Annotated in this window: 38 protein-coding genes, 3 tRNA genes and 3 rRNA genes (1 of these 44 only partly in view); 5 read left to right on the top strand and 39 right to left on the bottom strand. The window is 70.6% G+C overall.

All coding sequences use genetic code 11. The features are described from left to right. Positions 1-278: 278 nt before the first annotated feature. Together M4486_RS01300 and M4486_RS01295 are read right to left on the bottom strand one after the other, a co-directional pair. Positions 279-1505 carry an amidohydrolase gene (locus tag M4486_RS01300; RefSeq protein ID WP_249479187.1) on the bottom strand — a complete coding sequence of 409 codons (1227 nt, stop codon included), beginning with the start codon at positions 1503-1505 and terminating at the stop codon, positions 279-281. A gap of 56 nt (positions 1506-1561) precedes the next feature. Continuing rightward, complete coding sequence (locus tag M4486_RS01295) at positions 1562-2830, bottom strand: mannose-1-phosphate guanylyltransferase (RefSeq protein WP_249479186.1); 1269 nt, start codon at positions 2828-2830, stop codon at positions 1562-1564. Between the two features lie 192 nt (positions 2831-3022). On the opposite strand from M4486_RS01295, the gene sdhC reads away from it, so the two are divergent. From sdhC to M4486_RS01275, 4 genes are read left to right on the top strand one after another with little or no spacing between them, the layout of a single operon-like run. After that, positions 3023-3403 carry a succinate dehydrogenase, cytochrome b556 subunit gene (sdhC, locus tag M4486_RS01290; RefSeq protein ID WP_152354434.1) on the top strand — a complete coding sequence of 127 codons (381 nt, stop codon included), beginning with the start codon at positions 3023-3025 and terminating at the stop codon, positions 3401-3403. A gap of 4 nt (positions 3404-3407) precedes the next feature. After that, positions 3408-3857 carry a succinate dehydrogenase hydrophobic membrane anchor subunit gene (locus M4486_RS01285; RefSeq protein WP_152354435.1) on the top strand — a complete coding sequence of 150 codons (450 nt, stop codon included), beginning with the start codon at positions 3408-3410 and terminating at the stop codon, positions 3855-3857. A gap of 18 nt (positions 3858-3875) precedes the next feature. Next, the gene (gene sdhA / locus M4486_RS01280) at positions 3876-5648 is read left to right on the top strand and encodes a succinate dehydrogenase flavoprotein subunit (protein ID WP_249479185.1); all 1773 of its coding nucleotides are present in this window, start codon (positions 3876-3878) and stop codon (positions 5646-5648) included. Next, the gene (locus M4486_RS01275; RefSeq protein WP_152354437.1) at positions 5648-6415 is read left to right on the top strand and encodes a succinate dehydrogenase iron-sulfur subunit; all 768 of its coding nucleotides are present in this window, start codon (positions 5648-5650) and stop codon (positions 6413-6415) included. The genes sdhA and M4486_RS01275 overlap by 1 nt, the downstream gene beginning before the upstream one ends. A gap of 166 nt (positions 6416-6581) precedes the next feature. Here M4486_RS01275 and M4486_RS01270 read toward each other — a convergent pair whose 3' ends face one another. The 12 genes from M4486_RS01270 to M4486_RS01215 all read right to left on the bottom strand — a co-directional run bounded on the left by M4486_RS01270 (position 6582) and on the right by M4486_RS01215 (position 15446). Next, on the bottom strand, positions 6582-7448 hold the full coding sequence (locus tag M4486_RS01270) for an exodeoxyribonuclease III (protein WP_249479184.1): 867 nt from the start codon (positions 7446-7448) through the stop codon (positions 6582-6584). A 125-nt stretch (positions 7449-7573) separates the two neighbouring features. Further along, on the bottom strand, positions 7574-9115 hold the full coding sequence (locus M4486_RS01265; protein ID WP_249479183.1) for a WXG100 family type VII secretion target: 1542 nt from the start codon (positions 9113-9115) through the stop codon (positions 7574-7576). Then, positions 9112-9912, bottom strand: coding sequence for a hypothetical protein (locus M4486_RS01260; RefSeq protein WP_249479182.1), 801 nt, complete (start codon positions 9910-9912; stop codon positions 9112-9114). The genes M4486_RS01265 and M4486_RS01260 overlap by 4 nt, the downstream gene beginning before the upstream one ends. A 139-nt stretch (positions 9913-10051) precedes the next feature. Continuing rightward, the gene (locus M4486_RS01255) at positions 10052-10951 is read right to left on the bottom strand and encodes a bifunctional methylenetetrahydrofolate dehydrogenase/methenyltetrahydrofolate cyclohydrolase (RefSeq protein WP_249479181.1); all 900 of its coding nucleotides are present in this window, start codon (positions 10949-10951) and stop codon (positions 10052-10054) included. Between the two features lie 127 nt (positions 10952-11078). Then, positions 11079-12347 carry a serine hydroxymethyltransferase gene (glyA, locus tag M4486_RS01250; RefSeq protein WP_249479180.1) on the bottom strand — a complete coding sequence of 423 codons (1269 nt, stop codon included), beginning with the start codon at positions 12345-12347 and terminating at the stop codon, positions 11079-11081. Positions 12348-12515: 168 nt separating this feature from the next. Beyond that, positions 12516-13643, bottom strand: coding sequence for a UDP-N-acetylmuramate dehydrogenase (locus M4486_RS01245; RefSeq protein WP_249479179.1), 1128 nt, complete (start codon positions 13641-13643; stop codon positions 12516-12518). Beyond that, positions 13640-14173, bottom strand: a complete 534-nt coding sequence (locus tag M4486_RS01240) for a MaoC/PaaZ C-terminal domain-containing protein (RefSeq protein ID WP_249479178.1) — start codon at positions 14171-14173, stop codon at positions 13640-13642. Before M4486_RS01240 ends, M4486_RS01245 begins: the two co-directional genes overlap by 4 nt. Before the next feature lie 17 nt (positions 14174-14190). Continuing rightward, positions 14191-14640: an FAS1-like dehydratase domain-containing protein gene (locus M4486_RS01235; protein ID WP_249479177.1), complete on the bottom strand. Its 450-nt coding sequence runs from the start codon at positions 14638-14640 to the stop codon at positions 14191-14193. A gap of 173 nt (positions 14641-14813) precedes the next feature. Further along, positions 14814-14984, bottom strand: coding sequence for a 50S ribosomal protein L33 (gene rpmG / locus M4486_RS01230; protein ID WP_017823818.1), 171 nt, complete (start codon positions 14982-14984; stop codon positions 14814-14816). Between the two features lie 87 nt (positions 14985-15071). Next, positions 15072-15148, bottom strand: a tRNA-Met gene (locus tag M4486_RS01225). Positions 15149-15201: 53 nt separating this feature from the next. Further along, positions 15202-15274 (bottom strand) — tRNA-Thr (locus tag M4486_RS01220). 90 nt (positions 15275-15364) lie between these two features. Next, positions 15365-15446: transfer RNA gene (locus tag M4486_RS01215), tRNA-Tyr, on the bottom strand. 174 nt (positions 15447-15620) lie between these two features. On the opposite strand from M4486_RS01215, the gene M4486_RS01210 reads away from it, so the two are divergent. Next, positions 15621-16109 (top strand): YajQ family cyclic di-GMP-binding protein, encoded by a 489-nt coding sequence (locus M4486_RS01210; protein ID WP_249479176.1) that lies wholly within the window; start codon positions 15621-15623, stop codon positions 16107-16109. A 152-nt stretch (positions 16110-16261) separates the two neighbouring features. Here M4486_RS01210 and M4486_RS01205 read toward each other — a convergent pair whose 3' ends face one another. The 25 genes from M4486_RS01205 to argB all read right to left on the bottom strand — a co-directional run. Next, the gene (locus M4486_RS01205) at positions 16262-16534 is read right to left on the bottom strand and encodes a WXG100 family type VII secretion target (protein ID WP_249479175.1); all 273 of its coding nucleotides are present in this window, start codon (positions 16532-16534) and stop codon (positions 16262-16264) included. A 105-nt stretch (positions 16535-16639) separates the two neighbouring features. Further along, a complete protein-coding gene (locus tag M4486_RS01200; protein ID WP_249479174.1) occupies positions 16640-16906 on the bottom strand; it encodes a WXG100 family type VII secretion target in 267 nt (88 codons plus the stop codon). A gap of 360 nt (positions 16907-17266) precedes the next feature. Beyond that, on the bottom strand, positions 17267-17746 hold the full coding sequence (locus M4486_RS01195) for a DcrB/PsbP domain-containing protein (protein ID WP_249479173.1): 480 nt from the start codon (positions 17744-17746) through the stop codon (positions 17267-17269). Between the two features lie 243 nt (positions 17747-17989). Beyond that, a complete protein-coding gene (locus M4486_RS01190; protein WP_249479172.1) occupies positions 17990-18256 on the bottom strand; it encodes a WXG100 family type VII secretion target in 267 nt (88 codons plus the stop codon). Between the two features lie 182 nt (positions 18257-18438). Beyond that, positions 18439-22905, bottom strand: coding sequence for a type VII secretion EssC family protein (locus M4486_RS01185; RefSeq protein WP_249479171.1), 4467 nt, complete (start codon positions 22903-22905; stop codon positions 18439-18441). Positions 22906-22920: 15 nt separating this feature from the next. Beyond that, positions 22921-23634, bottom strand: coding sequence for an FHA domain-containing protein (locus M4486_RS01180; RefSeq protein ID WP_249479170.1), 714 nt, complete (start codon positions 23632-23634; stop codon positions 22921-22923). A 48-nt stretch (positions 23635-23682) separates the two neighbouring features. After that, positions 23683-25383, bottom strand: a complete 1701-nt coding sequence (locus tag M4486_RS01175) for a serine/threonine-protein kinase (RefSeq protein WP_249479169.1) — start codon at positions 25381-25383, stop codon at positions 23683-23685. Further along, positions 25380-27812 carry an FHA domain-containing protein gene (locus tag M4486_RS01170; RefSeq protein WP_249479168.1) on the bottom strand — a complete coding sequence of 811 codons (2433 nt, stop codon included), beginning with the start codon at positions 27810-27812 and terminating at the stop codon, positions 25380-25382. The genes M4486_RS01175 and M4486_RS01170 overlap by 4 nt, the downstream gene beginning before the upstream one ends. Beyond that, positions 27809-28753, bottom strand: coding sequence for a PP2C family protein-serine/threonine phosphatase (locus tag M4486_RS01165; protein WP_249479167.1), 945 nt, complete (start codon positions 28751-28753; stop codon positions 27809-27811). The genes M4486_RS01170 and M4486_RS01165 overlap by 4 nt, the downstream gene beginning before the upstream one ends. Beyond that, on the bottom strand, positions 28750-31005 hold the full coding sequence (locus M4486_RS01160; protein ID WP_249479166.1) for an RDD family protein: 2256 nt from the start codon (positions 31003-31005) through the stop codon (positions 28750-28752). The genes M4486_RS01165 and M4486_RS01160 overlap by 4 nt, the downstream gene beginning before the upstream one ends. Continuing rightward, positions 30951-33809, bottom strand: coding sequence for a transglutaminase TgpA family protein (locus tag M4486_RS01155; protein WP_249479165.1), 2859 nt, complete (start codon positions 33807-33809; stop codon positions 30951-30953). Before M4486_RS01155 ends, M4486_RS01160 begins: the two co-directional genes overlap by 55 nt. Beyond that, complete coding sequence (locus M4486_RS01150; RefSeq protein ID WP_249479164.1) at positions 33806-35161, bottom strand: DUF58 domain-containing protein; 1356 nt, start codon at positions 35159-35161, stop codon at positions 33806-33808. The genes M4486_RS01155 and M4486_RS01150 overlap by 4 nt, the downstream gene beginning before the upstream one ends. 13 nt (positions 35162-35174) lie before the next feature. Then, positions 35175-36149: an AAA family ATPase gene (locus M4486_RS01145; protein WP_249479163.1), complete on the bottom strand. Its 975-nt coding sequence runs from the start codon at positions 36147-36149 to the stop codon at positions 35175-35177. 55 nt (positions 36150-36204) lie between these two features. Continuing rightward, the gene (locus tag M4486_RS01140) at positions 36205-42450 is read right to left on the bottom strand and encodes an Ig-like domain-containing protein (RefSeq protein ID WP_249479162.1); all 6246 of its coding nucleotides are present in this window, start codon (positions 42448-42450) and stop codon (positions 36205-36207) included. 291 nt (positions 42451-42741) lie between these two features. Next, complete coding sequence (locus M4486_RS01135; protein WP_249479161.1) at positions 42742-43749, bottom strand: polyprenyl synthetase family protein; 1008 nt, start codon at positions 43747-43749, stop codon at positions 42742-42744. A 369-nt stretch (positions 43750-44118) separates the two neighbouring features. Beyond that, positions 44119-44235 (bottom strand): 5S ribosomal RNA (gene rrf, locus M4486_RS01130). 109 nt (positions 44236-44344) lie between these two features. Further along, a 23S ribosomal RNA gene (locus M4486_RS01125) occupies positions 44345-47412 on the bottom strand. A 365-nt stretch (positions 47413-47777) separates the two neighbouring features. Beyond that, positions 47778-49298: ribosomal RNA gene (locus tag M4486_RS01120) — 16S ribosomal RNA — on the bottom strand. Together the 16S, 23S and 5S rRNA genes form the textbook arrangement of a ribosomal RNA operon. A 791-nt stretch (positions 49299-50089) precedes the next feature. Then, positions 50090-51361: a tyrosine--tRNA ligase gene (gene tyrS, locus M4486_RS01115; protein WP_249479160.1), complete on the bottom strand. Its 1272-nt coding sequence runs from the start codon at positions 51359-51361 to the stop codon at positions 50090-50092. A 118-nt stretch (positions 51362-51479) separates the two neighbouring features. Then, positions 51480-52910, bottom strand: a complete 1431-nt coding sequence (gene argH, locus M4486_RS01110; protein ID WP_249481189.1) for an argininosuccinate lyase — start codon at positions 52908-52910, stop codon at positions 51480-51482. 83 nt (positions 52911-52993) lie between these two features. After that, on the bottom strand, positions 52994-54232 hold the full coding sequence (locus M4486_RS01105) for an argininosuccinate synthase (RefSeq protein WP_249479159.1): 1239 nt from the start codon (positions 54230-54232) through the stop codon (positions 52994-52996). A gap of 147 nt (positions 54233-54379) precedes the next feature. Next, positions 54380-54958, bottom strand: coding sequence for an arginine repressor (locus M4486_RS01100; protein ID WP_249479158.1), 579 nt, complete (start codon positions 54956-54958; stop codon positions 54380-54382). Further along, positions 54955-55935 (bottom strand): ornithine carbamoyltransferase, encoded by a 981-nt coding sequence (gene argF, locus M4486_RS01095; protein WP_249479157.1) that lies wholly within the window; start codon positions 55933-55935, stop codon positions 54955-54957. Before argF ends, M4486_RS01100 begins: the two co-directional genes overlap by 4 nt. Before the next feature lies 1 nt (position 55936). Next, positions 55937-57202: an acetylornithine transaminase gene (locus M4486_RS01090; RefSeq protein ID WP_249479156.1), complete on the bottom strand. Its 1266-nt coding sequence runs from the start codon at positions 57200-57202 to the stop codon at positions 55937-55939. After that, positions 57195-57671 carry the 3' end of an acetylglutamate kinase gene (argB, locus tag M4486_RS01085; protein ID WP_249479155.1) on the bottom strand. 519 nt of this gene lie beyond the right edge of the window, so only the last 477 of its 996 coding nucleotides appear in the window; the start codon falls outside the window, past its right edge; the stop codon is at positions 57195-57197. Before argB ends, M4486_RS01090 begins: the two co-directional genes overlap by 8 nt.

Raw genomic sequence — 57671 nt, 5'->3', positions numbered from 1 at the left:
GCGGTGCGCTGCGACGAGGGATGAGAAGCGGGGTGGCCCGAGCGCGGGCGATCGCTCGCGGGCCGCCGGGAGAGGGATGGGGGAAGCTCCCGTGCCCCGATCGTCCACGTCCGGGACGCACGGCGTTCACAGTAGCCGTCGCCTGCATCACACGATGCCCGATCCGTCCCCTGTGCCCGAACCGTTATCAGACCGTGCCCGTGCGCGCATCCCGCGTCCGCGGGGTGAGGCGCGCAGGGGTCTCCGCGGGACTCCCACAGGGGGCCGCCGGAGGGGTCTCAGGCGAGCGGCGCGTCCCGCAGCAGGCAGACGTGGGCGAGCACGTCCGCGCCGATCGCGATCGCCCGCTCGTCGACCGTGAAGTCACCCATGTGCAGGTCGTAGGTGCGACCGCCCGGGGTGCGCGTGCCCAGGCGCGCGAGGGCGCCCGGCACCTTCTCGAGGTACCAGGCGAAGTCCTCCCCGCCGAGGGACTGGCGTGCGGTGTCGAGCTGGTCGCGGCCGCGCACGCGCACCACGGCCTCCTCGAGGAAGCGCACGCTGAGCGGGTCGTTGGAGACCGGCGGCACGCCGCGATCGTGCTGGACGGTCACGGTCACGCCCCACATGCGGGCGATCTCGCCCAGGAGCTCCTCGAGCAGCTCCTCGGCGCGGTCCCAGGCGTCGTGGTCGAGGCAGCGCAGGGTGCCCTCGAGGACGCCCGACGAGGGGATCGCGTTGAACGCGGAGCCCGCGTGGATCGATCCCCACGTGAGGTTCACGCCGCTGCGCGGGTCCATCCGCCGGCTGAAGGCCGCGGGCACCTGGGTGACGATCTGTCCGAGCGCGTAGATGAGGTCCTGGGTGAGATGGGGCCGGGAGGTGTGGCCGCCGGCGCCGCGCACCTCGATGCGCACGGGATCGGTGGCCGAGGTGATCGGGCCGGGCTTGAGCCCGACGTGCCCGACGTCGACGCCGGGGTCGCAGTGCAGCGCGAAGATCGAGTCGATCCCGTCGACGACCCCTTCGCCGATGAGCTCGAGCGCGCCGCAGGGATGGCGCTCCTCGGAGGGCTGGTAGACCAGCCGCACGGTGCGGCGCAGGGCGCCGGCGTCGGCGACCCGCACGAGGGCCATGGCGGCACCGAGCACGGCGCTCATGTGGACATCGTGGCCGCAGGCGTGGGAGACGCCCTCGACTTCGGAGCGGTAGTGCACGCTCGTGAGCTCCGGGATGCCGAGGGCGTCCATGTCCGCGCGCAGCGCGATCGGGGCGAGGTCGGGGTCGGAGCCCGGGATGTCGCAGATCAGCCCGGTGCGGGGCATGCGCACCGGGGAGAGTCCGAGATCGCTGAGATGGGCGGCGATGACGTCGGTCGTCGCGTGCTCCTCGTGGCTCAGCTCGGGATGGCGGTGCAGATGCCGCCGCACCTCCCGCAGCTCGTCACCGCGCTCGGCGAGGGTCCGACGGATCAGTCCGTCCTCCCCCAGCATCGTGCGCACCTGCTCCTCGACACCGCTGTCCACGACCTCGTCCGCCCTTCCCCTCGTCCACTGCGCGTCCGCCGCGCCGTCCGTCCGCCTCAGCGCAGATCCGCGAGGCCCTCGTCCTCGAGCCCGGCGACGAGCTCGGCGAGGTCGCGGGCACCGGAGTCGGCGGCGATCAGGAGCACGTCATCGGTCTCGACGACGCTCAGACCGTCCACGCCGACCAGTGCGATCGGACGCTGCGACGAACCGTACACCGTGGCCCGCGCACGCCGATCGACCGTCCGGGCGCCGCCGACGACGACCACGTCGCGCGCCTCCGCGTCCCCCTCCCGGCGCAGCTGCCGGGCGAGCGCCGCGAAGTCGCCGACGTCGTCCCAGTCGAGGTCCGCGGGGACGACGGCGACCCTCCCCTGCGCGGCCAGCGGCTCGGCCAGGGCATGGTCGATCGCGATGCTCGTGAGCGTCGGCCACACCTCCTCGAGCACCCGGTCGGCGACCCTGTCGTCCGATGACTCGCCCGCCGCCTCCCGGATCCGAGCGGCGGCGATCCGGCGCGCCCCTGCGGCGAGCGGAGGGATCTGCGCGGCGAGGGCGTCGAGCAGCTCCCGGGCGCCCGCGACGAAGATGCCGGCGTTCCAGAGGTGATGGCCGCCGGTGAGGTAGCGGGCGGCGCGCTCGGCGTCGGGCTTCTCGACGAAGCTCGCGACGCGCTGCGCGCCCGTGCCCGCGAGGGACGGGAGGGCCCCGGCACCCCCAGCGCCCTCGACCGGGGTCCCGTCGGCCCTCTCGATGTAGCCGAACCCCGTGGCGGGGCGGGTGGGCTCGATGCCGATGGTCACGAGGTACCCGCGGGCGGCGGCGGCACGCGCCGCGGCGATCGCGCGGGTCAGCGCGGCCTCGTCCCCCACCAGGTGGTCCGCCGGGAAGGAGCCGATCACGGCGCCGGGGTCCTCGGCCTCGACGAGGGCGGCGGCGAGAGCGATCGCGGGCATCGAGTTGCGCGGAGAGGGCTCGCGCAGGATGCGAGGGCCGGCGCCGGGCGCGCGCGATCCGAGCTGCGCGGCGACGGCCTGGGCGTGGCGTGCGCCGGTGACCACGATCGCGGGACGGTCGGCCGACGGCTCGACGCGGGCGAGCGTGGCCTGCAGCAGGGAGCGCCCCTGTCCCAGCGGGTCCAGGAGGAACTTCGGCCGGTCGGCGCGTGAGAGTGGCCACAGGCGGGTGCCCGCGCCTCCGGCGGGGATCACGGGGACGAAGGGGCGCACGGGTGCCGCCGTCCGGCCCGGGTCGTGTCCTGACACCTGGTCAGGAACCTCCCGGGGTGCTGTCAGCGGGTCGTCATGGGATGCGGCGCTCGGCATGGCGCCCAGGGTATCCGGGGTGTCGGCCGTCCCCGTCGCGACCTGCGGCGGTGCTACTGTGGCAGAGCCCCACGCCGGGCACGATGAGGACGTCGTCGTGGTCACGGGCGCTGGCCCGTGGGCACCGAGGCCCCACCTGGACTGCGCAGGTCGGAGCCGCCCGGCACACACCAGTACAAGTCGGAGGAATCCGTGGCATCAGCAGAGGCCGGGACGCTCTATCGCGGCGGCGAGGGCATGTGGTCCTGGGTCGCGCATCGCATCTCGGGAATGCTCATCTTCCTGTTCCTGATCGTGCACGTCATGGACACCGCCCTCGTGCGCGTGTCCCCCGAGGCCTACAACGAGGTGATCGGGCACTACAAGACGATCGTGTTCGGGCTCGGAGAGATCGGCCTGGTGGCCGCGATCTGCTTCCACGCCCTCAACGGCATCCGGGTGATCCTCGTGGACTTCTGGTCCCAGGGCGCCCGCCGCCAGCGCGCCCTGTTCTGGGGCGTCGTCGTGGTGTGGGTGCTGCTCATGATCGGCTTCGTGCCCCGCCAGCTGGGCCACATGTTCGGATGGTGGTGACCTGATGACCGCGACCAAGATCCCCGAGCCCCGCACGCGCTACGCGCGCACCGGCCGGCGCGGCGTGAACGCGGAGATGCTCTCGTGGCTGTTCATGCGCTTCTCCGGCGCCATCCTCGTGATCCTCGTGTTCGGCCACCTGTTCGTGAACCTGTGGCTGGGCGAGGGCGTGCAGCGCATCGACTTCGCCTTCGTCTCCGGCAAGTGGGCCAATCCGTTCTGGCAGACCTGGGACCTGCTCATGCTGTGGCTGGGCATGTTCCACGGCGGCAACGGCGTGCGCACGATCATCAACGACTACGCGCGCTCCTCGACGCTGCGCCTGGTCCTGAAGGTCCTGCTGTACGTCGCCGTGGTCGTGACCGTCGTGCTCGGCACACTGGTGATCTTCACCTTCTCGCCGTGCCCCGCGGGCGCCGACCCCTCGCTCCTGCCCTCCATCTGCTCCGAGTGATCCTGGAGACCCCCTGACATGCAGATCCACACCTACGACGTGGTCATCGTCGGCGCCGGCGGCGCGGGAATGCGCGCGGCCCTCGAGTCGGGCCCCCGCGCCCGCACCGCCGTGATCACGAAGCTCTACCCCACCCGCTCCCACACCGGCGCCGCCCAGGGCGGCATGTGCGCCGCCCTCGCGAACGTCGAGGAGGACAACTGGGAGTGGCACACCTACGACACCGTCAAGGGCGGCGACTACCTGGTGGACCAGGACGCCGCCGAGGTCATGGCCAAGGAGGCCATCGACGCGGTGCTCGACCTCGAGAAGATGGGCCTGCCCTTCAACCGCACGCCCGAGGGCCGCATCGACCAGCGCCGCTTCGGCGGTCACACCCGCGAGCACGGTGAGGCGCCCGTGCGCCGCTCCTGCTACGCGGCGGACCGCACCGGCCACATGATCCTGCAGACCCTCTACCAGAACTGCGTCAAGCAGCACGTGGAGTTCTTCAACGAGTACTACGCGCTGGACGTGCTGCTCACGGGCGATCCCCGTGAGGACGAGGGCGTGCGCGCCGCCGGCATCGTGGCCTACGAGCTCGCGACCGGCGAGATCCACATCTTCCGCGCCAAGTCGGTCGTGTTCGCCACCGGCGGCTTCGGCAAGATGTTCAAGACCACCTCGAACGCCCACACCCTCACGGGCGACGGCCCGGCGATGGCGCTGAACCGCGGCATCCCGCTCGAGGACATGGAGTTCTTCCAGTTCCATCCGACGGGTCTCGCGGGCCTGGGCATCCTGCTCTCCGAGGCGGCCCGCGGCGAGGGCGGCATCCTGCGCAACTCCAACATGGAGCGGTTCATGGAGACCTACGCGCCGACGCTGAAGGACCTCGCCCCCCGCGACGTCGTCGCCCGCGCGATGGCCAACGAGGTCCGCGAGGGCCGAGGCTGCGGTCCGAACAAGGACTACGTGCTGCTGGACCTCACGCACCTCGAGCCCGCGCACATCGACGCGAAGCTCCCGGACATCACCGAGTTCGCGCGCACCTACCTGGGCGTCGAGCCCTACACCGAGCCGGTGCCCGTCTTCCCGACGGCCCACTACGGCATGGGCGGCATCCCGACGAACATCATGGGCGAGGTGCTGCGCAACGAGCACGACGTGATCCCCGGGATGTACGCGGCCGGCGAGGTCGCCTGCGTCTCCGTGCACGGCGGCAACCGCCTGGGCACGAACTCGCTGCTCGACATCAACGTCTTCGGCAAGCGCGCGGGCGTCGCCGCCGCCGAGCACGCCCAGCAGGTCGAGCTCGCCGAGCTGCCCGAGGGCGTCGAGACCCCTGTCGTCGAGCTGCTGCAGCGCCTGCGCGACCGTCCCGCCACCGAGGACCGCGTGGCCGACATCCGCAAGGAGCTGCAGGAGACCATGGACGCCAACGTCCAGGTGTTCCGCACCGACGAGACCTGCCGCAAGGCCCTGTCGGACATCACCGAGCTCAAGAAGCGCTACGAGACCGTGGCCGTGCAGGACAAGGGCCTGCGCTACAACCTCGATCTCCTCGAGGCCGTCGAGCTGGGCTTCCTGCTCGAGCTCGCGGAGGTCGTCGCGCTCGGCGCCCTCGAGCGCAAGGAGTCCCGCGGAGGCCACTTCCGCGAGGACTTCCCGAAGCGCGACGACGTCAACTTCCTCACGCACACCATGGCCTACAAGACGCTCGACGGCGAGGGCCTGGAGGGCACGGACATCGTGCTCGGCACCAAGGAAGTCATCATCACCCGCTACGAGCCGAAGGAGCGCACGTTCTGATGACTGCTGTCGCAGAGAGGACCGACGCCGAGCCGCAGGCCCAGGAGATCCCCTCCTTCGAGGTCACGCTCAAGATCAACCGCTTCAACCCCGACGCCGAGGGCAAGCCCAAGCCCTACTGGCAGGAGTTCACCGTCACCATGCACGGCACCGACCGTGTCCTCGACGCGCTCCACGAGGTGAAGTGGCACCTGGACGGGTCGCTGACCTTCCGCCGCTCGTGCGCGCACGGCGTGTGCGGCTCCGATGCCATGCGCATCAACGGCCGCAACCGCCTGGCCTGCAAGACTCTGCTGAAGGACCTGGACATCTCCAAGCCCATCACGGTCGAGCCGATCAAGGGCCTCCCGGTCGAGAAGGACCTCATCGTCGACATGGAGCCCTTCTTCGACGCCTACCGCGAGGTCATGCCGTTCCTCGTGGCCGAGGGCCAGGAGCCCAGCCGCGAGCGCCTCCAGAGCGCCGAGCAGCGCGAGGTCTTCGACGACACCACCAAGTGCATCCTCTGCGCCGCGTGCACCTCGTCGTGCCCGATCTTCTGGACCGACGGCCAGTATTTCGGTCCGGCCGCGATCGTCAACGCGCACCGCTTCATCTTCGACTCGCGCGACGACGCGGGCGAGCAGCGCCTGGAGATCCTGAACTCCAAGGAGGGCGTGTGGCGCTGCCGCACCACCTTCAACTGCACCGAGGCGTGCCCCCGCGGCATCCAGATCACCAAGGCGATCGCCGAGGTCAAGCAGGCGGTCATCCGCGGCCGCGTCTGACCGCGCGTCCGCGTCGGAACCGTAGGCCCTCGGGCCGCCGCACACTACGGAGAAGGGAGCGTTCCGTGCCATGGACCAACGTCCATGGCACGGGACGCTCCCTTCTCCGCGTCCTGCCCGCTCCGGAGCCGTCCCGCCTCGGTGAGGAGGCGGCGGGGCCGACCCGTCAGCTGAAGCTGATCACCAGCGGGGCGTGGTCGGACCACCGGGTGTCGTAGCTCGGGGCCCGATCGACCTGCGCGCTCGTCGCCCGGGCGGCGAGGTCCGGATCGGCCAGCTGGTAGTCGATCCTCCAGCCGGAGTCGTTGTCGAAGGCCTTCCCGCGCTGCGACCACCAGGTGTAGGGGCCGGGGCCCTCGCCGACGACGCGCCGCTGCACGTCGACCCAGTCGGCGCCGTCGCCGGTGCCGCCGCCCTCGGCCCGGACCGCCGGGCCGTCCGTGCCGACCAGGCGGTCGAGGTACGCGCGCTCCTCCGGCAGGAAGCCCGCGGACTTCAGGTTGCCCTTCCAGTTCTTGATGTCCCACTCGGTGTGGGCGATGTTCAGGTCGCCCGTGAGGACGACGTGCCGGCCGTCGGAGCGCAGGTCCGCGAGCCTCTGCATCATCACGTCGAGGAAGGCGTACTTGTCGGCCATGGTCTGCGGCTTCTCGGTGTTGCCCGAGTGCATGTAGCAGGAGATCACCGTGAGGGTGCGGCCGTCGCCGAGCGGGTCGGAGAGGTCGGCCTCGAGCCAGCGGCCCGTGTGGGTGGGCTCGGTGAGTCCCGGCAGCCCGGCGCGCACCCCGTCGAGGTCGATGCTGTCGAGCTCGGTGCGCGCGGCGATCGCGACGCCGGCGCGGCCCTTCAGCTCGGAGGGCAGGCCGACGATCCGCCAGCCCTCCCCCACGAGGTCCGCGAGCAGCTCCTCGGGAGCGCGCACCTCCTGCAGGGTGACGACGTCCGCGGGGGTCTCGGCGAGCCAGTCGCCCATGCCCTTGCGGGCCGCGGCGCGCAGTCCGTTCACGTTGACGGTGGCGAGTGTGAATGTCATGTCCGCCAGTATTCCAGCCGGGTCCGACGGACCGGGACGGCCGCGCCGCATCATCCATCCGCCGCCACGGTCTCAGAGCGCCTTTCGGCTGCACCGACGCAGTGGGTGCGGCACGTCGGGCACTCTCAGCGGCCCACGTCCACGACCGTGGTGCGACGCACGTCGTTGCGGGGATCGAGGTAGCGCTGCACGTCTGGGCTGTTCTCGAACCGGGCCAGCGCGCCGTCGGAATGGTTCTTGGTCTCCGCGTACGCGTCGGCCGTGTACTGGTTCTGGTTGTGGTCGCTGAAGACGGCGTCGAAGCCGCTGGGCCCCCCGCCGGCCGCTCCGCTCGAGGGCGGGACGATCCAGTCGCGGGATCCGGGGAGGACGACCTCCTGGTGGTTGCTCCCGGGCCCGCTGCCGTCGGCGCGCAGTCCGCCCATGTCGAGCGTCGGCACGGGGTCTCCGCTCACGCCGATACCGTCCGGCACGGGCACCCCGCCCGGCCCCGAGCTCACACCGGTGCTCAGCCCGCCGCCGTGGGCGATGTTCAGGCTCTGCGTTCCGGGCGGCAGATCGAAGGACTCGACCGGCGACCCCTCCGAGACCAGAGTGGTGACATTGTATCCGCCCGGCCCGTTGAAGCTCGGATCGGAGGCGAGCGCCGCATTGATGATGCCGCCCTGGGAGTGGCCGACCATCATCACGTCGGCGCCTGGTTCCACGCCGGCGGCGATCATGGCGTCGCGGACGTTCTGCATCGCCGCCGTGTCCTGCCCGGCCATCGCACGGACATTGGCCGACCAGTCGCGGGAGTTGCCCTGGCCTCCCCATCCCAGCGACGGATCTCCGATATCGGCCTCGGTGCCGGGGACCGTCACGATGTAGCGCTCGTGGCCATCGGGATCCACGACCGTCTTGACCTGGACCTTCCCGATCTCCTCGCCCTCCGAGCTGTAGTTGCCGGAGACATCGTCCAGCAGTGCGGCCACGGAGTGGGGCGCCCCACCGCCGTCCTGGACGTGCACGTCGTCGCCGCTGACCCGAGCCGCACCGCGGTCGGAGAAGAACTGGTGGTCCTCACCCGTGGCGGCGTTCCACCCCACCCCTACGGCGGATGCGACCGGGAGCGCGAGCGACGAGGCGAGCTCCGACAGCGGTGGCATCCGCCCGCCGTCCACGACGTCCTCCAGCTCCTCGGCCAGGTGCGCGCCGTCGCCGATCAGCTGACTCACCGCGGGCGCCGTCGCGGAGATCCGGTCGAGGACCGGCGAGACCATGTCGCCGACCCCGTCTGCGAGCCCGTGCCCGATCCCCGACCCGATGTCCATCGCGCTCCCGGCGAGCCCCTCCAGCCCGTCCAGCAGGCCGCCGCTCTCGGCATCGTCTGATCCTCCGTCGCTCCCCTCGTCACCGCCCGCCTGCGAAGCGCGCTCCTGTTCCTCGACCTGGTCGCGCAGGTCCCGACCACAGGCATGCAGACGCTGCACGGCACGAGTGCCGGGAGTGGCGACGAGAGTGCGGAAGTCCTCTCGGAAGGCCTCCGCGTCGGATCCGACCCAGTCGACGCTGTCGACGGATGCGGCGAGCGCGCTCAGCAGCTGCTCGAGTCGTTCGGCAGCCTGCGCATCCCGCCCCGCGAGCGCCTCGACAGCGCCCGTGTCCATGCCCTGGAACCCGCTCATCGCCGACTCCCGTCCCCCGCCGCCGTGCCCGCTCCGAGTTCGGCCCGCTCGCGCTCGAGAGCACCGAGCGTGTGGAACGCGGCCGCGGTGCGCGTGGTCAGCTCGTAGGCGATGTCGCCGGGGACGACGCGCCGAAGTGCCATCTCATGGGACCCAGTGCTCACGCGCAGCGCGTGGAGGGCGCGCTCTCCGAGCACCCAGAGCCCGTTCCAGCCGGTCACGAGCTCAGTGCGGGAGGCATCGCGGACGTGGAGGGCGGCCGTCACCCGGACGCGCTCGTGGCAGAGCGCGTCGACGAGATCGTCGTCGCCGCCGACTCCGCGCACGTCCGGTTCGTCCGGGTGGAGCGGCGCCGCCCGGGCGAGAATCTCCAGCTGCTCGGGTGTGAGCACGTGCCAGGGCCGGGTCGGGTCGGCGATCCGCGGGGCGGCTCGCAGCTCGGGGGCATCGGGCATGCCCGCGAGCATCCCCGCGAGCATGTGGTCCCCGGTGCGCACGCGCAGGTGCAGCATCGGTCCCGGTCGATCGTCGTGGTCCTCGTGGAGGCAGCTGATCGCCACGCCCGGGGCCAGGGCGATCCGGGAGTGGAGGGTGCGGGCCCCGTCGACCGCGGTCGTCCGCAGCATCACGCGCGCGGTGCGGACGAGCTCGAGCAGCTCCTCGGCGGAAGCATCCAGCAGCGCCTGCACCTCGGTGCCGGCATCGATGCTCGGATCGCCGCGCAGCGTCCGCGGCCATGCAGGGGGCTCTGGCCCGACACTGCGAGCGGGAGTCTCCAGGACAGCTCCCTCGGCCATGGTGCCTCCCTCCCGCCCGTCGCGGCGACGGGCTTCGCTCCCACACTAGGAACGAGGAGCGGGCGGGTCGATGGGGACTTCTCCCCATCGACCCGCCCGCGCTCGCACGTGCTTCGCGTCGCCGCCGCGATGTGGCCTGTCAGGCGCCCGGCGCGATCCCCTCAGCACGCTCGGCCGCCTCGACCACGTTGGTCATCAGCAGGGCGACGGTCATCGGGCCGACCCCGCCGGGGTTCGGCGAGAGATGCCCCGCGACCTCGACGACGTCCGGTGCGACGTCGCCGTGCACCTTGTACTTCCCGGTCTCGGGAATCTTCTCCCCGCGGGTGACGCCCACGTCGAGGACGGCCGCGCCCGGCTTGACGTCCTCGGCGCGCACGAGGTGCTTGACGCCCGCGGCGGCGACGATGACGTCGGCCCGACGCAGGTGCGAGGAGAGGTCCGTGGTCCCGGTGTGGGTGAGGGTGACGGTCGCGTTGATCGCGCGGCGGGTGAGGATCAGCCCGATCGAGCGTCCGATGGTCACGCCGCGGCCCACGACCACCACGTCCTTGCCCTTGAGGTCGACGTCGTGGCGCAGCAGGAGCTCGATCGCTGCGCGCGGCGTGCAGGGCAGCGGCGAGGTGATGGGCGCGTTGACGTTGAGCACCAGACGCCCCAGGTTCGTGGGGTGCAGGCCGTCGGCGTCCTTGTCGGGGTCGATGCGCTCCAGGATCGCGTCGGTGTCGAGGTGGTCGGGAAGCGGCAGCTGCACGATGAAGCCGTGGCACGCGGGGTCCGCGTTCAGGCGGTCGACGACCTCCTCGACCTCCTCCTGGGTGGCGCTCGCGGGAAGTTCGATCTGGATCGAGTTCATGCCGATCGCCTCGGAGCGGCGGTGCTTCATGCCGACGTAGAGCTTGGACCCCGGGTCATCGCCCACCAGCACGGTCGCGATCCCGGGGGTGATGCCGCGTTCCTTGAGCGCGGCCACCCGCTCGGCGAGCTCCTGGGTGATCTCCTTGGCCGTGGCGCGGCCGTCGAGCGTCTGTGCGGTCATGCGGACTCCTCGCTGCATGCACGGCGGCATGCGGGCGGCACGCGGAGGTGCGTGCGGTGGCTGCTGGTGTGCGGGGCGGGCACCACGGGGCCGCCCGCGGCATCTGCTCGCGAGCGGCCCGGCGGTCTCAGTACTGCTGAAGCCCCGCGTACAGGGGCTTCTTCTCGGTGAGCGCGCGGGTGCGGGCGCGCAGCGCCTCGACGTCGGGCGCGTCCTGGAGCGCCAGGGCGATGACGTCGGCGATCTCGGTGAACTCGTCCTTGCCGAAGCCGCGGGTGGCGAGCGCCGGGGTGCCGATGCGCAGGCCGGAGGTCACGCGCGGCGGGCGCGGGTCGTTCGGGACCGCGTTGCGGTTCACGGTGATGCCGACCTCGTGGAGGCGGTCCTCGGCCTGCTGACCGTCGAGCTGGGAGTCGACGAGGTCCACGAGCACGAGGTGCACGTCGGTGCCGCCGGAGAGCACCTTGACGCCGGCCGCGGCGGCGTCGGCCGCCTGCAGTCGATCCGCGAGGATCTGCGCGCCCTCGAGGGTGCGCCGCTGGCGGTCCACGAAGTCCTCGCCCGCGGCGATCTTGAGCGCGACGGCCTTCGCGGCGATCACGTGCATGAGCGGGCCGCCCTGCTGGCCGGGGAACACGGCGGAGTCGATCTTCTTCGCCCAGTCCTGGGTCGAGAGGATCATGCCGGAGCGGGGGCCGCCGATCGTCTTGTGGATCGTGGTCGAGGTGACGTCGGCGAAGGGCACGGGGCTCGGGTGCAGGTCGGCGGCGACCAGGCCCGCGAAGTGCGCCATGTCCACCCAGAGCGACGCCCCGACCTCGTCCGCGATCGAGCGGAAGGCCTCGAAGTCCAGGTGGCGGGGGTAGGCCGACCAGCCGGCGCAGATCACCTTGGGGTGGGTCTCCAGGGCGAGCTCGCGCACTTTGTCCATGTCGATCCGGCCCGTCGCGGGGTCCAGCTCGTAGGCGGCGATGTCGTAGAGGCGGCCGGAGAAGTTGATCTTCATGCCGTGCGTGAGGTGGCCGCCGTGGGCGAGGGAGAGCCCCATCAGCGTGTCTCCCGCACGCGCGAGGGCGTGCATGACCGCGGCGTTCGCGGTGGCGCCGGAGTGGGGCTGGACGTTCGCGTGGTCGGCGCCGAACAGGCTCTTGGCGCGCTCGATCGCGATCTCCTCGGCGACGTCCACCTCCTCGCAGCCGCCGTAGTAGCGGCGACCCGGGTAGCCCTCGGCGTACTTGTTGGTGAGCACCGAGCCCTGCGCCTGCAGCACGGCGCGGGGGACGAAGTTCTCCGAGGCGATCATCTCGAGCGTGCCGCGCTGGCGGTCGAGCTCCCGGTCCAGGACCCGCGCGATGTCGGGGTCGAGGTCGGCGATGGACTGGTCGAGGACGTTCACTGGGCCTCCTGGGCGGTGTCGCACGCGGGGATCGGCGACGGGTCGTGGACGGGTGCCGGGGTGCGGGGCCGGCCGTCGGGCGACGCGGGACCGCGCGTCCATCCTAGGCGCGCGGGGCCCCGCGACGCGGCGCGTGTCCACTGCGGCCGCGGAGGCCCGGGAACCTCCTCAGATGTCCACTCCCCAGCGGACGGGCTCGGGCTCGAGCCGCACCCCGAACGCGTCCTCGACGCCGTCGCGCACGGCGCGGGCGAGCTCCGCGATGTCCACCGCATGGGCGTCGCCCCGGTTGGTCAGGGCCAGCGAATGCTTCGTGGACAGGCTCGCCCGGGGGCCGACGGAGAAGCCGCGGTCGAATCCGGCATGGCTGATGAGCCATGCCGCGCTCGACTTCACGCGATCTCCCTCCGCGGGGAAGCGCGGCGCGTCCTCGGGGAGGGTCGCTGCCTGCTCCGGCGCGAGGAGGGGGTTGGTGAAGAAGCTGCCGGCGCTCCAGGTGTCGTGATCGGCGGCGTCCAGGACCATGCCCTTGGAGGCGCGGATCGCGAGGACCGCCTCGCGCACGCGCGCCATCGGCACCCGGCCCCCGACCTCGACGCCCAGGTGCTGGGCGAGCTGGCCGTAGCGGATCGGCTCGGACATCTCCCCCACCCGGTGCTGGAAGCTCACCGAGAGCACCACGTACCGGCCGGTCGGGGAGGCGACGGGGCCGGCGTAGGGAGTGCGCTTGAAGACGGAGGTGCGGTAGCCGAAGCCGCAGTCGGCCGCATAGAAGGTGCGCACCCTGCGATCCTCGCGGTCCCAGGTCCGCACGCGGGTGATCGTGTCGGCCACCTCCTGGCCGTAGGCGCCGACGTTCTGGATGGGCGTGGCGCCCACGCAGCCCGGGATCCCCGAGAGCGCCTCGATGCCGATCATGCCGCGGGCGACGGCGTAGGCGACCGCCCGGTCCCAGGACACTCCGGCGAAGTGCTCGGCGAGGGCTCCCCCGCAGCTGGGCTCGAGAGGGGTGAGCTCCGCGGGGTCGGCGGGCGTCGCGTCCGGTTCGCCCGACGGGACGATGTCGCAGGTCGCGTCGAGGACGGGTGGCTGCTCGGGGTCGCGCAGCAGCACCACGGTGCCGTCGAAGGGCTCGTCCGACGGCAGGAAGTTCGAGCCGCCGCCGAGCACGAGCAGGGTCTCCCCCGCGTCGTCGGCCGCGCGGACCGCGTCGATGACCTCCTGGTCGGTGCGCGCCTCGACGAGCGTGCGGATGCGCCCGCCCACTCGCAGCGTGGTGAGCTCGGAGAGGTTCACGCCGTCGGCTCCGAACCGGCGGCCGCGGTCCCGCCGTCCGCGGAGCGCGGCGCCAGGGCGACGGTCGCCCGGGCGCGGCCGAGCACCTTCGCGCCGCCGGCCTCGGCGGTGACGTCGAGCTCCGCCGTGCCCGCCTCCGCGTCGACCCCGCGCACGGTGACGACCACGCTCAGGGTCGTCGGCTCGAGCGCGGGCACCTCGACGGGCTTGGTGAATCGGGTCGCGCACGCGCGCACCGCGGTGGGGTCGCCGACGACGTCCAGCACGGCGCTCATCGCCGTGCCCATCGTCAGCATGCCGTGGGCGATGACCCCGGGAAGGCCCACCTGCGTCGCGAAGGCGTCGTTGTAGTGGATGGGGTTGAAGTCGCCCGAGGCGCCCGCGTAGCGCACCAGGGTGTCGCGCGAGATCGGGTACTCGCGCCGCGCGAGCTCCTGACCCTTGGCCAGGTCATCGAGCCGCAGCGCGGGGCCCGCGGCGCCACCGCGCGGTGCACTCGGGGAGCTGGAGGTGCTGGAGGTGCTGGTCATGGCGTTCCTTCCTGCGCTCACTCGCCGCGCACGACGATGACGGAGCGGACGGCGGCGACGGCGCTGCCGCCCTCGTCGGCCACGTCCACGCGGGTGGTGATCATGGAGTGCCCGCCCGCGGCGCGGACCGACTCGACGGTGAGGGTGGGGATCAGGCGGTCGCCCGCGACCACGGGACGGTGGAGCTCGAAGCCCTCCTCACCGTGGACGACGCGCGAGAAGTCGATGCCCGCCTCGGGGTCCTCGATGTAGGCGGTCTCGGCGGACTGCGCCAGGGAGACCAGGAACGTCGGCGTCGCCACGACGCCGGCGAATCCCGCGGCACGGGCGGCGGCATCATCGGTGTGCACCGGGTCGGTGGCGCCCGTGGCCCGCGCGAGCTCGGCGATCTTCGCGCCGGAGACGACGTGGACGGGGCCGCTGGGATAGGTGCGGCCGGCGAAGGCCGGGTCCGGCGTGGATGTCATCGGTGCACTCCTGGAAGGGCGGACGGGACGGACGGGATCGTCAGGGCTGAGGGGCCCGACGGGAACTGCGGAACCATCCTGCCACTGTCCCGCGTCCGCCCCCGGACATGACGAGAGCCACCCGGCAGCGCCGGGTGGCTCTCGTCGTGAAGCGTGCGTCGCACGCGGACCGTTCAGCGGGTCTCGCGGTGCGCGGTCTGCTTGCCGCAGGTGGGGCAGAACTTCGACAGCTCGAGACGGTCGGGGGTGTTCCGACGGTTCTTCTTGGTGATGTAGTTCCGCGCCTTGCACTCGGTGCAGGCCATGGTGATCTTGGGACGCACGTCCGAGCTCTTGCTCGCCATGGTTCGCCTCTTTCTCCAAGGCGCGTCTGCCGCGCCACGTGGTCCCCGCGATGGGGGCTGCGTTCGTGCACTCCGGCGGGGCCGGCGTGGTACCGAGGGCGGGGATCGAACCCGCGACCTCACGATTATGAGTCGTGCGCTCTGACCGTCTGAGCTACCCCGGCGCGATCGATGGAACGGCCCGATCTCTTCCGAGACCGGGCCGACCATCCATCAGAGCCCTGAAAGGGAATCGAACCCTTGACCTTCTCCTTACCATGGAGATGCTCTGCCGACTGAGCTATCAGGGCAAGCCCCGAGAACTTTACCGGCGGCCCGCTCGGCGAGCAAACCGCTGGTGGAACTCGGTGCCTGGAATCACACGGTGGTGATCCTCGGCGTGGCAGGTGAGGGATTCGAACCCCCGAAGGCAATGCCAGCTGATTTACAGTCAGATCCCTTTGGCCGCTTGGGTAACCTGCCGAGTCCGATCCATGTGCGGAAGAGAGCCTCTCGACCTCGTTCGCTCGTGGACCTGGACTAGCATACTGGGCGCGCAGGAGCAGGGCCAACCAGATGGGCCCTCACCGTGCATGACGCTCCTCACAGCGTTCTGACCAGCAGTTACATCGCCCCATCCCCACAGGAGGACAGCAGATGGCCGATTCGTCGTTCGACATCGTCAGCAAGCTCGATCGCCAGGAGGTGGACAACGCCGTCAACCAGGCGGCGAAGGAGGTCTCCCAGCGCTACGACTTCCGCGGCACCGACGCCTCCGTGGCGCTCAGCGGGGAGCAGATTGTCATGACCGCCAACGCCGACGAGCGCGTGCGCGCGGTGCTGGACGTGCTGCAGACCAAGCTGCTGCGACGCGGCCTCTCCCTGAAGAGCATCGAGGTGGGCGAGCCCGTCCAGTCCGGGAAGACCGTGCGCCTGGTCGCCGATCTCAAGGAGGGCATCAGCTCGGAGCAGGCCAAGAAGATCTCCAAGATCATCCGCGACGAGGGCCCCAAGGGCGTGAAGGCGCAGATCCAGGGCGACGAGCTGCGGGTCTCCTCGAAGAAGCGCGACGACCTGCAGGCCGTCATCGCCCTGCTCAAGGGCGAGGACCTCGACGTCGCGCTCCAGTTCGTCAACTACCGCTGACATCCACGGGGCGGGAGGGCCCGGGCGCAGCGGCCGCGCCCGATCGCCGTTCCGCACATGCACGAGAACCCCCGGTCGTGTGACCGGGGGTTCTCGTCGTCTCCGTGGAGGGTGAGGGGCTGCGATGCCCGTGCTCACCTGCTCCTCGGGGCTCAGGCGTTCGAGTTCGAGGTCTGGTCCTGCTCGTCGGCCTGGTCCGAGAGGCTGTCGCCGTGGGTCTTGAACAGCTCCGCGATGTTCGAGACATCGCTCGACTGGAAGTTGCGCCAGTCGTCCTTGAAGGTGTCCGCGTCGGGCCCCTTCCAGTCGATGCCCTGGACGGTCCCGTCGACGTCGGCGAAGGCCTGCTTGATCTTCTCGCCGGCCTGGGTCACCTCCTTGGCGACGTCGCGTGCCTGATCCGGATCCATTCCCTTGAAAGACATGTTTCTCCCCTGTTCCCGACCGCTCTCACGGCCCGTGCTCTGTGGTGGATTCTGTGATGGGTGATGTGCTGAGAGCGCGCCGGGCGCTCATGCCGATCCCCGGGATCAGCGCGACGACGCCGTCGTCTGCTCCTTGGCGTTCTTCTCGGCCGACTCCGCGAAGTCCTCGGCCTTCTGCTTGAGCTGCTTCACCTTGTCCGCGAGGTCCTCGAACTCCGAGATGTAGTCGTCGTGGTCCTCACCGGTCCAGTCGAGCTCGTCGACCTTGCCCTTGACGTCGTCGAAGGCCGCCTGTGCGTCCTCGCCCGCATCGCGGATGCTCTGCGCCATCTGCTTGACGGCCTCAGGATCCATACCCTTCTTCTCAGCCATGTCCACTCCTCGTGTCGCTGTGTTCTTCGGTCGCACCGCGGAGAGTCGATGAGGCGGCCGATCCCGTTCCGTTCATCCCTGTTCTCCAGGTGATGTGACAACCGTATGCAGGCCCTCACGGATTGGCGATGGGGAGAAGTACCCATGCGCGCCCCGCGCCCTCATCCGAGTCCACCCTCCGGCTATCACCGCAGGTCACAGCGACCTTTCATGATCCCTCCCCATGGGCCCGCCATCCACAACGCCCGCCCGGGCGTCCCTCCTGGGGTCTCCGCCGGCCCGTCGGCGCAGGTCCGTCGACCCACGGGCGCGGGGCCCTCGACCCGCCGACGCGGGGCCGTCACCGGATCGGCGGCCGGCTCAGACGACCGGCCGCACGGAATCCTGGATCCGTCGCAGCACGGCGATCTGAGCATCGGCATCCTCGGCGCCGCAGCTCGCGACGACCTCGAGGATGTCGGCGGAGTGGGCCGAGCGCGGCACCATCGTGTACCGCGCCGCCTGGACGACCGTGCGCTGACCGGGCTGGGTGTAGCCGTACTCGCTCGCGAGCCAGGGGATCCCGTCGATCTCGAGCTCGCCCGTGTCGATCTCCTCGAGCTGCGGGAGCGCTGCCTTGCGCGCCTCGAGGCTCTCGCGCACGCTCTGCATGGGCGTCGCGGCCGGGCAGCGCTGCACGGTCAGCACGACATTGGCCCGGAAGCTGCCCTCGCGGCGCGGTGCGGCGGCAGCCATCTGCACGCCGGGGACCGAGAGGGTCTCCCAGTCCTCCGGGACCTCGAGACGGAAGCCGACCGGCGGAGGGAACTCCTCGCTGGGGTAGGCGATCTGCACCGTCATTGCCGCTCCGTCCGTCCGTGCCGGGAAGATCCCGGCGAATCTATCAGGGCCCCTCGCGGTGCAGACCCGGGTGCGGAGCCCCTGTCGGGAACGGGCACTGCGCCCCGTCGGCCGCACGCGGGCGGCGAGGGACGCACGAGCGGGCCCGGACCCCGAACGATCGTCCTGGGGGTCCGGGCCCGCTCGCGCGCCCCGTCGGCGCCGGCCGCAGGGCCGAGTGCTGCCGAGCACCATCGCCGCGCGTCAGTGCGAGGAGACGGTCGTCTGCTCGCTCGCGTTGGACTCGGCAGTGGCACCGAGCTGCTCGACGGCCGTCCGGATGCTCTTCAGCGCCGGCACCATCTCGGACTCCCAGCTGCCGCGGAAGTCATCGGCGTCCGGGCCGGTCCAGTCGACCTCCTCGAGACCCGTGGTGAGGTCGCTCTGCATGGTGGTGATGTCCTCGGCCGCGCTGTTCAGCTGCTTGGCCATCTTCAGCACCTGATCGACGTCCATGCCCTTCTCGGTCATGGCTCCTCCTCCTCGTGTTCTCGAGCCTCCCGGGCCCTCCGGTCACCGCGGCAGGGCGTGTGCCCGCCGGGCCCGACGATGGCTCTCCGTGCTCCTGCGGCCACTGTAGGGAGTGCTCGGCGGATCCGACATGGGGACAAGTACCCATGTGGACGACGGGCCCCTGGGGAGGACCCGCTCCGTCACTCCGTGATCTGGGCGACCTGGAGCTTCGAGGCGCGGCCCGAGGCGACGAGGAACCCGCGGCCGGGCGGGAAGTCGGCACGGCGGAAGCGGCCGAGCGGGGTGCCCAGCAGCGAATCGCCGTCCATGTCCGAGGGCTGCAGCAGGAGTCCGCGGCGACCGGCCTTGAAGGGCTGGGCGAGGGTGTACGCCTGGTTCCAGGTCGAGTTCTCGTTCTCTCCGATCACGAACTGGCCCTCGCGCACGCACGAGCGCACCAGCGCGTCGAGCTCCTTCTCCGTGCCGCTGCCCGTGAAGTCCGCGATCCCGTCGAGGATCAGCGTGAGCCGCCCCTCCCCCAGGTTCCCCGACTCGAGGGTCTGGCGCAGCTGCCCGGCGAGCTCCTTGACCGTCTCGGCGTCCGAGGCCTCGACGTCCCACAGGTCCAGGCCGGTCAGCGGCGTGCGGCGCGCGGAGAACCGCACCAGGCGCATGCCCTGCGGGAGCGCCTTGAGGTTCGTGGCGATGGTGCGCACCGCGGTGGTGCGACCGGAGCTGCCGGGGCCGGTGACCATGAAGGCGCCGCGCGGCTCGATCGTGATCGCCTCGAGGTCCTCGTCGCCGACGCCGATCACGGGCCGGCCGTCCACCACGGGCCGCAGGCGCGAGAGCTCCACCCGCTCGGGGAGGGACTCGACGCCGGGTGCGGGATCGACGCCCGCGCGCCGCATGGCCTTCGCGAGCTCGCCGACCTCCCGCGCCTGGATCGCGACGTTCGCGTCGCCGCCGTGCACGGCGATCTGCGCCTCGTGGCCGTCGAGGATCGCGCGTCCGGGCGGGGAGGCGCCGTCGAGCACGTCCCGGGCCACGCCGAAGTTCATGTAGTCGTCGATCGAGGCCATGCGGTGGATCAGCCGGCGCTGGATCGAGGACCCCAAGGAGGTCGGCACGGCGTTCGGGCGGTCGCCCGTGACGATCACGTGGATGCCCACCTGGCGTCCGTCGGTCGCGATCTGCACGAAGGTCGTGAACCACTTGGAGAGGTTCGAGAAGTCGTAGGCCTCGCGGAAGGCCGCCATGCCGTCGACCAGGAGCAGGATGCGCGGGGCCTCGGAGTCCCCGGACAGCTCCCGGTACTCGGCGATCGAGCCCGCGCGCACCGCGGCGAACTTCTTCGCGCGCTCGTCGATCAGGCCGCGCAGCGTCCGCAGCAGCCGGATCACGCGCTCCTCGTCGTCGCCCGAGATGATCGCGCCCACGTGCGGGAGCTCCTCGAGCATCTGCAGACCGGAGGCGCCGAAGTCGATCCCGTAGACGTGCACGGGGCCGCCCCGGGCGGTCGCGCTCGCCGCCGAGATCGCGATCGTGCGCAGGGTCGTCGACTTGCCCGAGCCGCCCGTGCCGTAGATCGCCATGTTGCCGTCGCGGTCGGGCACGTAGGAGACCGTGGGCTGGGACTGGTCCTCCGGCGTGTCCATGACCCCCAGCAGGAGGTCCTCGTCGGTGCGGCGGCTGGGCAGCAGGGAGAGGTCGTAGGCGGGGGCGAGCTCGGACAGCCACGGCTTGCGGGGCTCGGGGACCCCGGCCTCGTCGGCGGCGCGTCCGATGGTGCGCACCATGCGGGAGATGTCGTTGGGGCCCAGCTCGCTGCGGGCGGGGGACGGCGGGCTCGGGACGTCCCAGATGTCGCCGGTGCCGAACTCCCGCTCGACGATGTCGATGCGCGCGCGCTCGGGCTCGTCGGTCGTCCATCCGCCCGCGTACCCGGTCTGGAAGGTCGCGATGCGGCCCGGGCCGGTCTTCGCGGCGGCGCGACCGGGGATGCCGGGATCGAAGTGGGCGGCCATGGCATCGCCCAGGATGTCCTTCGAGTCGGCCTCGTCGGCCATCCGCAGCGCGATGCGCAGGTTCGTGTTCGCGCGCAGGTTGTCCTTGATGACGCCCGCGGGGCGCTGGGTCGCGAGGATCAGGTGCAGGCCGAGGGAGCGGCCGCGGGCGGCCACGTCCACGACCCCGTCGACGAACTCCGGGACCTCCTTCGCGAGCGCGGCGAACTCGTCGACGATGATGATCAGGCTCGGGGGCGCCTCGGGGTCCCCGGTGCGCTCGAGCGAGACGAGGTCCTTGGCCTTCTTGCGGTTCAGCAGGTGCTCGCGATGGTGCAGCTCGGCGCGCAGGGACGTCAGCGCGCGGCGCACCAGGTGCGGGGACAGGTCGGTGACCATGCCCACGGCGTGCGGGAGCTCGATGCAGTCGGCGAAGGCGGAGCCGCCCTTGTAGTCGACGAACAGGAAGGTCACGCGGTCGGGCGAGTGGGCGGTCGCCATGCCCATCACCCAGGCCTGGAGGAACTCGGACTTGCCGGCGCCCGTGGTGCCGCCCACCAGGGCGTGCGGGCCGTGGGTGCGCAGGTCGAGGTGGTAGGCGTCCTGGCCGTCGTGGCCGATGAGCCCCCGCAGGTTCGCGTCGTGCTTGCGCGGGACCGGCGGCGCCCCGTCGCGCGGGGTCAGCGAGCCGGTCTCCTTCCAGTGCTCGATGACCGCGCCGGGCTCCTCGGCGAGCTCCGTCCCGGCCAGGGTGAGATAGGAGATGGCGCGCGGGAGGTCGGAGTCGTCATCCACCGGGACGCCCGCGTCGACCACCGGGGAGAGGTGCCGGGCCACGCCCGCGGCGACGTCGAGGCCGACGGTCTCCACGCTCACGGGATAGTAGCGCTCGCCGCGGCGCACGATGCCGGCGTTCGCCCCCTCCACGCCGTCCTCGCTCGAGAGGTAGGTGCGGCAGGCCGCGGGCAGGGCCGCGACCGTCGCCGCGCACCAGATCACGAAGACGCCCACGTCGGGCCCGCGCTCGGCGATGCGCACCAGGCGTGCGCGGTCCACGGGGGCGTCGTCCTCGACGACGAGCACGAGGTTCGGGGTCACCGGGTCGGGAGCCGGCACGGGATCGGCGGAGACGGGGGCGCGCACCGCGCGGCGCAGCTGCGCCGGCGCTCCCTCGGAGCGCTCCTCGATGAGCTCCTCGATGCGCGAGACCAGGGAGATCCCGCTGAGCGCGCCGTCGGCCAGATGATCCCCGTCCAGCGGCGAATGGGGGCTCGACGTGTGCGGGAGCCACTTCAACCAGTCCCAGAGGGCGCGCGAGGAGCGCGAGGTGATCGCGGCGATCGCGAGGTCCGTGGGCGAGTGCAGGGCGAACAGCTGGGTGATCAGGCCGCGGGCCACGGCGTCGGCCTGCTCCCCTCCCCCGGCGACGCCGATCCCGCCGGACTCCCGCAGGTCGCCGACGATCGGCACCCCCGCGATCATCCTGTACTCCTCGTGCATGTCGTCGAGCTGATCCCAGTACTGGGCGATCGCGTTGTTCTCACCGGGCATCGGGATGCCGACGCGGGACTCGGCGACGCCGAGGCCCAGGCGCACGGTCGTGAAGGCCTCGTGCTCGGGCCGGTGGGTCCACAGCAGGCGGCCGAGCCGGTGGGCGGAGTCCACCGCGTCCGCCGTCGAGGGGGTCTCCACGAGCCGCACCGCGCGCTCCAGGTCCTGGGCGGCGGTGACCCGGCGCTTGAGGGATGCCAGCGACTCCTCGAAGTTCTTGATCTGCCGCTCGAGCTGCTTGCGCGACTGGTACTTGCGGTTGAGGTACCCGGCGGTCGCCATCATCGGCATCATCAGCACGAAGATCAGCGAGTAGGGGCTGCGCGTGACCGCGAACATGAGACCGCCCATGAGCAGCGGCGCGAACATCATGAAGATCGGGAAGAACTGCGGCTGGGGTTCGCGCGGCGGCTGCGGCGGCGTCATCTCGCGGTACTCGAAGCGCGGCACCACGCGGGGCGAGCGGTTGAACTCGACGACCGGGGAGTTCGGGGCGCTGCCGCCGGCGCGGTGCAGCATGATCACGGAGAACGTGGTGCCGCCGACCTCGACCGTGTCGGCGGGGCCCACGACGGCACGGCCCACGCGCTCCCCGCCGATCTCCACGCCGTTGGCCGAGCGCAGGTCCACGATCTCCACGGCGTCGGCGACGTTGATGCGGGCATGGCGCTTGGAGAGCATCGGGTCGGCGATGCGGATGTCCACGTCGCCCTCGCGTCCGATCACGCTCGAGCCGCTGGGCAGGGGGAACTCGCGTCCCTCCTCGGGCCCCGAGAGCACGCGCAGCAGAGCGACGGCGGCGCCGCGCGATTCGGCGCGCGTGGCGTACTCCGTGGAGGAGCGGGCGATGGAGACCACGGAGCCGGAGCGCAGACCGGCGGAGATCAGGTCGATGCCGCGGTCCAGGGAACGCACGCCGGCCGCGCCGGGGCCCGCCCCGGCGTCCTGCACCTGCAGGGTCAGTCCCTCGGGCGCCTCGGTGGAGCCGCGCAGGGGGTCCCCCAGGTAGAGGGCGCCGGCGACGTCGGCGACGGTGGCCGTGGCGTCGGCGGTGACCTCGAGGTCCGTCATCCGGTCCTCGGGTCGACGCAGCGTGAGCTTGATGCGCATGCGGTGGTGTCCTCGTCAGTCCTCGTCGGCGTCGGCGGCGGCCTTGTCCAGCAGCGGCAGGTCCTCGGCGGTGACCAGTCGGGTGAACACGGCGTGCTCGACGAGCCGCGCCCGCCGGTTGCTCGCGAGCTTGCCCGGCCCGCCCCGCAGCCCGCGCACGCCCATCCGATCGAGCTTGTCGCAGACGTTGTCGAGCTTGCGGTTGAACTTGGTGCGCGGCCAGCCCAGACGCTCCGCGGCCTGGGCGGATGTGGGCACCGCGCTCATGCCGCTGCCCTCGCGCACGAGCATGGGCTCGGCGAGGGCGAGGATCAGCTGCTTCTGGCTCTCGGTGAGCTGCACGGAGCCGACGGTGGTCTCGCCGACCGGGTCCTCCGGGGACGGCGAGCGCTCGAACTCCGGGGTCTCGGTGTGCACGTCCAGCTCATAGGTCGTCGGCCCCGCCGTGAAGACCACCTTGGTGACGTCGAAGACCAGCGGCAGGCGCGCACCGGGCGCGAGCCACGCCTGCAGGGCGCCCGCGGAGTCGGTGATGGTCGCGGAGAGCCGCGACCCCACGTTCGAGAGCCACCACAGGGAGTCCACCTGCGAGATCGTGAGGAATCGGCGATGGAGGTACGGGTTGTCCTCGTCGACGACGAGATCGGCTTCGCGGCCGATGCTCAGCTCGCCGCCCTCCTCCGCGCGGTACCACTCACCGCAGAACTCGACCGAGATCGACGCTGCCATGCTCCTGCCTCCCTCTTCGTACGGTCCTGCGTGCGTGCACCGCGTCCCTCATGATCCCCGCAGCTCCTTCGTGTCGACGCACTGCTGCTTCGTGGAGGGACCGATCCCGCCGTTCTTCGTCACCACGGTGAGCACGAAGCACGGCTTGTCCCAGGCCAGCGGCACGCTGACGGTGATGCTGGAGCTTCCCCGGGCGAGCCGCTCGGTCTCCACGCCCTCGTACTCCTCGGGGAGGTTCTGCCAGGCGATCTTGATGTCGTCGTTCGACGTCATCCCCTCGGGCGTGCTCCAGCTGATCTTCACGGTGCCCGCCGTGGTGCCGCGCTCCTTCTCGAGGACCGTCATGGAGATGTCCGCCGGGGGCTCCTGCGCACCCGGCTTCCAGTCCTCGCTGGTCGAGGGGGCGGCGGTCGTGGGCTCCTCGGGCTCGATGAAGGTGCTGCGCACGATGGCCATCGTGCCCACCCCGATGCCCAGGACGAGCACGGCGGCGAGGGTCACCAGGGGCCACATCGGCCGACGGCGCACGGGTGCTCCGTGACCCGCGGGACCGGCGGCTCCGGGCGCCGCCGCGGCCGCGGACGGCGCCGCGGGCCCACCCGGCCCGGCGCCTCCTCCGACGCCGGCGGAGGCGCCGGACAGCGCGGCCGGCGCCGGCGAGGGACGCACGAGCGTGGTGTCGTCCCCCTGCCCGGGGGCCAGCGAGCGGGATCGCGCGGGGCGCCCGCCGCCCAGTGCGGGGGCGACGCCGGCGAAGGGGTCCAGGACCCGCGACGAGGGGGCGTCGGGGTCGACGGTGGAGACGCGGCGGATGTTCGTGTGCGCCTCGAGGTCGCCCTCCCCCGTGTGCTCGGGAGGGTGATCGGGGCCGTGCTCGTCGAGCACGTCCATCTGCGTGATGGGCAGGGAGAGCGCCATCTCGACCTGCTGCAGGGCACGGCCGAGGGCGAGTGCGGACTCGTAGCGGCCGGCGGGGTCCTTCGCCATCGCGACCGACAGGGTCCGGTTCAGCATCTCCGGCACGTCCGGGCGGCCGAGCGGTGCGAGCGGCTCGGAGGAGATCCGGGCGATGAGATCGCTCGCGGTGTTCCCGCCGCCGCTGCGCTCGAAGGGGGTGCGCGCGGCCAGCAGCGAGTACAGGGTGGCGGCGAGGGAGAACACGTCGCTGCGCTCGTCGGCGGTCGGCGGATCCTCGAAGGCCTCCGGCGGGGACCAGGGGATCGACAGCCCGTGGCTGGCCTCCGGCTCGAGGGCGTTGCCCGCGGCCACGGAGATCCCGAAGTCCGTGAGCGCCGGCCTGTTGTACTCGGTGACAAGGATGTTCGCGGGCTTGATGTCGCGGTGCAGGATGCCGGCGCGGTGCGCGGTCTCCACGGCGCCCGCGATCTGCACGCCCACGCGCAGCACCTCGGCGACGGAGATGCGCTCGCGGCGGAAGCGCGCCCCGTAGTTCGGGCGCGGGCAGTACTCCATGACGATGCAGGCGCGGTGTTCCCTGGTCACCTCCGCCTGGTGGATCGTGACGATCGAGGGATGGGTCGACATGGTCGCCATCACGTTCGCCTCGGCGTCGAACTGGCCCCGCACGGCGTCGTCGAGGACGCTCGCGAGCAGCACCTTGATCGCGACCCTCCGCTGCGGGCGCAGCTGGCGGTACAGGTGGACGTCGGCGAAGCCGCCGGAGCCCAGCAGACGCTCGTACTCGTACCCCGCGAGCTGCGGCGGCGGGGCGGGCGGGCGGGGGCTCACGAGGGCCTCCCCACCAGGGTGAGGACCACTCCGTCGCCCAGGTCGAGGCGATCGCCGTCGGAGAGGACGGGACTCTGGCCCGAGCGCAGACGCTGCGGAGCCTCGCCGGAGCGCAGCAGCGTGGTGCCGTTGGTGGTGCGCAGGTCCTCGGCGACGACGTGCCAGCCCTCGAGGCGCAGCGCGACGTGGGAGCGCGAGATGTCCTGCTGGGGGCTGGGGACGGTGATCAGCTGGGGGACGTCGTCGCCGCTCACGCGCGAGGCGCGGGGCCGGCGGCCGATGATCGCCGAGCGGTCGAGCAGGAACCGTCCGCCGGTGCTGATCTCGATCATGCCCAGCGGCGGGCGCGCCACGGTGCGCACTCCCCCGCGGATGCGGGCGCCGCACCAGCGGCAGACCGTGGCCTCGGGCGGGTTCGCGTGGCGGTTCTCGCAGACGGCGCCGGGCAGGGCGACCGCCTGCGCGGGCGCAGTGGGCGCCTGGCCCGTCGGCTGCGCGGGGGCCCGTGCAGGGGAGCCTGCCGAGGTAGCGGAGCGCGGCGGAGCCGCGTCACCCGGCCGGGCATCGGCACGCCCGGTGCCCGCGAGCGCGGCGACGGGCCCGTGCGCGGCAGGCGCTCGCTCCGCGCCGCCGCGCTCCGAGGCGCGCGCGGCGTGCGCCACCTCGGGGGCGGTGCGCCCCATTCCGGGCACCCAGTCGATGAAGTCCCCGGTCGATTCCAGCGGCACGTCCTCGGTGGTCGCAAAGGCGGGATCGGATCCGACGGGATCGGCGGGCGCACCGTCTGACGTCGTCTCCTCGCCCGCGGCACCGGAGGCATCGAGGTCGAGGGACTCGACGTCGAGCGTCGCCTCCGAGGCGCGCTCGCCGTCCGCGGCGCTCCCGTCCTCACCCGCGGCGCGGACCGCAGCGGCCTCGATGCTGCGATGGAGGGTGCGCCCGAACAGATCGTCGTAGGCGCTGCCGCCCTCGCCGATCACCGCACCGAGGTCGCTCGCGCCGGCGGCCCGGGCGGACACCTGGGGAGGATCCGCCTCGGGTTCAGCAGGGCCGGGCTCGCCGCGCGGTGCGGGGACAGCGGGATCCGTGTGCGGAGGGGCATCCGAGTGCGGAGGGGCGGCGTCGGGGGACGGGGCAGTGCCCGCCTCGGGTGTGCCGGCAGACGCGTCCGTGTCGGTGTCGATCGCTTCGGGGTCGGCCGCTTCGGGGTCGATCGGTTCGACGCGCGTCACGGGTGCCGCGTCCGCCGCGGGGTCCTCAGCGGGCGTCGGCGCCTGGTCACCGTCACCGGTCACCGTCGACGTGGCCGACGGCTGCGACGCCCTGTTCGTAGCCCCCTCGGTCCTGCGCTGACCGCTGCGTGACGCCCGGCGATCGAACAGCGACGAGGTCACCAGTCGCGCCGAGCGACCGGGCGCGGGACTCTGCGGAGGGTGCGCCGCCGCGGTCCCTGCGGGCGCGGTGGCGGGCGCCTGCGCGGTCTCGGCGGGGGCCGGCTCGGGTGCAGGTGACGGTGCGGGAGCAGTCTCCACCGGCGACGGCTCCGGCGCCGCGGCAGCCGGCTCCCGCTCCGGCGCGTCGGCCGTCTGCGGTGCCGTCACCGGGGGTGCCTCTGGCAGCCGCTCCGGGGACACCGCGGCATCGGACTGGGGAGGTGAGGCCTGGGCGGCTGCGGAGGGAGCGAAGAGGTCGTCGAACATGCTGGGCCCTGCGGGCGCCTCCGCAGCGGCTCTCCGTGCGGACGACGACGAGTCCCGCGAGCTCGATGATGCGGCGGAGGACTCCGCCCGCGCGGAGGCCTCCTGCGCGCGGCGCTCCTCGCGCTCGCGCTTCTCCTTGGCGCGCGCCTCCTTGCGCTGCGCGGCGCGCTCCTTGGCGGCGGGGTCGAGGATGGAGCTGCCGTCGGCCTCCACCTGCTCGGCGAGCTGTGTCCGCGCCGCCTCCTCGAGCTCCGCGGGATCGGTGGTCATGAGCACGAACCCGCGGACGCGGCTCATGCCCTCGACCGACCTCAGCGCCGCGACCGGGTCCTCGGCGGGCAGGTCGCCGAAGGCGATCCGGCGCACGTCGGCGAGCTCGGTGATGACGGCGGGGCCCTCCTCGGTCCCGGCGAGCAGGCTCCGGCCCTCTGCCGTGTACACCGCGAGGGGACTCGTGCCGGTGAGACCGATCGTCCGGCTGGTGCCGTCGCCGAGCGCGAACAGCACCGGCGGCAGGCGGTCCTCGGTCTCGAACTCGCTGCCCGAGGCGAGGTCTCCCAGCAGGGCGTCGGCCGCCGGGGGCTCGCCGAGCACCCGCCACGCGGACGCGATCAGGGAGCTCTTGACGCCGGGGACGAGCAGGATCCAGCCCGCGGGACGCACGACGAGCGTCGCGGGGCCGGGGTTGAACCAGGTGCCGCGGCCCAGGAGCGAGGACTCCCCGCTCACTGCGATCGGTCCTCGGTCCCGTCGCCGTCCTGCGCGTCCACCGTCCTGCCCGCCTCGTGCTGCGCGTCGTCACCGCTGCTCCCGGTGCCGTCCGCACCGCGCGGGTGGGTGTCCTCCTCGACCTCGATGGCCGGCTGGGGCGCACTGCTCCCCCGCTGCTGGGCATCGCCCGCGGAGAGTCCGACGAGCGCCGTCGCCTCGACGACCACGACGCTCACGTTGTCGTGGCCTCCGGCGTCGACGGCGCTCCGGACGAACTCGCGGCTCAGGTCGTCGACGTCGGCGTCGCTGCGCAGGAGGCGCTCGATCTCCTCGTCAGAGAGCTCGTTGGTGAGTCCGTCGGAGCACACGAGGATGCGGTCGCCCACCTCCGCGGGGATCAGCCAGAAGTCCGGATCCGGCTCCGCGCCCACGCCCAGGGCGCGGGTGATCATGTGCCGGTAGGGATGCACGCGGGCCTCGGCATCGGTGAGGTCACCGTGGTCGATGAGCTCCTGAACGACGGAGTGATCCACGCTGACCTGCTCGAACAGCTCGGCGGAGAGGCGGTAGACCCGGGAGTCGCCCAGGTTCATGACCGCCCAGTAGCCCACGCCGTCCAGCACCATCGTCGCGACCAGGGCGACCGTGGTGCCCGCGCCGCGCTCGTCGTCGGCGCTGAGGCCGCTGATGCGGGCACCCGCCGAGCGCAGGGCGTCGCCGAGCTGCTCGATGGTCACGTTCTCCTGGACGGTGAGCTTCTCGAACTCCTCGACGGCGATCGCGCTCGCGACCTCGCCGGCGTTGTGCCCGCCCATGCCGTCGGCGACCATGTGGATCGGGTGCGCGTCGAGCACGGAGTCCTCGTTGGTCTCCCGCACGCGGCCGACATCGGTCGCATGGGCGGAGACCACGCGGACGGTGCCGGGGAGGTCGGGATCGGTGAGGGATGCGTCGATCACTGGATGCGCTCCACGGTGAGGGTGCGGTCCCCGATCGACAGCGTGGCGCCGTCGGGCAGGGACAGGGGCGAGTGCGGGTCGAGATCCTGGGAGGTGCCGTCGGCGAGGATCAGCGCCGAGCCGTTCGTCGACCCCAGGTCCATGACCTGCAGGCCCTCGACGGAGGCTTCGAGACGGAGGTGCGACTTCGAGACCGAGCGGGTCTCGTCCGCGAGGACGACCCGCTCCTCTCCGGCCTCGGCCGAAGGATTGCGCCCGAGCAGGGCGACGCCGCGCACCTCGTGCACGGAGCCGTCATCGAGCAGCAGACGGTAGCCCGGGCGACGATCGCGGCGCGCGGGGACGATCCTGGTCTCCTCGACATCGCCGAGGTCCTCCGTCGGGTGCGACAGGCGCGTCGACTCGTCGAGGTCGGCGGGAGGGCCGACGGGCTCGGGCGTCGAGGGCGGTGCCGGAGCAGGGGCAGGTGCCGGTGCAGGAGCAGGCGCTGGTGCCGCCGCTGGTGCAGGTTCCGACGGCGGAGCAGGAGGCGGCGCCGGCGCGGACTGTGGGGGCTCGGCCCGGGGCGCCGGCGAACTCGTCCACACAGCACTCGGATCGGCATCGGACAGGGGCTGACCGGCCTCGCCGGGCTGCGCGGGCTCGGCATGCGGTGCGGGCTCGGCGGCCTGCACGGGCGCGGCGGGCGCGGCCGGTGCCCCGGCCGAGTCCTCCGACGGCGGGGCCCAGGGGTCGACGATCTCGTCGGCCTGTGCGCTGCTCGCGTCGGCCGCAGCGGGGTCCACGGGGGAAGATTCCTCGGCGGCGGCCGACGCCGGAGCCGATGGCTCCTCGTGCGCGGCCGCCGGCGCCGGGGCCCAGGGCGAGGAGGTGATGATCGGTTCCCCGGACGGCTCGGACCACGAGGCGGCGGCATCCTGCGAGGCCTCGTCTCGCGCCGACGGGGCGCCCCAGGCCTGCTCACGCGCGTTCTCGGGCGGCGCGCCCCATTCGCCGGCCGCGGGTGCGGGCGCTCCCCACTGCCCCGCGGCGGGAGCGGGCGAGGCGACGGCACCGGGGTCTTCGGCGCTCTGCTGCGGGTTCGCGCCCCATGCGGGTGAGGGCTGTGCCTGCGCCGGGGACGGCACGGGCGCCGGGGATCCCCACGCGGGCGGCGCGGATGCGGGCGATGCGGCGCCGTCCTGCGGGGCGCCGCCGCCCGCGGTCCCGGCCGCGGCCGGTTCCGCCCAGGCGGCTCCGGGCTTCGTGGTGAGGTTGTCGCGCACGGACACCGGCACGGAAGGATCACCGAGGTACTGGGCGGCCTCGGGCCGGGCGAAGTCGTCGGGCCGGGGGGCGTAGGGGTCGCGCCCTGCGCGCGCGTCCACGAGGATCGTGCTGATCATGCGGTCGTGCAGGCCGCGCCCGTGGCGCTCGGGGTCGAGGAAGGTCGTCAGTCCCGCGATCCAGGTGAGCAGTGCGAGCACGACGTACCGGGCCAGCGAGCGGCCGAAGCCGAGCGGCGCACCGGTGTCCTCGCGCACGACCCGCAGGCCCATGATGAGGCCTCCCAGAGTGAACCCGCGGCTCCCCTGCAGCCACACGATCACCAGCGCGTACGCGATCGGCAGGGCCACGCCGAGCCCGGTGAGGATCGTCGCGAGCGTCTGGTGGGTCTGCAGGGCCAGGAGGATCGCACCGATCCACAGGGGCAGTGCGACGATGCCGGCGACCACTCCGTCGATGATGAAGGCGAGCACGCGCTTCCCGGTGCCCGCGGGGGTGCAGCCGTCGAGCGGCGGTTCGAGGGGCGCGGGCCCACCGGGATCGGCGGGTCGGTCCTGCGCCGGGGAGGGCGGCTGCCCCCACACGCCGGCGGGCTGCTGTGCGTCCATCCCACGATCGTACTGGGACTGTGCCCGCAGCGCCGTCCCGGCGGGATCGGACGGCTCCGGGGCGCTGCTGCCCAGCAGCTGGATCTGATCGGACTCCTCCGAGGGCCCGCCGTCCGTGGCGGGCTCCGCACGCCGCCGCGGCGGCGCCGACCACGCGCCCGGGGCGTCGGTCGCCCGCTTCTCGTAGGGCGACTCCCGGTACCGGGCACCGCACTCGCCGCAGAGGACCGCACCGGCGCTCAGCAGTGCCCCGCAGGTGCTGCAGTAGCGGGGCGTCCCGCCCTGCGCCTCGGACGGGCCGCCGTGGCCTGCCTGGATGCTCATCATCGGTCCCTTCTGCGGCGCTGTCCGCGCCGTGCGCTCGATGTTCTGCGCCATGCACGGTATCGGTCCACGGCACCGTCCACGAAGAATCGGATCCTCCGCATGGCCCGTTCGAGAGCACCGCGCAGGGAGAACGCGCCGCCCGCCCGGGATGCGCGATCCGCGACGCTCCCCCTGCGGGAGTCCTCCTCGGTGCGCTGGGCGGAGGCTGCTCGCAAGCGCTGCTGGGCGCGCCGGTCCGCGCGACGCCGCGCACGGAAGGAGCGCAGCGAGACCGCTGCGCGCGCCCGACGGTGCCAGGGCAGGTTCTCGGTCATCCGACGGCGCGCCGCCGCCACCGTCGCCCAGTAGGACTCGAGGTCGGACTCGGTCGGGGCGTCGGGGGCGAAGGTCGCCCGGTCGGCGCCGGTGGCCAGGCGCCGCAGGTCCGCGGCCGCCTCGGCGTCGGAGCCGCCGCCGTCGGCCGCTGGCTGGGCGGTCTCGGCGCCGGTGCTGGAGCTAGTGCTGGAGCCGGTGCTGGTGCCGGGGGCGGGACGTGCGTCGAGGTCGGCGATGATCGCCTCCGCGGTCTCCTTCCGCGTGTCCGACGGCGCAGTGCGCCGCCCGAGGTCCGTGCGCAGATCCACGATCTCGCGCCATCCCCCGTCGATGCGGTCCCCGGGGGCTCCGCGCAGCCTGCGGTGGCGTCGGCGCAGCACCTTCGCCCCGGCGATCGCGCCGAGCGTGGCGGCGACGAGCACGGCGAGCAGGCCCGTTCCGGAGACGTACCCGACCCACAGCGGGGCGGGCTCGGGCGGATCAGGCGGGTCGGGCTGGTCCTCGGCCGTGGCGCCCGGTGGAGGCGTCGGCGGGTCCGCGGGCGGCGGCGGTGGCTGCGGCACCTGCGGCTGCGGCTTGTCGGTGGTCTTCTGCTCGGGCTGGGTGAGGGTCTCGTCGCTGTCGGGAGCCGGATCGAAGCGCTCCCAGCGGACGGTGTCGGAGCCGGGCTCGCGGAAGGCGACCTCGACCCAGGCGGTGACGTCGTCCCCGGTGACGGTCGCGGTCCCCGCATCGGAGCCCGAGACCTCGAAGCCCATCACCACCCGGGCCGGGATCCCGATCTCCCGGGCGAGCACGGCGGTGAGAGCCGCGAACTGCTCCTCGTCGCCGATCCTGCCCTGCGGCATGGCGTCCGCCTCGGACCGGTCGAAGCTCGGATCGTTGAGCATCGCGAGCAGTCGGGACTCGCCGTGCCCGGAGAGCGAGGCCTGCTGGTCCTCGATGCCGTGGGAGTACTCGGCCTCGCTCTTGATGCCGACCATCAGGTTGCTCATGGTCGCGTAGTCGTTGGGGGCGTCGCCGGCCCACTCCTCGGCGGCCTGCTTGAACTTCGGGTCGAGCCCCTCGAGGGGCGGGAGCTCCTCTGCCACGCCGTCGTCGAAGCGCATCGAGTGCTGCGCGTCCTCCGAGGCGGTCCTGTACGGCTCGTAGGTGACGTCGTAGCTGTCGCCCTCGCGCAGCGAGGACGAGTCCACGAGCGTCTGCGAGCGACGGTTGAGGAAGAGGGAGTCGCCCAGGCGCGCGGACCCCGAGGGCCGCTTCGCCGTCGTCTCCTGATCGGGGTCGACGCGATCGGTCGTGGTGCCCAGGCTGGGCATCCACACCCCGTGGTAGCCGCCGATCGTGACCGTCGAGCTGCGCGCGTCCCCTCCCGGCTGCGCGAGATCCACGGCACCGGCGATCTTGAGGAAGGCGCCCGAGGCCGAGTCCGCGCGGTCCGATCCGGCGACGTCGTACACCTCGCGGTTGTAGTCGTCGAGGGTCGCCAGGCGGATCTGCTCCCCGTCCTTCACGTTCGTGACGGTGAAGAGCTCCTCCTTGCGGCGGTGCTTGACGTAGCCGCGGAAGTCGGAGAGCGGGGAGACGTACTCGGCCGGGTCGAACTGCGGGGTGAGGCTGTCGCGCAGAGCGAAGCGGGCCGTGCCCGAGGGCGGGTCCAAGGCGGGGCTCGCGGCACCGGTGATCGCGGCGGCGAGCAGCAGGATCACTCCCCCGCCGATCACGCGCCGACGCAGCACGGGGTTGCCCCAGGAGCCCGCGCGCACGGTGTCGGAGATGATGGTGGAGCGCGAGGTGCGCAGGCGGGTGCTCTCGAAGCGCCAGCTCAGCCAGGCGAGCGAGAGCATCGCGAAGAGCAGCCCGCGCAGCAGCGGGAGGGTGGCCTCCGCCGTGCCGAACACGACCGAGCACAGCAGCATCGCGCAGGGGAACAGCCACGCGATCACGCAGCGGCGGCTGCGCAGCAGCACGGAGAAGCCCGCGACGCCCAGCAGCAGCATGGGCAGCCAGACGACGCCCAGCACGCCGTTCCCGATGCCGATGGGCGGGCTGATGGTGAGCGCGCTCTTCCAGGTCGTCACGGGCATGCGCAGCAGCTCGAGAAGGACCGACGGCGTGGGCAGCACGCCCAGGAGCGCACGGTCCGGCACCACGAACGCCGCACCCAGCGCGAAGTGCACGATCGCGATCGCGAGGGTCAGCAGCAGCGGTCCGAGGGACCAGCGGGCGCCCAGCAGGGCGATCACCAGCGAGAGGACGAGCGCCATCACGCCGGTCACGAGGTACCAGGGTCCTCCGAAGACCGAATGGAAGCCCAGCAGCGCGAGCAGGAACAGAGCGGCCAGCACGACCACGTCCACGACGCTCGCGCGCAGCGGGCGCTGCTCGCCCAGGGTCTCCTCGACCCCTCCGGGCGACGCCCGCCGCGGGGGCGGGGCCGTGGTCGACGCCTCCGGCGCCGGGTCCGTGCCCATCATCGGGTCCGCGCTCGGCGACGAGGACCGCCGGCCGCCGGGGCCGGGCAGGTGCGCGGCGCTCATCGACCCACCGTCCTCATCGCCATCGGCAGGTCCTCGATGCGCCCCAGGGTCACGAGCTCGAGACCGCCCAGACGCGAGCGCCGGACCTCGGCGCCGCGTGCACAGCGCACCGCGATGGGCAGCACCCCGGGCGGGAAGCGGGTCGCGGCCTGGTTGAGCTCGGTCGGGGTCGTCAGGGACCCCACGACGAGCACGACGGCGGACGCGTTGGGAGCCTTGTCCGCGCAGGCCTGGCCGAGATCCCGCAGGGGGCGCCGGCCCCGCTGCGCCTCGAGCACCGTGTAGTCGTCCAGCAGCCGTCGCAGCGTGGCGGTGCGCTGTCGCCCGGCGGTGGTGAGGGCCGTGAGCTCCTTCTCCTCCCGCATCGTCTGCACGGAGACGGAGGCCGCGGCCGAGACGGCGAGTTCGAACTCGTCCTCGTCCTCGAAATCGGCGGCGCGGTCGGCGAGCGCGACGACCACGTGGGAGCGGCGGGTCTCCTCGAACTGGCGGACCATGAGCTTGCCCGTGCGGGCGGTCGTGCGCCAGTGGACGTGCCGGCGGTCGTCCCCCGGCGTGTAGTCGCGCAGGGCGTGGAAGGCGATGTCGGAGCTCGAGAGGTCCGAGGAGGGCGTGCCCTCGAGGTCCCGCAGGAAGCCGCTCGCGGCCTCATCGAGGCGGACGGTGCGCGGGTGCACGAAGAGCTCCTGCGCCTTCGCCCAGGTCACCTGACGGCGCATGAGCGAGAGCGGATCGTCGCGCACGGAGCGCACCGGGCCGACCACGAGCACGGCGCGACGGCGGGTGGGCACGGCGAACAGCTCCTCGTGGGCGGCCGAGGCGCCCAGGCGCGGCACCAGGAACTGGGCGCTCGCGCTGCCCACGGAGAGTTCGATCCGCGAGGGCAGGATGGTCTTCTCGGTCGGGTTGCGGACCTCGACCCTGCCGACGGCACGGGTGCCCACGACCACCCGATGGGACTGCAGGTCCAGGGTGATCGCGTAGGAGGTGCGCCCCAGCACGAACACGGCCGCGATCACGAGCGGCACGAGCAGGGCGAGCGCGAGCACGTTGAGCTCGGTGAGGTGCAGCCAGAGCCCGAGGACCCCGCTCACCAGCACCGCCGCGAGCAGGGTCCAGCCCACGGGCGAGACCACGGCGAGCACGGGCTTCGCACGCTTCCACGCACGCTCCGCCGTGCGCCGTGCGCGCTCGGGGAGACCCGGCGCGGGCGCGTCGGTGTCCATGACCTCGGGAGCCGCCGACGACGGCCCGGACACGGGCGCGGGCGACTGCCCCGAGGGCGCGCCCGGGGGTGCGGCGGGCGACGCGGCCGGCGGGGGCGTCGAGGAGGTGCGGGGAGGGATGCTCATGCGTTCTGGAGGCTCACGCGCTCTCTCGGCGGGCCTGCGGCGGAGCGACCTCGGAGAGGATCCTGCCCATGACGCTCGCGGCGGAGGCCCCGGCGAACTCGGCCTCGGGGTCCAGGACGAACCGGTGCAGCCAGACAGGCGCGATGAGCTCCTTGACGTCGTCGGGGACGACGTAGTGGCGGCCGTCGGCGGCGGCCCAGACCTTGACCGCGCGCATGAGGGCGAGGGCGCCGCGGATCGAGACGCCCACGCGGACCTCGTCGGCCAGGCGGGTCTCCTCCATGAGCCGGGAGACGTACTCGAGGACTGCGGGGTCCACGTGCACGGTCGAGGCGAGGGCGGTCATGTCGTCGACGGCCTGCAGGGAGATCTTCGGGCTGAGCTGCCTGCTGCGGTCGCGGATCGCGGAGCCCTGGAGGATCTGCACGCTCGAGGCGTGGTCGGGGTACCCCAGGGACGTCTTCATGAGGAAGCGGTCCAGCTGCGCCTCGGGGAGGCGGTAGGTGCCGGCCTGCTCGATGGGGTTCTGGGTGGCGATCACGAGGAACGGGGAGCCGACCTCATGGGTGACGCCGTCGACGGTGACCCGCCCCTCCTCCATCACCTCGAGCATCGAGGACTGCGTCTTCGGCGAGGCGCGGTTGATCTCGTCGGCCAGGACGATGTTCGCGAAGACGGGTCCCTTGTGGAACTCGAACTGCTTGGTGGCCTGGTCGTAGATCGTCACGCCGGTGACGTCGGAGGGCAGAAGGTCGGGCGTGAACTGGATGCGCGTCGACGTGCCCTGCACGGTCGCGGCGAGCGCGCGGGCGAGCGAGGTCTTCCCCGTGCCCGGCGCGTCCTCGAGCAGCACGTGCCCGGGGGCGAGCATCGAGGTGAGCACGAGGCGCACCACGTCGCTCTTGCCCAGGACGGCCTGGCCGACGCTCTGGACGAGCTTGTCGAAGGTGTCGGCGAACCAGCTCGCCTGTTCGGGGGTCATGCTCACGTGGGGTCTCCGATGGTGCGGGATGGAATGGGGCTGACGGGCCGGGGGTCGTGCGTCACTTCTTGGGCTCCGTGATCGTCGCGACCTTCTTCCCGTCGAGCAGGACGTCGAACTTCTTGCCCGGATAGCCGTGGAAGTACTGATGGGTGCTGGTGAACCGCCCCTGACCGTCAGCAGTGATCTCCTTCGGAAGGGAGCTCGCCCCATCGGACCACTTGCTGTCGGTCTCGTACTCGTAGAAGTCGAGCTGGTACGTCTTCCCCGGCTCCATGTTCTCGAGGCTGAAGCTGAACCAGCGGCAGCTGCCGTTCTCGCAGCCGGTCTCTCCCGAGGCGCCGCCCTCGCCCTCCCAGTCGGCATTCCCCGACTGTTTCGGGGTGGGCGACTTGGCGGTCGCGGAGTCGGAGGTGGTGCCGCTGACGAGCTTCTCGCTGTTCACGACGCGCGCGTCGACGGCGTACTTCGTGCCGCCCTTCGCTCCGACCTGCGGATCGCCGCCGCCGGCGCCGAGGTCCTTCCAGCCGCCGCCGTTCACGCGGTACTGGACCTTGCTCACGCCGACTCCGCCGCCGCCGTTGGCCCTGATCTTCGCGGTCACGGGGCAGGAGGTGCCGCTGCAGTTCGCTGCGCTCATCGTCACCGACGGCGCATCCGGCTTCGTGTACGGGCGCACGGCGCTCGAGGCCTTCGAGAGCTCGCTCTCGCCGCCCGCGAAGCGGTTGTACGCCTGCACGGTGAACGTGAAGTCCTTCCCGTTCTCCAGCCCGTCGATCGTCACGGAGTCCTTCGAGGCGTCCACGGTCTGCGGCTCGCCGCCGGGCCACCGCACCATGTAGTGGTCGATCGGGGTGCCGCGCCCATCCGCCTTCTTCCAGGAGACCGTGACGCGGCCGTTGGGCCCGCCGCCCGTGTGGGCGTCGGGGAGGGAGGCCGTGACTTCGGTGGGGGCCTTCGCCTTCGCGTACGCCGTGACCGGGTTCGAGGCCGCCGAGGCCTCCGTGCCCGTGCCCACGGAGTTCGTGCCCGTGTAGGTGAAGGTGTACTCGGCGTTGCGGTCCAGGTCGTCGAACCGGCCGGAGGTCTTGCCGTCCTTGGTGGTGATGGTCTTATCGCCGCCGCCCTTCGCGGGGTGGGCGGTGACCGTGTACGAGGTGACCTTCTCGCCGTTCTGCTCGTCCTCGGTCATCGCCGGCCACTTCACCGAGACGGCGCCGCCCAGCTCGTCCTCGAGGCGCGTCGCGGTGATCTTGCCCGACGGCTTCTTGGGCTTGCCCGCAGGGTGCTCCGCCGACGACCGCTCCGACCAGTCGGAGGGCTCGTCGGCCTTGTTCTTCGCGCGGACGCGGAAGGTGTAGTCGACGCCGTTGGTCAGGCCGTCCACCGTGGTGCTGGTGCTCCCGCCCTCGACCGGGATGGACGTCGTGGAACCGTCCTCGCCGATCATCTGCAGCGCGTACTCGCTGATGGGCGAGCCGTGGTTGACGGGCTTCGTCCAGGACACCTGGAGCTTGCCGTCGCCGCGCTTCGCGCGCGGCGCCTCGGGCTTCTCCGGCTTCACGTCGGGACGGGCCTTCGCCGAGGCGGCCGACGGCTCCGACGTCCCCACGTCGTTCGTCGCGGCGACGGTGAAGGTGTACTCGGTGTCGTTGGTGAGTCCGGTGATCTTGCAGGTCGTGCTCTCGCACTGCGTGGACTTCCCGCCACCGGCGGGCTTCACCGTGTACCCCGTGATCGGGGCGCCGTTGTCGTTCCCGGGCTCGAATCCGAGCACCACGTACCCGTCGCCGGTTTCCTCGATGCGAGGGGCCGACGGGGATTCCGGCTTGCCGCGCACGTTGACGCGGATGGTGCCCGTGCCCTGCCGGTCGGGATCCTTGGTGGCGTCCTGGATGGTGTAGCTGACCGTCGCGACGCCGTGGAAGTCGGCACCGGGCGCCAGCGTCACCGCGTCGTCCGTGTGGTCCACGTCGATCGTGCCGGCCTTCGCCTTCGCGTCGACGATGGTGACGGGCTTGCCCAGGGGCTCGGTGTCGTTCGCGGTGGGACGCACGGTCTTCGTGTCCCCCGCGTCGATGTCGTAGGTGTCCCCCTGGGCGGAGGGAAGCGGCTCCCGGGAGCCGGTGACCGTGCCGCTGATCTCGGCCTTCACGGGGTCGTTGGTGCCGTCGGAGACGGAGACGGGCGCCGAGAACTTCGTGCCCTTGGCGACGTCGGCATCGGCCTGGGCGCTCACCACGCCCTCGGGGCTGACCTCGACGCTGATGCCGTCCACTCCGGTCTCGCCGGTGGACTCGAAGGTGAGGGCGTCACCCTCGGGATCCTCGGTGGTCCGGGCGAGATCGACCTGGCGGGCGTCGCCGCCCTGCTCGACCTCGAGATCGGTCCCCTGGATCGACGGCGGCCTGTTGTCCTTGGACTCGACCTGGACCGGGATCGACAGCATGCCCACGGCAGCGGTGTCGTCGCCTCGCGGCCCGTCGGTGACCTCGGCCGTGATCGTGTCCTCGCCGGAGTAGTCGTCGGCCGCCCGGTACACGAGGGTGTGCTCGTCCTCGACGAGGCTGTCGCCGTTCGCGTGCTTCGCCTTCACGGTGGCGGTATCGGTGATGACGGGGGCCTGGCCGCCCGGTCGCACGCGCACGTTGTCGGTGTCGTCGAGCGGGATCTTCGCCTCCGTCCCGGCCTGGACGGTGATGGGTTCGCCGACCCAGGTCGGGGCCTGCTTCGAGGTGCCCGGCACCCAGATGTAGCCGGCCGCGGAATGGTCGTCGAGATCGGTGGCGGTGTAGCGGATCCGGAAAGGATCCTCACGCGGGGTGACGCGCACGATCCCGCGGTCCTCGTCGACGATCTGCACGCCCTCGGGGCTGCCGTCGATCGCGAGCTCGAGGTCCTTGACGCTGCCGTCGGGGTCGACGTCGTTCGCGAGGGCGTCGACGTCCACGTGGTCGCTGCTCTCGTCGAGCACCTCCGCGGCGGGGACGAAGTCGTCGGTGACGATCGGAGCTCGCTCCTCGGCGTCCTCCTTGACGGTCAGCAGGATGCTGGCCTCGTCGGAGAGGGATCCGTCGCTCGCGCCGTACCTGATGGTGTACGTGCCGGGCTCCTTCGGGGTCACCATGTCGACGGAGGCCGAGCCCTTCGCCTGGTCCTCGTCGAGGTCGACGGAGCCGTCCTCGGACTTCACGAGGTCGCGGTCGATGCTGAGCGGCGCCCCCTCGGGGTCGGTGTCGTTCTCCAGCGGGAAGACCTGCAGCTTGCGCCCCGGCTTGGCCTCGACCGTGTCGTCCTCGGCGACGGGGTACTGGTTGGTCTCGGTGCGGGCGGCGATGCCGACCTTCACCTCTGCGGTGCCGACGGCTCCCTGGCGGTCCATCACCTGGTAGCGGAAGGTGTCCGTGCCCGAGGCGTCGTCGTCGGCCACGTAGTCGATCCACTCGCCGGACGCCGAGGTCACGCGTCCCTTGGTCGGGGCGTCGCCGGTGACGCCGGTGAGGATGACGGAGTCGCCGTCGGGGTCGACGCCGCTGAGGCTCACGGGGATGCGCACCGTGCTCCCGGCGACGGTGCGCGCGGTGAGGTTCTGCGGCGCGGGGCGCTCGTTGCTGGCGTCGTCCGGGACCACGGTGATCCGCAGTCGCGCGGAGGCAGAGCGCCCGGTCTCGTCGGTGGCGGTGTAGGACAGGGAGGTCTCGCCCTTGGCATCGGGCTTCGCGGTGAAGCGGATCTTGTCCTGATAGGTCTCGAGCGTGCCCATGCCCTTCGCGTCGTCGGCGTCGCGGAAGTCCCCGCCGAGGGCGAGGTCGGAGTCGATCGGGGACGTGTCGTTCGCGAGGACGTCGGCCGTCACCAGATCCCCAGCGCGCACCGTGACCTCGTCATTGACGGTCTTCGGCTCGGCGAACTGGCTGTCGGTCTTCACGACCATGGTCTGGACGGTGCCCTCGACCTCGCCGGCCTGGTTGGAGACGGTGTACGAGATCGGGACGGGCTCGCCGTCGGTCTCGGCATCGGGGTCCGCGGTGATCTTGATGAGGTGGTGATCGAGCACGCGCGCATCGACGCCGCTGCCCTCGGGCACCGACACGGAGTCGACGACCAGCACTCCCCCGGTCGGGTCGACGTCGTTCTCGAGCGGGTCGACGAGCGTGGACCCGCCGGCCGTGACCATGCCGAGGTCGTCCACGGCGACGGGCTTCTCGGCCTCGGTGCTCGGGTCGGCGACGTCCACGCGGATGAGTCCGTCGGCGCTCTGCGTGCCCCCGACGATCGTGTAGTCGAGGTAGTAGGTGCCGGCAGTCCTGCCGGTGACGGAGACGGTGCCGGCATCGAGGTCCTTCTCGATGTCGAGACCGTCCCCGCCGCCCTCGAGGGAGACCTCTGCGAGCTCGAGCTTGTCGCCCGACGGGCTCAGGTCGTTCTCGAGCGGCTCGAGGTCGACGGTGCTGCCGGCCACGACCTGGGTGTGGTCGGCCGTGGTGATCGGCGCGAGGTCCTCGTCCTGGACGACCTCCACCTTGAGCTCGCTCTCGAACTCCTGTCCCTTGTCGTCGCGCAGGGTGAGGGAGATGGACTTCTCGCCGTCCTCGAGGCCCGCGTCGGTGAAGCTCACCACGCCGTCCGGGGTGAAGGTGACGCTGTCCTCGGGTTCGACGGACGCCGCGGCGAGGTAGAAGTCGTCGCCGTCGGGATCGCGGTAGTACGGCAGGATGTTGAAGCTGAAGCTGCGCCCGGAGCGGATCTTCATCTTCGGCGTCTCGTCCTGGGCGAGCTCGGGCGGCGCGTTGTCCTGATCCCCCCGGACCGTGAGGGTCGCGACGGACTCCGCGGTGCCGCCCCGGCCGTCGGAGACCGTGTAGACGACCTCCTTCTTCGTCCCGGGCTTCGCGTCCTCGGGAACGTCGATCTGCAGCTGGGTGCCGCCGCGGATCGGCGTCACGCGCCCCAGGTCGCTCTCGGCCTTCTTGGGTTTCGCGGTGAGGACGTCGCCGTCAGGATCGGTGTCGTTGCGCAGCACGTCCAGCACGGTGCTGGATCCGGCGCGCACACCCATCTCGTCGGGGTTCGCGACCGGGTCGCGGTTGTCCTCCTTGCGGTCGTAGTCGAGGTTCGCGACCGTGGAGGTCTTGGTCTCCTTCTCCTCCTGCTCGCGGTCGTCCTTCTTGATGTCCTGGGTGACGACCCAGTCGTCGACCAGTGTCATGTCCTGGGAGATCATCCAGGACAGGCCGCTCTCCTGATCGTTGAGGACGACGAGGTCCCCGTTGACGCGCAGCGCGAGGTCGCTCTCGTCGCGGGCGTCCTCGATCGAGTCCTCCTTCACCTCCCCGCCGCACACGCGCACGTAGCGCAGGGACCCGTTCCACGCGCCGTAGGAGCAGCCGCCGACCTGCGCGGGCGCGACGGGCTCTCCGTTCCCGCCGGAAGCGTAGTGCTGCGCCTTGCCGGCCGAGCCGCTGAGCGGGATCTGGTAGAGCGTGTCCGTGGTGGCGAGGACGACGTCCTCGGACTCGGGGCCCGGCTGCTGGAGCTCGGCGCCCTGGATGCTCGCGGTCGATGCCCCCAGGTCCTCGAGCGCGACGTCGGTCTTCGCGTCCTCGCCGATGTGCAGCCGCCCGTGCCCGGTCCCGGTGTCGAGCACGACGGGCGTCTCGCCGACGCTGGTGAGGGAGACGGCGTCCTCGGTGTTCGAGAGATCGTCGATGGTGCCGATCTTCTCGGGCTTCGCCTTGCCGACGTCCAGGGTGCGCGGGATCTTGTACAGCTGCTTCCCGTCGAGGACGAAGACGGTCCCGGAGTCGGTGACCGCGATCTGTGCGTTCTCGTCCTCCGCGGTGAGCACCGGCTTCTGCCCTGTCGCGGAGAAGGAGGAGATCTGGCCGGCGTCGGCGACCCAGACACGACCCCCCTGCCCGATGATGCCGACGCGGTCCGACCCGAGATCGACCTCGGGGTCCACGCCGAGGTCGATGCTGCCGGTCCGCTCGACGCTGGCGGTGTCGATGGGGATGATGCCCCTGGGACCGGTCACCATCACGTGGTACCCGTCCTGCAGGACGTCGAGGTCGTCGCCGTCGATGGCTTCGCGGCCGTCGAGCTCCTGCGCGTCGACGTTGAGGCGCCCCAGGAGGTGCTTCTGGGAGTTGGTGACCCAGACGGCGCCGTTGTTGACGGTGACCTCGGCGGAGGCGAGACCGTCGAAGCGCACGGCGCAGACGGTGATGACGAGCGCGAGAACGGCCAGGACGGCGCTGGAGACGAGGGTGCGTCGGCGCCGTCGGCCCTTCATCGCGAATGCCACGTGCAGCTCCCCTGCCCCTCATGCCGCGCTGCCCGAGGTGGCCCCAGAACGCGACAGCCCCCTACAAGACCCGTCGGTATGAGGGCGCTCAGCTCCCGGCGTCGATCAGCCGGCTCGCCGTGCGGCCGCGGTGGTACCGGCGACCTTCGGCGTGGAGTGCCCGGAGCGATGCTACCGGGCGGTCGGACTGAGGCCAATGGCCGGACGTGAATGTGGAGTGGCGAGCGGGCGACGACGGGCCTCGGACCCCGACGACCCTGCGGCGCAGCACGGGCTGACCTCAGTGGTCGATCACGTGTCGCGGTCGACGAGTCCTCGTGTGAAGTCGATCAAAGCGCGGCGGGCGGGGACGTCCGGCAGCGCGCTCAGGATCTCGATGGCCTCGCCGACGAGCGAGTGGGCCATCTCGAGGGTCGTCTCGAGGGACGTGTCCTCACGGAGGAGGTCCACGAGCACTGCGAGGTCCTCGTCGTCGCTGAGGTCCCCGTCGAGCCGGGCGACGATGTCGCGCGTGCGCTCATCCGGATTCTCCGCCAGGCGCCTGCGGATGAGCAGGGTCGGCATCGTGGGGACGCCCTCGCGCAGGTCCGTGCCCGGGTTCTTGCCGGAGGTCTGGGAATCGCTGCGCAGGTCGAGGACGTCGTCGGCGAGCTGGAAGGCGACGCCGGCCTTCTCTCCGTACGCGCGCATGACGGCGGCGACCTCCTCGCCCGCACCGGAGGTGATCGCACCGATCTCCCCGGCGACGGAGAGCAGCGATGCTGTCTTGTCGGAGAGGACGGAGAGGTAGTGCTCGAACGGGTCGGCATCCTCTGCGGGGCCGACGGTCTCGTGCAGCTGGCCGAGGCAGAGGCGCTCGAAGGTGCGTGCGTGGAGGGCGACAATGTGGGCGCCCAGCTGCGCGCTCAGGGCGCTCGCGCGGGCGAACAGGAAGTCCCCGGTGAGGATGGCCACCGAGTTGCCCCAGACCTCGTGGGCGCTCGTCGTCCCTCTCCGTGTGGGCGCCGAATCCATGACGTCGTCGTGATAGAGGGAGGCAAGGTGCGTGAGCTCGACGAGGGTGCCGGCGTCGATCACCGATTCGTCGGCGATGTCGCCCATGGAGGCCGCGAGGAGAACCACGAGAGGGCGGAGCCGCTTGCCGCCGGCATCCATGAGGTGGCGGGATGTCCACGCCATCATGTCGTCGGAGATCGCGACGGTGTCCGTCAGCCTCTTCTCGATGCGCGTGAGCCCCGAGAGCACGGCTCCCGCGAGCTCCTCATCGACGTCCGGGAGTGACGAGAGGGCAGATTCCACGATTCGTCCTCTCGCACGGGGTCACGGCCACGGGTCCCCACGCTCGCGAGGACCCTCACGATTCTAGCCCCGGGGGCATCTGCGCAACCACCTTCAGCCTCTGGGCATGCACCACACCACACGCGGACGCCACGGGTCTCCAGGCCACCCCTGCCGGGCTCCCGCTCGACGGGCGGGAAGGCAGGTCCGAGTGCCACAGGGGTCGCCGCCGAGAACGCCGGCCCTGGCCGGACCAAACACCGCAGCGGCGAGAAAAATACGTATGGACGCAGAGAAGGGTTGTGGCTCGTCACCGCGCTCCACCCGAACCCGATACATCGAGTCCGAGGAGCAGCTGGCAACGAGCCACAACCCTCTCCACAAAAGAACGTCCGGCGGCGTCCTACTCTCCCACACCCTCCCGAGTGCAGTACCATCGGCGCAGAAGGGCTTAGCTACCGGGTTCGGAATGGAACCGGGCGTTTCCCCAACGCTATGACCGCCGTAACACCACGAGACAACACCAACCCACCACACCCCTATCAAGGGGCCCGGGGGTTGTTTCCCGAGAACCACACAGTAGACGCGAGCACAGCACACAATTCTCAAAATTTGTGTTGATAAGTCATCGGCCATTAGTACCAGTCAGCTCCACACATTACTGTGCTTCCACATCTGGCCTATCAACCCAGTCATCTCCTGGGGGCCTCCCACACCACAAGGGTGCACGGATATCTCATCTTGAAGCAGGCTTCCCGCTTAGATGCTTTCAGCGGTTATCCCTTCCCGACGTAGCCAACCAGCCATGCCCTTGGCAGAACAACTGGCACACCAGAGGTCAGTCCATCCCGGTCCTCTCGTACTAGGGACAGGTCTTCTCAAATATCCAACGCGCGCAGCGGATAGGGACCGAACTGTCTCACGACGTTCTAAACCCAGCTCGCGTACCGCTTTAATAGGCGAACAGCCTAACCCTTGGGACCAACTCCAGCCCCAGGATGCGACGAGCCGACATCGAGGTGCCAAACCATGCCGTCGATATGAGCTCTTGGGCAAGATCAGCCTGTTATCCCCGGGGTACCTTTTATCCGTTGAGCGACACCCATTCCACAATGAGGTGCCGGATCACTAGTTCCTGCTTTCGCACCTGCCCGACATGTCTGTCTCGCAGTCAAGCTCCCTTGTGCACTTACACTCAACACCTGATTGCCAACCAGGATGAGGGAACCTTTGAGCGCCTCCGTTACTCTTTAGGAGGCAACCGCCCCAGTTAAACTACCCATCAGGCACTGTCCCTGATCCGGATCACGGACCGAGGTTAGGAATCCAGAACGACCAGAGTGGTATTTCAACAACGACTCCACACGAACTAGCGTCCATGCTTCCCAGTCTCCCACCTATCCTACACAAGCCGTCCCGAACACCAATACCAAACTATAGTAAAGGTCCCGGGGTCTTTCCGTCCTGCTGCGCGTAACGAGCATCTTTACTCGTAATGCAATTTCGCCGAGTTCGCGGTTGAGACAGTGGAGAAGTCGTTACGCCATTCGTGCAGGTCGGAACTTACCCGACAAGGAATTTCGCTACCTTAGGATGGTTATAGTTACCACCGCCGTTTACTGGGGCTTAAATTCTCAGCTTCGCACCACAAGGGCGCTAACCAGTCCTCTTAACCTTCCAGCACCGGGCAGGCGTCAGTCCGTATACAGCGTCTTACGACTTCGCACGGACCTGTGTTTTTAGTAAACAGTCGCTTCTCCCTGGTCTCTGCGGCCCTCACAGCTCTCACTGCTCAGGCCCCCCTTCTCCCGAAGTTACGGGGGCATTTTGCCGAGTTCCTTAACCACGATTCTCTCGAACGCCTCGGTATTCTCTACCTGATCACCTGAGTCGGTTTCGGGTACGGGCGACCGTATTCGTCACGCCGGAACTTTTCTCGGCAGTACAGGATCACTCACCTACGCCCATACGGGATCCCCATCACGTCTCACCCCATACGGCACCGCATTACCGGTGCGCGGGCTGCACGCTTAGACGGACTATTCCATTAAGTCCGCGGAAGCTACCTCACTGCGTCATCCCATGCGCTGACCTACTACATGCTTGGTTCCCAGCCTCACCCCCACCCACATCCCGAAGGACATGGAGGAGACTCGGGTGGTTAGCATCACACGCCTCGGTATGGGTCCTCCTACGATCGGTTCGGGAATATCAACCCGATGTCCATCGACTACGCCTGTCGGCCTCGCCTTAGGTCCCGACTAACCCAGGGCGGATTAACCTGGCCCTGGAACCCTTGATCAATCGGCGGACGGGTTTCTCACCCGTCTTTCGCTACTCATGCCTGCATTCTCACTCGTGCAGTCTCCACCACTGGGTTACCCCGCAGCTTCACTGCCTGCACGACGCTCCCCTACCCACCCCGGACCAAATCCGGAGTGACACAGCTTCGGCGGTGTACTTGAGCCCCGCTACATTGTCGGCGCAGAATCACTTGACCAGTGAGCTATTACGCACTCTTTCAAGGGTGGCTGCTTCTAAGCCAACCTCCTGGTTGTCTCAGCAACTCCACATCCTTTTCCACTTAGCACACGCTTAGGGGCCTTAGCTGATGTTCTGGGCTGTTTCCCTCTCGACGATGAAGCTTATCCCCCACCGTCTCACTGCTGCGCTCTCACGTACCGGCATTCGGAGTTTGGTTAAGGTCAGTAACCCGGTGGGGCCCATCGCCTATCCAGTGCTCTACCTCCGGCACGAAACACGCAACGCTGCACCTAAATGCATTTCGGGGAGAACCAGCTATCACGAAGTTTGATTGGCCTTTCACCCCTATCCACAGGTCATCCCCTCCATTTTCAACTGAAGTGGGTTCGCGCCTCCACGCGGTCTTACCCGCGCTTCACACTGCCCATGGATAGATCACTTCGCTTCGGGTCTAGAGCCGGCGACTGAACGCCCCGTTCAGACTCGCTTTCGCTACGGCTACCCCACACGGGTTAACCTCGCCACCGACCACTAACTCGCAGGCTCATTCTTCAAAAGGCACGCCGTCACCCCGTAAGGCTCCGACGGATTGTAAGCACACGGTTTCAGGTACTATTTCACTCCCCTCCCGGGGTACTTTTCACCTTTCCCTCACGGTACTTGTCCGCTATCGGTCACGAGGTAGTATTCAGGCTTACCAGGTGGTCCTGGCAGATTCACACCGGATTTCACGGGCCCGGTGCTACTCGGGAACAGCGTCACGCCACACACCACTTTCGTCTACGGGAGTCACACCCTCTACGCCACCGCACTCACCACGGCTTCGACTAGCAGCATGCCAAACGTCGACCCTCCGGCAGAAGAATCAGACACGTCCCAACAACCCCGAACCTGCAACCCCTGCCGGGTATCGCACAGATCCGGTTTAGCCACCTCCGCTTTCGCTCGCCACTACTCACGGAATCACTATTGTTTTCTCTTCCTGTGGGTACTGAGATGTTTCACTTCCCCACGTTCCCTCCACACCACCTATACATTCAGTGGCGGGTACCAGAGCATGACCCCTGGTGGGTTTCCCCATTCGGACATCCCCGGATCACAGGTCGGTTGTCACCTCCCCGAGGCTTATCGCAGACTCCTACGTCCTTCATCGGCTCCTCGTGCCCAGGCATTCACCGTGCGCCCTTGAAGACTTAGGCAACACAAAAAAATATCACAAAGACACTAAAAATTGCTTACAAGATGCTCGCGTCCACTATGCAGTTCTCAAAAAACAACCCCACACCACCACAACCCACCACACGGCAGATCATGACGGGGAGGACCAGCCACACACCCCAACCCCCGAAAGGGGGCAGGGCTGCGTGCAGCCTCAAAACCCAATAGCGTGCCTCCACCTCGAACCCACCAGCCAGACCATCCGTTCCATCCCCCCAAGGAGGAGTACTACGACAATCCCGCGGCCAGCGAGCGAAGCGCCCATCCGTTGATGTTCCACCCATGAGCAACCACCCCCACCACGAACGGGCAGGCAGATGGCCACCAATACTGGTGATGCTCCTTAGAAAGGAGGTGATCCAGCCGCACCTTCCGGTACGGCTACCTTGTTACGACTTAGTCCCAATCACCGATCCCACCTTCGACGGCTCCCCCCACAAGGGATGGGCCACCGGCTTCGGGTGTTACCGACTTTCGTGACTTGACGGGCGGTGTGTACAAGGCCCGGGAACGTATTCACCGCAGCGTTGCTGATCTGCGATTACTAGCGACTCCGACTTCATGGGGTCGAGTTGCAGACCCCAATCCGAACTGAGACCGGCTTTTTGGGATTCGCTCCACCTCACAGTATCGCAACCCATTGTACCGGCCATTGTAGCATGCGTGAAGCCCAAGACATAAGGGGCATGATGATTTGACGTCGTCCCCACCTTCCTCCGAGTTGACCCCGGCAGTCTCCCATGAGTCCCCACCATCACGTGCTGGCAACATGGAACGAGGGTTGCGCTCGTTGCGGGACTTAACCCAACATCTCACGACACGAGCTGACGACAACCATGCACCACCTGTGCACCAGTCCAAAGAAGGCCACATCTCTGCAGCTGTCCGGTGCATGTCAAGCCTTGGTAAGGTTCTTCGCGTTGCATCGAATTAATCCGCATGCTCCGCCGCTTGTGCGGGCCCCCGTCAATTCCTTTGAGTTTTAGCCTTGCGGCCGTACTCCCCAGGCGGGGCACTTAATGCGTTAGCTACGGCGCGGAAAACGTGGAATGTCCCCCACACCTAGTGCCCAACGTTTACGGCATGGACTACCAGGGTATCTAATCCTGTTCGCTCCCCATGCTTTCGCTTCTCAGTGTCAGTAATGGCCCAGAGACCTGCCTTCGCCATCGGTGTTCTTCCTGATATCTGCGCATTTCACCGCTACACCAGGAGTTCCAGTCTCCCCTACCACACTCTAGCCTGCCCGTACCCACCGCACGCCCGAGGTTGAGCCTCGGGTTTTCACGGCAGACGCGACAAGCCACCTACAAGCTCTTTACGCCCAATAATTCCGGACAACGCTTGCGCCCTACGTATTACCGCGGCTGCTGGCACGTAGTTAGCCGGCGCTTCTTCTGCAGGTACCGTCACTCTCGCTTCTTCCCTGCTGAAAGAGGTTTACAACCCGAAGGCCGTCATCCCTCACGCGGCGTCGCTGCATCAGGCTTTCGCCCATTGTGCAATATTCCCCACTGCTGCCTCCCGTAGGAGTCTGGGCCGTGTCTCAGTCCCAGTGTGGCCGGTCGCCCTCTCAGGCCGGCTACCCGTCAACGCCTTGGTGAGCCACTACCTCACCAACAAGCTGATAGGCCGCGAGTCCATCCCCCACCGAAAAACTTTCCAACACCCACCATGCAGTAGGTGCTCATATCCGGTATTAGCCCCGATTTCCCGAGGTTATCCCGAAGTGGAGGGCAGGTTACTCACGTGTTACTCACCCGTTCGCCACTAATCCAGCCGTGCAAGCACGGCCATCATCGTTCGACTTGCATGTGTTAAGCACGCCGCCAGCGTTCGTCCTGAGCCAGGATCAAACTCTCCATCAAAAAATGAAAAACTATAATCCCGACAAAACAAACGACTAGCACATTCATATAAATCTGCTACATCATCCGTCATGCCAAAACAAAAAATTTGGCATCAACAAACAGACACGCTATTGAGATCTCAAACAACACGCGCACACCGTTGCAACCCAGATCCTGGGTTGTGTCAGGGGCTCGATGCGCCGTCCGCGGTGCGGCCCGACTCTCCGTCGGGGAGGCGCGAGGCTCAACTGTAGTCGAAGCTCCTCGCCTTCCGCAAGTCCTCCAAAGGGATCTGCGCCACATCGTGGTGCGGGTCCCGGGAGGCCCGGTCCAGCTCGTCTCCGCTCCTCGGTCCCGGCGTCGTCCCGTGCCCCTCAGGGCCGGCCCTCCGTCGTTGTCCTCGTTGCGGCGACAAGGAAGACATTAGGCCCCGGCGAGAGCGCCGGTCAATTCGGGGCGAGGGCCCTGCCGCAAGCCCACTTTCGGGTGTCTATGCAGGTGAAGCGTGTTTGTGAACGTCCATCGCGGCCCTGTGCCGGGGCGTGTGAGCTGCGACTGGGCACGGCATCACATCGGATCTGCACGCGCTCCGCGGCCCGGATGCGGAAGGGCCGGGTCCCGACATGTGTCGGGGCCCGGCCCTCGTGATGGTCCATCCGCGGCGGGAGGCCAGCTGGCCGCAGCCGCCCGGACCTCGACCCATCGCGCCGAGGAACCGCTCGGCCGTCCCGCCCGGTCGCGCAGCCGTTCAGGCGTTCAGGCGTTCAGGCGTTCAGGCATTCAGGCATTCAGGCATTCAGCCCAGCTGGTCAGCCGTCCAGCCGCACCATGGCCGCAGCCTTGCGACCGCGTCGCACGAGCACGTGCCCGCCGGGCAGGGGCGACACCGCCTCGGAGAGGGAGCGCTCGATCGTCTCGGCATCCATCTTCTCGCCGTTCACGGTGAGCGACCCCTCGGCTGCGGCCCGTCGGACCTGGGACTTGGAGGTCATGATGCCCACCGCCGTGAACGCGTCCACGAGTGCCGTCGTGCCCGGCAGGTCGACCGTGGTCAGCTCCCGGGCGATGGCCTCGAGCGTCGGCTCCTCGAGCTCGCGCACCTCTCCCCTGCCGAACAGGACAGCCGCGGCGGCCTCTGCCTGGCGCGTCGCACCGGCCCCGTGCACGAGGGTCGTGAGGTCGTCGGCGAGGGCCTTCTGGGCCCGACGCCGATGGGGCTCCTCGTGCGTCGCGCGCTCGAGCTCGGCGATGTCCTCCTGGTCGCGGAAGGTGAAGTAGCGCAGGTAGTTCACGACGTCCGCATCGGCCGCGTTGAGCCAGAACTGGTGGAAGGCGTACGGGCTCGTGAGCTCGGGGTCGAGCCAGACGGCGCCGCCCTCGCTCTTGCCGAACTTCGTGCCGTCGGCCTTCGTGACCAGGGGCGTCGTGAGCGCGTGGGCGTCCTTTCCCTCGACCTTGTGGATGAGGTCCACGCCGGAGATGAGGTTGCCCCACTGGTCGTTCCCGCCGAACTGGAGGCTGACCCCGTGGCGCCTGTACAGCTCCAGGAAGTCGATGCCCTGCAGCACTTGGTAGCTGAACTCGGTGTAGCTGATGCCCTCGTCGCTCGCGAGCCGCCGGGCGACGGTCTCCTTCGCGAGCATCGTCCCCATGCGGTAGTGCTTGCCCACGTCCCGCAGGAACTGCAGGGCGCTCATCTGCCCGATCCAGTCCAGGTTGTTGACCATCTGCACGCCGGAGGCGCCCTCGAGGTCGAGGAACCGCGAGATCTGGCCGCGCAGCGAGTCCACCCAGCCCGCGACGATGCTCTCGTCGTTCAGGACCCGCTCCCCCGACATCCGCGGATCGCCGATGAGGCCGGTGGCACCGCCGACGAGCGCGTAGGGCCTGTGCCCGGCGAGCTGGAAGCGGCGCATGGTCAGCACCTGGGTGAGGTGGCCGACGTGGAGCGAGGCGGCGGTGGGGTCGAAACCGCAATAGAGGCTGATCGGTCCATCCGCGAGTGCCGTCCCGAGCGCCTCGCGCCCGCTGGTCTGCACCACGAGCCCACGCCAGGTGAGCTCGTCCAGGATGGTCTGCATCGATCAGGTCCTCTCGATCGGTCCGTTCGCGGCGCCCGGGCGGGCGCCGGGATCATTCTCCCCCACCGACCGCGCCGGGCGCGACGGAGTTCTCGGGCGCCGCCCCGGGGCGCCGCCGTCAGGCGCCGCGGGTGAAGGCGCGCAGGCCATCGACCGCTGCGCCCAGGGCGTCCTCCTGCTCGGCGACGCGCGCGGGGGCGGTCCCGCCCTTCGCGTCGCGCGAGCCGATGGATCCCTCCACGCTCAGCACCTCGCGGATGGAGGGGTCCAGGTGCTCCGAGATGCTCGCGAACTCCGCGTCCGTGAGGTCCCACAGCTCCTTGTCCTGCTCCTCCGCGGTCTTCACGCAGGCGCCCGAGATCTCGTGGGCGACCCGGAAGGGGACGCCGCGACGCACCAGGTGGTCGGCGATGTCGGTCGCGAGCGAGAAGCCCTGCGGGGCCAGCTGCTCCATGCGCTCGGTGTGGAACACGAGCGTCGCCATCATCCCGGTGAACGCGGGGAGCACGAGGCCCAGCGAGTCGACCTGGTCGAAGACCGGCTCCTTGTCCTCCTGCAGATCCCGGTTGTAGGCCAGGGGCAGCGCCTTGAGCGTCGCCAGCAGGCCCGTGTGGTCCCCGAGGATCCGTCCCGCCTTGCCGCGCGCGAGCTCGGCGATGTCCGGGTTCTTCTTCTGCGGCATGATCGAGGAGCCGGTCGAGAAGGCGTCGTCCAGGGTCAGGAAGGAGAACTCCTTCGTGTTCCACAGGATCACCTCCTCCGCGAGCCGCGAGAGGTCGATCCCGATCATCGTCAGCACGAAGGAGAACTCGGCCGTGAGGTCCCGCGAGGCGGTCCCGTCGATCGAGTTCCACACGGAGTCCTCGAATCCGAGGTCCGTCGCCACGGCCCGGGGATCCAGTCCCAGGCTCGAACCGGCGAGCGCACCGGACCCGTAGGGCGAGATCGCCGCGCGGGCGTCGAGATCGCGCAGGCGCTCGACGTCGCGCAGCAGCGGCCAGGCGTGGGCGAGCAGATGGTGGCTCAGCAGCACCGGCTGCGCGTGCTGCAGGTGCGTGCGGCCCGGCATCGCCGCGCCGTGCACCTCCCGCGCGCGCTCCAGCAGCACCCCCACCAGGTCGAGGACCTGGTCACCGACGATGCGCGCGCTGTCGCGGATGAACAGCCGGATCAGCGTCGCGATCTGGTCGTTGCGGGAGCGGCCCGCGCGCAGCTTGCCGCCGAGCTCGTCGCCCGCGCGCTCGATGAGCCCGCGCTCGAGCGCCGTGTGCACGTCCTCGTCGTCCTCGGCCGCGGCGAACGCGCCCGAGGCGACGTCGGCCGAGAGCCGGTCGAGGGCATCGTGCATCCGCGTCAGCTCGTCGTCGCTCAGCAGGCCCGCCGCGTGGAGGACCTTCGCGTGGGCCTTCGAGCCCCGCAGGTCGTACTGCGCGAGCTTCCAGTCGAAGTGCGTGGACTTCGAGAGCGCCGCGAGCGCCGCCGCGGGGCCCGAGCCGAAGCGCCCGCCCCAGAGGGCGGCGCCGGCGGAGGAGGGCGCGCCGTCGGGCACGCCCTGCCCGTCGGCCCCCGGGGCCGCGGACGACGCGGAGCCCGCGGGAGACGCGGAGCCTGCGGGAGACGACGCGGAGCCCGTCACTTCGATCCCTCGTCGGCGGCGTCGACGTCCTCGCCGTTGCCGAAGGCCACGTCGCGGGCCGCGGCCTGCTTGGCGGCGAGCCCGTAGATCTCGATGAAGCCCTTGGCCTGCGACTGGTCGAACTGGTCGCCCTCGTCGTAGGTCGCCATCGAGAAGTCGTACAGCGAGGACTCCGAGCGGCGGCCGGTGACCGTCGCGCGACCGCCGTGCAACGTCATCCGGACATCGCCGGTGACGTAGCGCTGGGTGTCGTCGATGAACGCGTCGAGGGAGCGCTTGAGCGGGGAGAACCACTGGCCGTCGTACACCATCTCGGTCCAGCGGTCGCCGACGCTGCGCTTGAAGCGGGCCTGCTCGCGCTCGAGGGTCACGCGCTCGAGCTCCTGGTGCGCGGTGATCAGCGCCATCGCGCCGGGGGCCTCGTAGACCTCGCGGGACTTGATGCCCACCAGGCGGTCCTCGACGATGTCGATGCGGCCGATGCCCTGCGCGCCGGCCCGGGTGTTGAGCTCCTGGATGGCCTCGAGCGCGCTCACGCGGCGGCCGTCGATCGCCACCGGGACACCCTGCTCGAAGGAGATCACGACCTCGTCGGGCACCGGCGGGAAGGCCGGGTCGTCGGTGTAGTTGAAGACGTCCTTGGTGGGCTCGTTCCAGATGTCCTCGAGGAAGCCGGTCTCGATGGCTCGGCCCCACACGTTCTGATCGATCGAGAACGGGTTGTGCTTCGTGGTCGCGATCGGGAGGTTCTTGCGCTCGGCGTACTCGATCGCGCGGTCGCGGGTCAGCGCGAGGTCGCGCACCGGGGCGATGCACTTGAGCTCGGGCGCGAGCGAGGTGATGGAGACCTCGAAGCGCACCTGGTCGTTGCCCTTGCCGGTGCAGCCGTGGGCGACGGTCGAGGCGCCGAACTTCTTCGCGGCCTTGACCAGGTGCTTGGTGATCACGGGGCGGGAGATCGCGGAGACGACGGGGTAGGCGTCCATGTACAGCGCGTTCGCCTTGAGGGCGGGCATGCAGTACTCGTCGGCGAACTCGTCGCGGGCGTCGGCCACGTAGGCCTCGACGGCGCCACAGTCCAGGGCTCGCTGGCGGACGACCTCGAGGTCCTCTCCGCCCTGGCCGACGTCGACCGCGCAGGCGACGACCTCGGCGCCGGTGGCGTCGTGGATCCAGCCGATGGCCACGGAGGTGTCGAGGCCGCCGGAGTAGGCGAGGACGATGCGTTCGGTCACGGGTGATGCTCCTTCGTGAGGGGTGGAAGCGGGTGGGTGCGTCGGCGCGGGGCCGACGGCGGTCGGGTCGGGGCGGGGTCGGTGCTGCGACGGGTGCGTCCCTGCCGACGGAGGTCCGGGGTCATTGTCCCCCGGCGGGGGCTCGGCTCAGGGCGCGGTCCGCGTGGTGTCGAGCTCGGCGTCGGGCGGCTCGCCCTCGCCCCGTCGGCCCTCGGCGAGGGCCAGGAGGCGGGCGGCGATGGCGTCGGCCGCCTCGTTGTCGCGGGCCACGAGCAGCACCGTGTCGTCGCCGCCGATCGAGCCGACGAGCTCGGGCAGCACCGAGCGGTCGATCGCGGAGGCGAGGAACTGCGCGGCCCCGGGCGGGGTGCGCAGCACGATGATGTTCTGCGCGACGTCGGCCGAGGCGAGGAGCTCCTCGATCAGCCGGCGCAGCCGGGCCCCGATCAGCTCGGTGCTCGCGACCCGGCGCGAGCTGCCGGGGTCTCCCCCGTCGGCCGGCACCTGGTAGACGAGACCGCCGCTGCTGCCGCGGACCTTCTCGGCGCGCAGCTCGACGAGGTCGCGCGAGAGCGTCGCCTGGGTGACGTCGATCCCGCACTCGCCGAGCAGGTCCGCCAGCTGCGCCTGCGAGGAGACCTCGCGGGTGGTGAGCAGCTCGACGATGCGCTCCTGGCGCGCGGTCTTCGTCTGCGCGAGCGTGCGGGGATGATCCGTGGTGCTCATCGCTGCCCCAGGGGTCGGGCGTGCGCCGCGGTGGCCGCGTCAGGATGCTCGAGCAGCCACGTCAGCAGCGCCTTCTGGGCGTGCAGGCGGTTCTCCGCCTCGTCCCAGACCACCGAGCGGGGTCCGTCGATCACGGAGGCCTCGACCTCCTTGCCCCGGTAGGCGGGCAGGCAGTGCAGGAAGATCCCGCCCGAGCGCGCCATCAGCGACTCGGTCACCGCGTACGGGGCGAAGGTCTCCTCGCCGCGACCGCCCTCGCCCTCCTGGCCCATCGAGACCCAGGTGTCGGTGATGACGGCGTCCGCCTTCTCGACGGCCTGCGCGGGATCGTCGGTGATGGTGACGCTGCCGCCGGTCTCGCGCGCGATGGCCTCGGCGTCGCGGACGACGGGCGCGGCGGGCAGGTGGCTCGCCGGCCCCGCGATGCGCACGTCCATGCCAGCGGTGACCCCGCCCAGCAGGTAGGAGTGCGCCATGTTGTTCGAGCCGTCGCCGAGATAGGCCATCGAGCGTCCCTCGAGCGCCGCGTCGTCCGCCCCGAACCCGCCCGTGTGCTGGGCGATCGTGAGCAGGTCCGCGAGGATCTGGCAGGGGTGGAACTCATCGGTCAGCGCGTTGATCACCGGGACGCTCGCATGGTGCGCCATCTCCTCGATCCGGGACTGGCCGAACGTGCGCCAGACGATCGCCGAGACCTGCCGGGTGAGCACGCGCGTGGTGTCGGCGATCGACTCGCCGCGGCCCATCTGGCTCGTCGACGCGTCGAGCACGAGCGGGCTGCCGCCGAGCTCGGCGACGCCGGTCGCGAAGGACACGCGGGTGCGGGTCGAGGCCTTGTCGAAGATGACGGCGACCGTGCGCGGGCCCTCGAGGGGCCGACGGGCGAAGCGGTCCTCGCTGAGCACCTGGGCGAGCTGCAGCACCTGCTTCTGCTCGCGCGGGCTCAGGTCGTCGTCGCGCAGGAAGTGACGGGGCATCTCAGGACCTCTTCTCGGTGGGTGCGGGCTCGGTGTCGGCGGGTGCGCTCGCCGCGTCGAGCAGCCCGGGCAGGGCGTCGACGAAGGCGTCGAGCTGGTCGCTCGTGATGATGAGCGGCGGGGCCAGGCGCAGCGTGCACGGGTTGGCGGCGTTGATGATGAACCCGGCCTCGAGCGCGGCGGAGACGACCTGCGGGGCGACGGGGTCGGCGAGCGCGATCCCCCGCAGCAGGCCCTCGCCGCGGATGCCGAGCACGCGCGGGTCCGTCGCGGCGAGATCCAGGATGCGGTCCGCGAGGTGCTGCCCCGTGCGCCGGGCGTTGCCCAGGAGATCGTCCTCGGCGATGGTGCCCAGCACGCTGAGGGCGACCGCCGCGCCGAGCGGGTTGCCGCCGAAGGTCGTGCCGTGCTGGCCGGGCTGCAGGAGGGCGCGCGCCCTCGGGCCGTAGGCGATCACGGCGCCGATCGGGAAGCCGCCGCCCAGTCCCTTGGCGAGGGTCATGACGTCGGGCACGACCCCGTCGACCCCCTGGTGGGCGAACCAGTGCCCGGTGCGGGCGATGCCGGTCTGCACCTCGTCGAGGATCAGGAGAGTGCCGTGCTGCGCGGTCAGCTCCCGGGCCGCGCGGAGGTACTCGGCATCGAGCGGGACCACGCCCGCCTCGCCCTGGATGGGCTCGAGGAAGAGAGCGCCGACGTCGCCCGGGGCGAGGGCGCGGGCGAGCGCGTCCGTGTCGTTCGGGGGCACGAACTCGACGCCCCCGGGAAGGGGCTCGAAGGGCGCGCGGTAGGCCTCCTTGTGGGTGAGCGCGAGGGCTCCCATGGTGCGGCCGTGGAAGGCGTTCTCGAGGGCGAGGATCCGCGGGCGCTCGGTGCGCCGCGCGAGCTTGAAGGCCGCCTCGTTGGACTCGGTGCCCGAGTTCGTGAAGAACACGCCCGACCCCTCGGGGGCCTCCGCGAGGCGCAGCAGGGTCTCGGCGAGCTCGATCTGGGTGGGCGTCGCGAAGAAGTTCGAGACGTGCGCGAGGGACTCGACCTGCTTGGTCATCGCGGCGACCAGCGAGGGGTGCGCGTGGCCGAGCGCGTTCACGGCGATCCCGCCCAGCAGGTCCAGGTACTCCCTGCCCTGCGCGTCCCACACCAGCGCGCCCTCGCCGCGCACGAGCACCCGCTGCGGGGCGCCGAACACGCCGAGCATCGAGCGCGAGTAGCGTGCGGCGAGATCCTCGGCGCCCGCCGTCGTCTCCCCTGCGGTCGGCTCAGACATAGTCGTCCCTCCTCACCATCGTGCCCACGCCCTTGGCGGTGAACACCTCGAGCAGTACCGCGTGCGCGATCCTGCCATCGGTCATGGCCGCGGTGCGCACTCCGGCGTCCACGGCGTCCAGCAGCGACTCCGCCTTCGGGATCATGCCCGCCGTGAGCGAGGGCAGCATCTCGCGCAGGTCGCTCGCGCTGATCTCGGGGATCAGGGAGTCGCGGTCGGGCCAGTCCCGGTACAGCCCCTCGACGTCCGTGAGGACCACGAGCTTCTCGGCGTCGAGCCCCGCGGCCAGGGCGGCCGCGGCGAGATCGGCGTTGATGTTCAGCACCGCGCCCGTCGGCCGCCCGTCGGCGTCGATCTCCGGAGCGATCGAGGAGACCACGGGGATCCGGCCCGCATCCAGCAGGTCCTGGATCGACTCCGGCCGCACCTGGGTGACCGCGCCGACGTGCCCGAGGTCGAGCTCCTCGCC

The organism is Brachybacterium kimchii (assembly GCF_023373525.1).
Classification (GTDB): domain Bacteria; phylum Actinomycetota; class Actinomycetes; order Actinomycetales; family Dermabacteraceae; genus Brachybacterium; species Brachybacterium kimchii.
Note: the sequence above shows the minus strand (reverse complement) of the source record. Positions and strands in the feature narration are given on the sequence as shown.

Bases quoted from the DNA above. Each gene is read 5' to 3' on its own strand.
- M4486_RS01295 (WP_249479186.1), bottom strand. From the start codon at position 2,830: ATGCCGAGCGCCGCATCCCATGACGACCCGCTGACAGCACCCCGGGAG.
- M4486_RS01285 (WP_152354435.1), top strand. From the start codon at position 3,408: ATGACCGCGACCAAGATCCCCGAGCCCCGCACGCGCTACGCGCGCACC.
- sdhA (WP_249479185.1), top strand. From the start codon at position 3,876: ATGCAGATCCACACCTACGACGTGGTCATCGTCGGCGCCGGCGGCGCG.
- M4486_RS01275 (WP_152354437.1), top strand. From the start codon at position 5,648: ATGACTGCTGTCGCAGAGAGGACCGACGCCGAGCCGCAGGCCCAGGAG.
- M4486_RS01270 (WP_249479184.1), bottom strand. From the start codon at position 7,448: ATGACATTCACACTCGCCACCGTCAACGTGAACGGACTGCGCGCCGCG.
- M4486_RS01265 (WP_249479183.1), bottom strand. From the start codon at position 9,115: ATGAGCGGGTTCCAGGGCATGGACACGGGCGCTGTCGAGGCGCTCGCG.
- M4486_RS01260 (WP_249479182.1), bottom strand. From the start codon at position 9,912: ATGGCCGAGGGAGCTGTCCTGGAGACTCCCGCTCGCAGTGTCGGGCCA.
- M4486_RS01255 (WP_249479181.1), bottom strand. From the start codon at position 10,951: ATGACCGCACAGACGCTCGACGGCCGCGCCACGGCCAAGGAGATCACC.
- M4486_RS01240 (WP_249479178.1), bottom strand. From the start codon at position 14,173: ATGACCAGCACCTCCAGCACCTCCAGCTCCCCGAGTGCACCGCGCGGT.
- M4486_RS01235 (WP_249479177.1), bottom strand. From the start codon at position 14,640: ATGACATCCACGCCGGACCCGGCCTTCGCCGGCCGCACCTATCCCAGC.
- rpmG (WP_017823818.1), bottom strand. From the start codon at position 14,984: ATGGCGAGCAAGAGCTCGGACGTGCGTCCCAAGATCACCATGGCCTGC.
- M4486_RS01210 (WP_249479176.1), top strand. From the start codon at position 15,621: ATGGCCGATTCGTCGTTCGACATCGTCAGCAAGCTCGATCGCCAGGAG.
- M4486_RS01205 (WP_249479175.1), bottom strand. From the start codon at position 16,534: ATGTCTTTCAAGGGAATGGATCCGGATCAGGCACGCGACGTCGCCAAG.
- M4486_RS01200 (WP_249479174.1), bottom strand. From the start codon at position 16,906: ATGGCTGAGAAGAAGGGTATGGATCCTGAGGCCGTCAAGCAGATGGCG.
- M4486_RS01195 (WP_249479173.1), bottom strand. From the start codon at position 17,746: ATGACGGTGCAGATCGCCTACCCCAGCGAGGAGTTCCCTCCGCCGGTC.
- M4486_RS01190 (WP_249479172.1), bottom strand. From the start codon at position 18,256: ATGACCGAGAAGGGCATGGACGTCGATCAGGTGCTGAAGATGGCCAAG.
- M4486_RS01185 (WP_249479171.1), bottom strand. From the start codon at position 22,905: ATGCGCATCAAGCTCACGCTGCGTCGACCCGAGGACCGGATGACGGAC.
- M4486_RS01180 (WP_249479170.1), bottom strand. From the start codon at position 23,634: ATGGCAGCGTCGATCTCGGTCGAGTTCTGCGGTGAGTGGTACCGCGCG.
- M4486_RS01160 (WP_249479166.1), bottom strand. From the start codon at position 31,005: ATGGCGCAGAACATCGAGCGCACGGCGCGGACAGCGCCGCAGAAGGGA.
- M4486_RS01155 (WP_249479165.1), bottom strand. From the start codon at position 33,809: ATGAGCGCCGCGCACCTGCCCGGCCCCGGCGGCCGGCGGTCCTCGTCG.
- M4486_RS01150 (WP_249479164.1), bottom strand. From the start codon at position 35,161: ATGAGCATCCCTCCCCGCACCTCCTCGACGCCCCCGCCGGCCGCGTCG.
- tyrS (WP_249479160.1), bottom strand. From the start codon at position 51,361: ATGCAGACCATCCTGGACGAGCTCACCTGGCGTGGGCTCGTGGTGCAG.
- M4486_RS01100 (WP_249479158.1), bottom strand. From the start codon at position 54,958: ATGAGCACCACGGATCATCCCCGCACGCTCGCGCAGACGAAGACCGCG.
- argF (WP_249479157.1), bottom strand. From the start codon at position 55,935: ATGCCCCGTCACTTCCTGCGCGACGACGACCTGAGCCCGCGCGAGCAG.
- M4486_RS01090 (WP_249479156.1), bottom strand. From the start codon at position 57,202: ATGTCTGAGCCGACCGCAGGGGAGACGACGGCGGGCGCCGAGGATCTC.